57 protein-coding genes (2 of these 57 running past the window's edge) are annotated in these 55353 nt (G+C 69.9%); 23 read left to right on the top strand and 34 right to left on the bottom strand.

What is annotated here, in order from left to right; all coding sequences use genetic code 11:
- Positions 1–239, top strand: the final stretch of a protein-coding gene (locus G6N60_RS03665; protein ID WP_163732709.1) for a glutamate ABC transporter substrate-binding protein. Its footprint begins 733 nt before the window's first position; only the last 239 of its 972 coding nucleotides appear in the window; its start codon lies beyond the left edge, outside the window; it ends in the stop codon at positions 237–239.
- A complete protein-coding gene (locus G6N60_RS03660) occupies positions 239–2482 on the top strand; it encodes a serine/threonine-protein kinase PknG (RefSeq protein WP_163732705.1) in 2244 nt (747 codons plus the stop codon). Before G6N60_RS03665 ends, G6N60_RS03660 begins: the two co-directional genes overlap by 1 nt.
- Here the strand turns inward: G6N60_RS03660 and G6N60_RS03655 are convergent.
- Genes G6N60_RS03655 through pta form a run of 3 tightly spaced genes read right to left on the bottom strand, consistent with a single transcriptional unit; the run spans position 2479 to position 6664 of the window.
- Entirely contained in the window at positions 2479–3387 is a 909-nt protein-coding gene (locus tag G6N60_RS03655) for a cytochrome c oxidase assembly protein (protein WP_163732702.1), read from the bottom strand. The two genes, G6N60_RS03660 and G6N60_RS03655, sit on opposite strands and share 4 nt — an antisense overlap.
- A gap of 50 nt (positions 3388–3437) precedes the next feature.
- The gene (locus G6N60_RS03650) at positions 3438–4589 is read right to left on the bottom strand and encodes an acetate kinase (RefSeq protein WP_163732697.1); all 1152 of its coding nucleotides are present in this window, start codon (positions 4587–4589) and stop codon (positions 3438–3440) included.
- Entirely contained in the window at positions 4586–6664 is a 2079-nt protein-coding gene (gene pta / locus G6N60_RS03645) for a phosphate acetyltransferase (protein ID WP_246240286.1), read from the bottom strand. Before pta ends, G6N60_RS03650 begins: the two co-directional genes overlap by 4 nt.
- A gap of 79 nt (positions 6665–6743) precedes the next feature.
- Between pta and G6N60_RS03640 the strand changes: the two genes are divergently transcribed.
- The gene (locus tag G6N60_RS03640) at positions 6744–7736 is read left to right on the top strand and encodes a hypothetical protein (RefSeq protein WP_163732691.1); all 993 of its coding nucleotides are present in this window, start codon (positions 6744–6746) and stop codon (positions 7734–7736) included.
- Here G6N60_RS03640 and fgd read toward each other — a convergent pair.
- On the bottom strand, positions 7733–8743 hold the full coding sequence (gene fgd, locus G6N60_RS03635; protein ID WP_163732688.1) for a glucose-6-phosphate dehydrogenase (coenzyme-F420): 1011 nt from the start codon (positions 8741–8743) through the stop codon (positions 7733–7735). The genes G6N60_RS03640 and fgd overlap by 4 nt on opposite strands.
- A gap of 125 nt (positions 8744–8868) precedes the next feature.
- On the opposite strand from fgd, the gene G6N60_RS03630 reads away from it, so the two are divergent.
- Positions 8869–9615 (top strand): MBL fold metallo-hydrolase, encoded by a 747-nt coding sequence (locus G6N60_RS03630; protein ID WP_163732685.1) that lies wholly within the window; start codon positions 8869–8871, stop codon positions 9613–9615.
- On the opposite strand, the gene G6N60_RS03625 is transcribed toward G6N60_RS03630, so the two are convergent.
- Genes G6N60_RS03625 through G6N60_RS03615 form a run of 3 tightly spaced genes read right to left on the bottom strand, consistent with a single transcriptional unit; the run spans position 9608 to position 11536 of the window.
- Positions 9608–9898 (bottom strand): hypothetical protein, encoded by a 291-nt coding sequence (locus G6N60_RS03625; protein ID WP_308206280.1) that lies wholly within the window; start codon positions 9896–9898, stop codon positions 9608–9610. The two genes, G6N60_RS03630 and G6N60_RS03625, sit on opposite strands and share 8 nt — an antisense overlap.
- A 22-nt stretch (positions 9899–9920) precedes the next feature.
- Positions 9921–11045, bottom strand: coding sequence for an LLM class flavin-dependent oxidoreductase (locus G6N60_RS03620; RefSeq protein WP_163732682.1), 1125 nt, complete (start codon positions 11043–11045; stop codon positions 9921–9923).
- Positions 11042–11536 (bottom strand): GNAT family N-acetyltransferase, encoded by a 495-nt coding sequence (locus tag G6N60_RS03615; RefSeq protein WP_163732679.1) that lies wholly within the window; start codon positions 11534–11536, stop codon positions 11042–11044. Before G6N60_RS03615 ends, G6N60_RS03620 begins: the two co-directional genes overlap by 4 nt.
- Positions 11537–11621: 85 nt before the next feature.
- Between G6N60_RS03615 and G6N60_RS03610 the strand changes: the two genes are divergently transcribed.
- Entirely contained in the window at positions 11622–12473 is an 852-nt protein-coding gene (locus tag G6N60_RS03610; protein ID WP_163732676.1) for an SDR family oxidoreductase, read from the top strand.
- Positions 12474–12476: 3 nt separating this feature from the next.
- Here the strand turns inward: G6N60_RS03610 and G6N60_RS03605 are convergent, their stop codons facing one another.
- From G6N60_RS03605 to G6N60_RS03580, 6 genes are read right to left on the bottom strand one after another with little or no spacing between them, the layout of a single operon-like run.
- Positions 12477–12848: a hypothetical protein gene (locus G6N60_RS03605; RefSeq protein WP_163732673.1), complete on the bottom strand. Its 372-nt coding sequence runs from the start codon at positions 12846–12848 to the stop codon at positions 12477–12479.
- A complete protein-coding gene (locus G6N60_RS03600; protein ID WP_163732669.1) occupies positions 12849–14075 on the bottom strand; it encodes an O-succinylhomoserine sulfhydrylase in 1227 nt (408 codons plus the stop codon).
- A complete protein-coding gene (locus tag G6N60_RS03595; protein ID WP_163732666.1) occupies positions 14072–14485 on the bottom strand; it encodes a rhodanese-like domain-containing protein in 414 nt (137 codons plus the stop codon). Before G6N60_RS03595 ends, G6N60_RS03600 begins: the two co-directional genes overlap by 4 nt.
- A 19-nt stretch (positions 14486–14504) precedes the next feature.
- Positions 14505–14903: an Rv0361 family membrane protein gene (locus tag G6N60_RS03590; protein ID WP_163743401.1), complete on the bottom strand. Its 399-nt coding sequence runs from the start codon at positions 14901–14903 to the stop codon at positions 14505–14507.
- 32 nt (positions 14904–14935) lie between these two features.
- Complete coding sequence (locus G6N60_RS03585; RefSeq protein ID WP_163732663.1) at positions 14936–16105, bottom strand: ATP-grasp domain-containing protein; 1170 nt, start codon at positions 16103–16105, stop codon at positions 14936–14938.
- Between the two features lie 22 nt (positions 16106–16127).
- Complete coding sequence (locus G6N60_RS03580; RefSeq protein WP_163732659.1) at positions 16128–16442, bottom strand: UBP-type zinc finger domain-containing protein; 315 nt, start codon at positions 16440–16442, stop codon at positions 16128–16130.
- 59 nt (positions 16443–16501) lie between these two features.
- Here G6N60_RS03580 and G6N60_RS03575 point away from each other — a divergent pair, with 59 nt between their 5' ends.
- On the top strand, positions 16502–18094 hold the full coding sequence (locus tag G6N60_RS03575) for a Na+/H+ antiporter (protein ID WP_163743398.1): 1593 nt from the start codon (positions 16502–16504) through the stop codon (positions 18092–18094).
- Here the strand turns inward: G6N60_RS03575 and G6N60_RS03570 are convergent.
- Entirely contained in the window at positions 18091–18627 is a 537-nt protein-coding gene (locus G6N60_RS03570) for a MarR family winged helix-turn-helix transcriptional regulator (protein ID WP_163732656.1), read from the bottom strand. The genes G6N60_RS03575 and G6N60_RS03570 overlap by 4 nt on opposite strands.
- Positions 18628–18807: 180 nt before the next feature.
- Between G6N60_RS03570 and G6N60_RS03565 the strand changes: the two genes are divergently transcribed.
- Both G6N60_RS03565 and G6N60_RS03560 read left to right on the top strand, forming a co-directional pair.
- Positions 18808–20010 carry a cytochrome P450 gene (locus G6N60_RS03565; protein ID WP_163732653.1) on the top strand — a complete coding sequence of 401 codons (1203 nt, stop codon included), beginning with the start codon at positions 18808–18810 and terminating at the stop codon, positions 20008–20010.
- A 13-nt stretch (positions 20011–20023) separates the two neighbouring features.
- On the top strand, positions 20024–20212 hold the full coding sequence (locus G6N60_RS03560; protein ID WP_163732650.1) for a ferredoxin: 189 nt from the start codon (positions 20024–20026) through the stop codon (positions 20210–20212).
- Between the two features lie 6 nt (positions 20213–20218).
- Here the strand turns inward: G6N60_RS03560 and G6N60_RS03555 are convergent, their stop codons facing one another.
- Positions 20219–20842: a PaaI family thioesterase gene (locus tag G6N60_RS03555; protein WP_246240284.1), complete on the bottom strand. Its 624-nt coding sequence runs from the start codon at positions 20840–20842 to the stop codon at positions 20219–20221.
- A complete protein-coding gene (locus tag G6N60_RS03550) occupies positions 20839–22134 on the bottom strand; it encodes an adenylosuccinate synthase (protein WP_163732646.1) in 1296 nt (431 codons plus the stop codon). The genes G6N60_RS03555 and G6N60_RS03550 overlap by 4 nt, the downstream gene beginning before the upstream one ends.
- 42 nt (positions 22135–22176) lie before the next feature.
- On the opposite strand from G6N60_RS03550, the gene G6N60_RS03545 reads away from it, so the two are divergent.
- A complete protein-coding gene (locus tag G6N60_RS03545; RefSeq protein WP_246240281.1) occupies positions 22177–22821 on the top strand; it encodes a peptidase M50 in 645 nt (214 codons plus the stop codon).
- A gap of 9 nt (positions 22822–22830) precedes the next feature.
- Positions 22831–23613, top strand: a complete 783-nt coding sequence (locus tag G6N60_RS03540) for a site-2 protease family protein (RefSeq protein ID WP_163732643.1) — start codon at positions 22831–22833, stop codon at positions 23611–23613.
- On the opposite strand, the gene G6N60_RS03535 is transcribed toward G6N60_RS03540, so the two are convergent.
- The gene (locus G6N60_RS03535; protein ID WP_163732640.1) at positions 23614–24030 is read right to left on the bottom strand and encodes a DUF3151 domain-containing protein; all 417 of its coding nucleotides are present in this window, start codon (positions 24028–24030) and stop codon (positions 23614–23616) included.
- 113 nt (positions 24031–24143) lie between these two features.
- Here G6N60_RS03535 and G6N60_RS03530 point away from each other — a divergent pair, with 113 nt between their 5' ends.
- Positions 24144–24608 carry a hypothetical protein gene (locus tag G6N60_RS03530; RefSeq protein ID WP_163732637.1) on the top strand — a complete coding sequence of 155 codons (465 nt, stop codon included), beginning with the start codon at positions 24144–24146 and terminating at the stop codon, positions 24606–24608.
- Positions 24609–24645: 37 nt separating this feature from the next.
- On the opposite strand, the gene fbaA is transcribed toward G6N60_RS03530, so the two are convergent.
- Both fbaA and G6N60_RS03520 read right to left on the bottom strand, forming a co-directional pair.
- Positions 24646–25680: a class II fructose-bisphosphate aldolase gene (fbaA, locus tag G6N60_RS03525; RefSeq protein ID WP_163732634.1), complete on the bottom strand. Its 1035-nt coding sequence runs from the start codon at positions 25678–25680 to the stop codon at positions 24646–24648.
- 75 nt (positions 25681–25755) lie between these two features.
- Entirely contained in the window at positions 25756–26769 is a 1014-nt protein-coding gene (locus G6N60_RS03520; protein WP_163732631.1) for an alcohol dehydrogenase catalytic domain-containing protein, read from the bottom strand.
- Positions 26770–26851: 82 nt separating this feature from the next.
- Between G6N60_RS03520 and G6N60_RS03515 the strand changes: the two genes are divergently transcribed.
- A complete protein-coding gene (locus tag G6N60_RS03515; protein WP_179969634.1) occupies positions 26852–27526 on the top strand; it encodes a DedA family protein in 675 nt (224 codons plus the stop codon).
- On the opposite strand, the gene G6N60_RS03510 is transcribed toward G6N60_RS03515, so the two are convergent.
- From G6N60_RS03510 to ttfA, 8 genes are read right to left on the bottom strand one after another with little or no spacing between them, the layout of a single operon-like run.
- Positions 27523–28431 carry an LLM class F420-dependent oxidoreductase gene (locus G6N60_RS03510; RefSeq protein WP_163732628.1) on the bottom strand — a complete coding sequence of 303 codons (909 nt, stop codon included), beginning with the start codon at positions 28429–28431 and terminating at the stop codon, positions 27523–27525. The genes G6N60_RS03515 and G6N60_RS03510 overlap by 4 nt on opposite strands.
- A 10-nt stretch (positions 28432–28441) precedes the next feature.
- On the bottom strand, positions 28442–30262 hold the full coding sequence (gene nhaA, locus G6N60_RS03505; protein WP_163732625.1) for a Na+/H+ antiporter NhaA: 1821 nt from the start codon (positions 30260–30262) through the stop codon (positions 28442–28444).
- On the bottom strand, positions 30259–32211 hold the full coding sequence (locus G6N60_RS03500; protein WP_163732622.1) for an acetoacetate--CoA ligase: 1953 nt from the start codon (positions 32209–32211) through the stop codon (positions 30259–30261). Before G6N60_RS03500 ends, nhaA begins: the two co-directional genes overlap by 4 nt.
- Complete coding sequence (locus G6N60_RS03495; protein ID WP_163732619.1) at positions 32208–33326, bottom strand: glycoside hydrolase family 76 protein; 1119 nt, start codon at positions 33324–33326, stop codon at positions 32208–32210. Before G6N60_RS03495 ends, G6N60_RS03500 begins: the two co-directional genes overlap by 4 nt.
- 45 nt (positions 33327–33371) lie before the next feature.
- On the bottom strand, positions 33372–34013 hold the full coding sequence (locus G6N60_RS03490) for a TrmH family RNA methyltransferase (protein WP_163732616.1): 642 nt from the start codon (positions 34011–34013) through the stop codon (positions 33372–33374).
- Positions 34010–34888, bottom strand: a complete 879-nt coding sequence (locus G6N60_RS03485) for a hypothetical protein (RefSeq protein ID WP_163732613.1) — start codon at positions 34886–34888, stop codon at positions 34010–34012. Before G6N60_RS03485 ends, G6N60_RS03490 begins: the two co-directional genes overlap by 4 nt.
- Positions 34889–35665: an SDR family NAD(P)-dependent oxidoreductase gene (locus tag G6N60_RS03480; protein ID WP_163732610.1), complete on the bottom strand. Its 777-nt coding sequence runs from the start codon at positions 35663–35665 to the stop codon at positions 34889–34891. It lies immediately after the preceding gene.
- Positions 35666–35702: 37 nt separating this feature from the next.
- Positions 35703–36509, bottom strand: a complete 807-nt coding sequence (ttfA, locus tag G6N60_RS03475) for a trehalose monomycolate transport factor TtfA (protein WP_163732607.1) — start codon at positions 36507–36509, stop codon at positions 35703–35705.
- A gap of 110 nt (positions 36510–36619) precedes the next feature.
- Between ttfA and G6N60_RS03470 the strand changes: the two genes are divergently transcribed.
- Complete coding sequence (locus G6N60_RS03470) at positions 36620–37297, top strand: SDR family NAD(P)-dependent oxidoreductase (RefSeq protein ID WP_163732604.1); 678 nt, start codon at positions 36620–36622, stop codon at positions 37295–37297.
- Between the two features lie 72 nt (positions 37298–37369).
- On the opposite strand, the gene clpB is transcribed toward G6N60_RS03470, so the two are convergent.
- Positions 37370–39916: an ATP-dependent chaperone ClpB gene (gene clpB / locus G6N60_RS03465; protein ID WP_163732601.1), complete on the bottom strand. Its 2547-nt coding sequence runs from the start codon at positions 39914–39916 to the stop codon at positions 37370–37372.
- Between the two features lie 179 nt (positions 39917–40095).
- Here clpB and G6N60_RS03460 point away from each other — a divergent pair, with 179 nt between their 5' ends.
- From G6N60_RS03460 to G6N60_RS03450, 3 genes are read left to right on the top strand one after another with little or no spacing between them, the layout of a single operon-like run.
- On the top strand, positions 40096–40749 hold the full coding sequence (locus G6N60_RS03460) for a GAP family protein (protein WP_163732598.1): 654 nt from the start codon (positions 40096–40098) through the stop codon (positions 40747–40749).
- A gap of 16 nt (positions 40750–40765) precedes the next feature.
- On the top strand, positions 40766–41920 hold the full coding sequence (locus G6N60_RS03455; protein ID WP_163732595.1) for an FAD-binding oxidoreductase: 1155 nt from the start codon (positions 40766–40768) through the stop codon (positions 41918–41920).
- A gap of 18 nt (positions 41921–41938) precedes the next feature.
- The gene (locus tag G6N60_RS03450; protein ID WP_163732593.1) at positions 41939–42847 is read left to right on the top strand and encodes an aldose 1-epimerase; all 909 of its coding nucleotides are present in this window, start codon (positions 41939–41941) and stop codon (positions 42845–42847) included.
- A gap of 56 nt (positions 42848–42903) precedes the next feature.
- Here G6N60_RS03450 and G6N60_RS03445 read toward each other — a convergent pair whose 3' ends face one another.
- From G6N60_RS03445 to G6N60_RS03420, 6 genes are all read right to left on the bottom strand, one after another.
- Complete coding sequence (locus tag G6N60_RS03445; RefSeq protein ID WP_443678362.1) at positions 42904–43290, bottom strand: heat shock protein transcriptional repressor HspR; 387 nt, start codon at positions 43288–43290, stop codon at positions 42904–42906.
- Complete coding sequence (dnaJ, locus tag G6N60_RS03440) at positions 43287–44462, bottom strand: molecular chaperone DnaJ (protein ID WP_163732586.1); 1176 nt, start codon at positions 44460–44462, stop codon at positions 43287–43289. Before dnaJ ends, G6N60_RS03445 begins: the two co-directional genes overlap by 4 nt.
- A 36-nt stretch (positions 44463–44498) precedes the next feature.
- Positions 44499–45179: a nucleotide exchange factor GrpE gene (gene grpE / locus G6N60_RS03435; RefSeq protein WP_163732583.1), complete on the bottom strand. Its 681-nt coding sequence runs from the start codon at positions 45177–45179 to the stop codon at positions 44499–44501.
- Positions 45176–47038 (bottom strand): molecular chaperone DnaK, encoded by a 1863-nt coding sequence (gene dnaK, locus G6N60_RS03430; protein WP_163732580.1) that lies wholly within the window; start codon positions 47036–47038, stop codon positions 45176–45178. The genes grpE and dnaK overlap by 4 nt, the downstream gene beginning before the upstream one ends.
- Before the next feature lie 165 nt (positions 47039–47203).
- The gene (locus G6N60_RS03425) at positions 47204–48043 is read right to left on the bottom strand and encodes an alpha/beta hydrolase family protein (protein ID WP_163732575.1); all 840 of its coding nucleotides are present in this window, start codon (positions 48041–48043) and stop codon (positions 47204–47206) included.
- 12 nt (positions 48044–48055) lie between these two features.
- Complete coding sequence (locus G6N60_RS03420) at positions 48056–49018, bottom strand: GlxA family transcriptional regulator (RefSeq protein WP_163732571.1); 963 nt, start codon at positions 49016–49018, stop codon at positions 48056–48058.
- A 95-nt stretch (positions 49019–49113) separates the two neighbouring features.
- On the opposite strand from G6N60_RS03420, the gene G6N60_RS03415 reads away from it, so the two are divergent.
- The 7 genes in view from G6N60_RS03415 to G6N60_RS03385 are tightly spaced (at most 50 nt apart) and all read left to right on the top strand, a layout consistent with a single transcriptional unit that may run on beyond the window.
- A complete protein-coding gene (locus G6N60_RS03415) occupies positions 49114–49803 on the top strand; it encodes an HD domain-containing protein (protein WP_163732568.1) in 690 nt (229 codons plus the stop codon).
- On the top strand, positions 49800–50591 hold the full coding sequence (locus tag G6N60_RS03410) for an alpha/beta fold hydrolase (protein WP_163732565.1): 792 nt from the start codon (positions 49800–49802) through the stop codon (positions 50589–50591). The genes G6N60_RS03415 and G6N60_RS03410 overlap by 4 nt, the downstream gene beginning before the upstream one ends.
- Positions 50592–50621: 30 nt before the next feature.
- A complete protein-coding gene (locus G6N60_RS03405; RefSeq protein ID WP_163732562.1) occupies positions 50622–51422 on the top strand; it encodes a class II aldolase/adducin family protein in 801 nt (266 codons plus the stop codon).
- Between the two features lie 50 nt (positions 51423–51472).
- Positions 51473–52015, top strand: a complete 543-nt coding sequence (locus G6N60_RS03400; RefSeq protein WP_163732559.1) for a hypothetical protein — start codon at positions 51473–51475, stop codon at positions 52013–52015.
- 38 nt (positions 52016–52053) lie between these two features.
- Positions 52054–53433, top strand: a complete 1380-nt coding sequence (locus G6N60_RS03395) for a mycothione reductase (protein ID WP_163732556.1) — start codon at positions 52054–52056, stop codon at positions 53431–53433.
- On the top strand, positions 53430–54842 hold the full coding sequence (gene zwf, locus G6N60_RS03390) for a glucose-6-phosphate dehydrogenase (protein ID WP_163732553.1): 1413 nt from the start codon (positions 53430–53432) through the stop codon (positions 54840–54842). Before G6N60_RS03395 ends, zwf begins: the two co-directional genes overlap by 4 nt.
- Positions 54835–55353: the 5' portion of a glycoside hydrolase family 15 protein gene (locus G6N60_RS03385; RefSeq protein ID WP_163732550.1), read on the top strand. 1314 nt of this gene lie beyond the right edge of the window; only the first 519 of its 1833 coding nucleotides appear in the window; it begins with the start codon at positions 54835–54837; its stop codon lies beyond the right edge, outside the window. Before zwf ends, G6N60_RS03385 begins: the two co-directional genes overlap by 8 nt.

Here is a 55353-nt window from a genome sequence, read left to right as displayed (position 1 = left end):
ACGACGCGATACTGGCCGGGCTGGTCAGTCAGGACCCCTACCTGCACATCGTCGGCCCGTCGATGGACAGGGAGCCCTACGGCATCGGGATCAACAAGGACAACACCGGGCTGGTGCGGTTCGTCAACGGCACCCTGGAGCGCATCCGCCGCGACGGCACGTGGAACACGCTGTACCGCAAGTGGTTGACCGTGCTCGGGCCCGCGCCGTCACCACCGACTCCGAGGTACGAGGACTGATGACCGTCCAGGACGACGACGGTTACCCCGGCACGCAGCCGGCGGACGCGATGAGCTACGACTCGTTGGCCACGATGCGGCCGATGGCGACCCAGGCCGTGTTCCGGCCCAACTTCGATGACTCCGACGGCATCTCGGTCGACACCGCCGAGACCGAACCGCACGAGCAGACCACGATGCTGACCCGGCAGTGGTCACCGATCCGACGTCTCGGCGGCGGCCTCGTCGAGGTCCCCCGCGTGCCGGAGCGGGACCCGTTGGAAGCGTTGATGACCAACCCGGTCGTGGCGGAGGCCAAGCGGTTCTGCTGGAATTGCGGCAAGCCGGTCGGCCGGTCGACGTCGGACGGCGAGGCGCTGTCGGAGGGCTGGTGCCCGCACTGCGGAAGCCCGTATTCCTTTCTGCCGCAACTGAGTCCAGGCGACATGGTCGTCGACCAGTACGAGATCAAGGGCTGCATCGCCCACGGCGGGCTCGGCTGGATCTATCTCGCGTTCGACAAGAACGTCAACGACCGGCCGGTCGTCCTCAAGGGCCTGGTGCACTCCGGTGACGCCGAGGCCCAGTCGATCGCGATGGCCGAGCGCCAATTCCTCTCCGAGGTCACCCATCCGGGGATCGTCAAGATCTTCAACTTCGTCGAGCACGACGACAAGAACGGCGACCCCATCGGCTACATCGTCATGGAGTACGTCGGCGGTACGTCGCTGAAACAGGCCAGGGGACAACACCTTCCGGTCGCGCAGGCGATCGCGTACATGCTCGAGATCCTGCCCGCCCTGGGCTATCTGCATTCGGTGGGGCTGGTCTACAACGACCTCAAGCCCGAGAACATCATGGTCACCGAGGAGCAGCTCAAGCTCATCGACCTCGGTGCCGTCTCCCGGCTGAACTCCTACGGATTCCTCTACGGCACACCGGGTTACCAGGCACCGGAGATCGTCAGGACCGGCCCGACGATGGCGACCGACATCTACACCGTCGGGCGCACCCTGGCGGCGCTGACGCTGAACCTGCGCACCCGCAACGGCCGGTACGACGACGGTCTGCCGGAGAACGATCCCGTGCTGGCCAAGTACGACTCGTTCGGCAGGCTGCTGCGCCGTGCCATCGACCCCGACCCGCGCCGGCGGTTCGCCACCGCCGACGAGATGTCCGGTCAGCTCATCGGCGTGCTGCGCGAGGTCGTGGCGCAGGACTCCGGCGTGCCGCGGCCCGGTCTGTCGACGGTCTTCAGTCCGTCGCGCTCGACGTTCGGCGTCGACCTGCTGGTCGCCCACACCGACGTCTACCTCGACGGGCAGGTGCACTCGGAGAAGCTGACCGCGCAGGAGATCGTCCGGGCGCTGCAGGTGCCGCTCGTCGACCCCGCCGACGTCGGTGCCGCGGTGCTGTCGGCGACCGTGCTGAGCGAACCGGTGCAGACCCTGGACTCGCTGCGGGCGGCGCGCTACGGGTCACTGGACTCCGACGGCGTCGACCTCTCGGAGTCCGTCGAGCTGCCGCTGATGGAGGTGCGGGCGCTGCTGGACCTCGGCGACGTCGCCAAGGCCACTCGCAAGTTGGACGACCTCCAGGAGCGGGTGGGCTGGCGCTGGCGCCTGGTGTGGTTCCGCGCGGTCGCCGAATTGCTCTCTGCCGATTACGAATCCGCGACCAAGCACTTCACCGAGGTGCTGGACACCCTGCCCGGTGAGCTGGCCCCGAAGCTGGCGCTGGCCGCCACCGCGGAGCTGTCCGGCTCGGCCGACGAGCACACCTTCTACAAGACCGTGTGGAACACCGACAACGGCGTCATCTCCGCGGGTTTCGGGCTGGCGCGGGCGCAGTCCGCCGACGGCAAGCGCGACGACGCCGTCACGACGCTGGACCAGGTGCCGCCCACGTCGCGCCACTTCACGACGGCGCGGTTGACGAGCGCGGTGACGCTGCTGTCGGGGCGTTCCGGCAGCGAGATCACCGAGCAGCAGATCCGCGACGCCGCCCGTCGCGTGGAGGTGCTGCCCGACACCGAGCCCCGGGTCCTGCAGATCCGCGCGCTGGTGCTCGGCACGGCGATGGACTGGCTGACCGACAACACCGCCAGCACCAACCACATCCTCGGGTTCCCCTTCACCGAGCACGGGCTGCGCCTCGGCGTGGAGTCGTCCCTGCGCGGGCTGTCGCGCGTCGCGCCCACGCAGGAACACCGCTATGCGCTGGTCGACCTCGCCAACAGCGTACGGCCGATGAGTACGTTCTAGCGGCGGAAGCGCTCGTTGAGCTGCGGGTCGGACTCCCACCACAGGCCGCTGGGCGCCGGGCCGTCCTCGGTGTGGGGGTGGTCTTCGAGTTCGGCGTCCACCTCTTGGGCGCGCACCTTCTCGTGCCGGGACAATCCGCGCATCAGGACGGCGAGGAACGGCACGCCGAACACGTCGCCGATGATCCAGAGGATGCCTGCGCCGAGCGTCTGGTCGGTCCGCAGGGTCGGACCCCAGGTGCGGTGCAGCCCTTCGTAATAGGAGACCGCGACGAGGGGGCCCAGCCACAGCACCAGGCCCAGCAGCCCGTCGCCGAGGGACTCCACCACGCTGATGCCGATCGACAGCAGCGGTGAGTAGCGCCGCGGCACCGGATCGCTCTGCAGGCGCGCGTAGTAGTAGCCAAAGCCGATCAGCACGAGGAGGATTCGCGTCGCGACGCCGACCGCGCCCGACATCGACGCGACGTACCACGGCGTGAGGTACAGCAGCCAGGGCACGCCCAGCATCGCCGCCGACGTGACCGGCGGCGACAACGCGACGCGGCACTGTCTCGACGCCAACACCCGGTCCAGCCGCTCGCGCTTCGACTCGCCCATGGCCGCCCGCAGGGTCGACACCGGCTTGCCGAGGGCCAGCAGGAAGGGCACGAAGAACAGGAGCAGCAGCACCTGCAGCGACCGCAGCCAGAACAGCACGGGCGCGTACACCGCAATCACGCTGCACGTCGCCAGCGCCCAGACGACCAGCCCGCCGGCGAAGCACCAGGTCGCCGCGCGCTCGGTCGGACGGCAGCGCGCGTAGCCGACGCCGAGCGCCACGATCAGCACCACCGCGGTCACGTCGACGCGCCATGACTCGGCCGCCACCACCAGGGACAGCGGGGTGTCAGCGGGCGACGCCATGCGCCGAAGTTACGTCGCGAACCTGGGAGTTCGGTGTGCGGCGGCGGCCGTCAGCCCCCGGTCACCGTCGCCGCGCAGGCGCGGGCGATCGCCAGCTCCTCGTTGGTGGGAATCACCAGCACCGTCGTCGGCGACGTCCCGAACGATATGCGCCGCGGCGACCGGGCGGGGCTCTCGTTGAGGTGCTCGTCGAGCTCGATGCCCAGCGGCGCGAGTCCGGTGAGGGCGTCGCGCCGGACGGCGGCGTCGTTCTCGCCGACGCCCGCGGTGAACGTGATGACGTCGGTCGTGCCCAGCAGCGCGAGATACGCGCCGATGTACTTGCGCAGGCGGTGGATGTACACCTCGTAGGCCAGCGCCGCGTCGGGATCACCCGCGTCGATGCGCTGGTGCAGCAGGCGGAAGTCGATCTCCCCGCCGAGGCCGAGGACGCCCGACTGCCGGTTCAGCATGGTCTCGATGTCGGACATGCTCATGCCCGCGGTGCGGTGCAGGTACATCACGACGCCGGGATCGACGTCCCCGGACCGGGTGCCCATCACCAGACCCTCCATCGGGGTCAGGCCCATCGAGGTGTCCTGGGGTCGGCCGCCGACGATCGCCGAGGCCGAGGCGCCGTTGCCGAGGTGCAGCACGATCTGGTTGAGCGACTCCAGGGGTGCGCCGAGGAATGCCGCGGCCTGCTCGCTGACGTACTGGTGCGACGTGCCGTGGAACCCGTAGCGTCGAATCCGCCACTGCGCGGCCAGGTCTCGCGGAATGGCGTAGGTCGCGGCGGCGGCGGGCAGGTCGTGGAAGTAGGCCGTGTCGAACACCGCGACGTGCGGAACGTCGGGCAGCACCCGGCGGGCGACCTCGATGCCCAGGATCGCGGGCGGATTGTGCAGCGGCGCCAGCGGCGCCAGCCTCCGCAGGGTCGCGAGTACGGCGTCGTCGACGACCGTCGGCCGGTACAGCTCCAGTCCGCCGTGCACGACGCGGTGTCCGACGGCCGCCAGCCCGAGCGCGCCGAGGTCGAGACCGTCCGCCGACAGCCGGTCGAACGCGGCGCGCAGGGCGGCCTCGTGGTCGTGGATGGGCCCCTCGCCGATGCGCTCGACGATCCCGTCGGCCAGCTCACGCCCCGAATCCGGTTCCACCACGGCGTATTTCAGCGACGACGACCCGCAGTTGAGCACCAGGACGGTGCGACGGTCCGTCATGCGCCCTGAGCCTGGATCGCCGTGATCGCCACGGTGTTGACGATGTCCTCGACCAACGCACCGCGGGAGAGGTCGTTCACCGGCTTGTTGAGCCCCTGCAGCACGGGTCCGATCGCGATCGCGCCCGCGCTGCGCTGGACCGCCTTGTAGGTGTTGTTGCCGGTGTTCAGGTCGGGGAAGATCAGCACCGTCGCCCGGCCTGCGACCGGCGAGTCGGGCATCTTGGTCGCCGCGACCGTCGGCTCCACCGCGGCGTCGTATTGAATGGGCCCCTCGACCAGCAGGTCGGGTTCTCGGCTGCGGACCAATTCGGTTGCGGCCCTGACCTTGTCGACGTCGGCGCCGGTTCCGGACGTGCCGGTGGAGTACGACAGCAGCGCCACCCTCGGGTCGATGCCGAACTGGGCGGCCGTGCGCGCGGAGGAGATGGCGATGTCGGCGAGCTGTTCGGCGGTCGGGTCCGGCACGATCGCGCAGTCGCCGTAGGCGAGCACCTGGTCGGCGAGGCACATCAGGAAGATGCTCGACACCGTGCTGACGTCGGGCATGGTCTTGATGATCTCGAACGCGGGCCGCACGGTGTGCGCGGTGGTGTGCGCCGCGCCGGACACCATGCCGTCGACCATGTCGTTGTGGACGAGCATCGTGCCGAAGTACGAGACGTCGTGGATGATCTCGCGGGCCTGCTCGACCGTGATGCCCTTGCGCTTGCGCAGTTCGGCGTACTGCTCGGCGAACTGGTCGCACAGCGCGCTGGTCCTCGGATCGAGGACCGTGGCGGCGGACAGGTCGACGCCGAGTTCGGCGGCGCGGGCCCGTACCGCGGGCTCCTCACCCAGGATGGTGAGGTCGGCGACCGACCGCTGCAGCAGCCTGCCCGCCGCCCGCAGGATGCGATCGTCGTCGCCCTCGGGCAGCACGATGCGCTTGCGGTGCGCGCGCGCCCGGTCCTGCAGCTGGTAGGTGAACATCTGCGGCGTCACGACCGAGGGCATCGGAATCGACAGTTGCGCAAGCAGATCGGTCATGTCGACGTGCTGGTCCATCAGGGCGAGCGCAGTGTCGATCTTGCGGTGCGATGCGGTGGTCACGCGGCCGCGCGCCGAGGCCACCGCGCGTGCCGTGTCGTAGGTGCCGAGATCGGTGGCGATGATCGGCATCTTCAACCCCAGCCCGGACACCAACGCGGCGATCGCCGGGTGCAGGGCGAGACCACCGTTGAGGATGACGCATGACAGCGACGGAAAGCCTTCTGCTGCATGCGAACTGGCGACCGCCAGCACGACGTCGGAGCGATCCCCCGGGGTGATCACGGCCATGCCCTCGCGCAGCCGCTCGAGGACGTGTTCGGCCGTCATGCCCGCCACCAGCACCCCGAGGGCCTCGCGGCTGAGCAGGTCCTCGTCACCACTGGTGACGGTGCCGTGCACGGCGTCCCTCAGCTCGGCGACCGACGGCGCGACGAGCAGTGGCTCCTCGGGCAGCACGTAGCTCTTGGGCGCCACGCGCGTGAGCGCCTCCGCAACGGCCGTCAGCTCCGCGGGATCGCAGCGGTTGGCGACGACGGCCGCCGTGTGCGCGTGCTGGGCGGCCAGTTCGGCCAGGCACAGCTCGACGACCTGGACGACGTCCTCGGGCGTGCGGTCCTTGCCGCGGACCGCGAGCACCACCGGCGCACCGAGGTTGACGGCGATGCGCGCGTTCGTCGACAGCTCACTGGGTGAGGTGACGTCGGTGTAGTCGCTCCCGACGATCACGACGGCGTCGCACCTCTGGGCCACCTGGTGGTATTTGTCGACGATGTCGGCGAGCGCGCCCTCGGGGTCTTCGTGCAGCCGTTGGTAGTCCACGCCGACGCACTCGTCGTACGTCAGGCCCGCGGTGGTGTGATCGATCAGCAGCTCGAGGATGTAGTCGCGCCCCTCGCCCAGCCCGGGGACCCGGGTGATCGGGCGGAACACCCCGACCCTCGCCACGGACGCGGCGAGCCGGTGCAGGATGCCCAGCGCGATGGTCGACTTGCCGGTATCGCCCTCCGGCGACGCGACGTAGATGGCGGAGTAGGTGTCGGGCACGCCATCAGCCTTCCTCGTGGCCCGCAGCGCTGCCACGCCTCCCCCGGCGCGCCTTGACAGATACCGCACACTTGACGGCATGGCCAGGGCTGCAAGGGTGTTCGAACCCCGGCTGGCCGTGGCCGCGGTCGTCGCGATGCTGGCCCTGGCCGGCTGCGCCGCGGGCCCACCCGATCGGCACCAGCAGGCCGACCAGGTGACGCAGCGGATCGGTGCATTGCCCGCGGTGGTGTCGGCCAGCGACGTCGTGGCCGACAGCGTCGACGCGGGACTGGTCTACGCCGAGGTGCACGTCCTGATGACCGACGACGCGACGGCCGACCAGGTCGCCGCGGTCACCTCCACCTACCTGGACCATCTGCGTGACACCGACTACTCCGGCTACCGCACCGAGCTCGACGTCCGGCGCGGCGCCAGCACCTTCGTCGTCGGCAACGGCCGCGAGCAGCTGACCAACGGGCAGCAGATCGTCGGGCAGGCACGGGACTGGTCGGCCCTGCTGGACCGGTTCCGCGGTGCGGCGGTGACCCTGCATTCCGCCGTCGCCGCCCAACCCGCGGCGGGCCGGGTCGCGTTGCAAGACTCCTCGGCCTACCCCGACGTCGCCGCCGCCTTCGCGACCCTGGCCGCCACCGCGCCGAACCTGGCGGGCGGGCACTGGATCGTCGGGGCGGGCAGGGAGCACCCCGCCGAGGTGACCACCACCGGCCGGTGGCCGACCGCCGCCGAACTGACGGCGTGGAGCGCGCTCAACGCCGACCAGTCCATTCCGCACGCCGACGGGATGACCGTCAACGGCCCGACCACGGGCCCACTGTGGTTCGCCGAGATCACCCGCTCCCACGACCGCGGCGTCGCGCTGCAGCTGGCGCGCACGCACCTGCCGATCGTCGCGAAGCTCCCGGCTCCGGTGCTGTACACGGCGACCGACTCCTGGTCGGGGCACCTCGACGCCACGGGTCAGGCCACGTCGCCGACCGTCGTCACCGTCGGCGGCTGCACCAGGCGCACCTACCGGGCCGCCCCCGACGAGCAGGCCCTGGCGAACGCCTACGAGACCTGCAAGCGCTAACCGAGCTTGCGCAGCCGCGGCTCCAGATCGCGCTGGAACAATTCGAGGAACCGCCGCTGATCGTGGCCGGGCGCGTGGAAGACCAGGTGGTTGAGGCCCCAGTCGACGTAGTCCTTGACCTTGTCGACCGCCTCGTCGGGGTCGCTGGCGACGATCCAGCGCTTGGCGACCTGCTCGATCGGCAGCTCGTCGGCGGCCTTCTCCATCTCCACCGGATCGTGGATGGAGGTCTTCTGCTCGGCGGTCAGCGACAGCGGCGCCCAGAACCGGGTGTTCTCCAGCGCCAGCTCGGGGTCGGTGTCGTAGGAGATCTTGATCTCGATCATCCGGTCGATCGCGTCGGGTGACTTGCCCGCAGCCTCCTCGCCCTCCTTGACCGCGGGGATGAGCTTGTCCTGATACAGCTCGGCACCCTTGCCGGACGTGCAGATGAAGCCGTCGCCGGCGCGCCCGGCGTACTTGGCGACCTGCGGGCCACCCGCGGCGATGTAGATCGGGATGCCGCCCTCGGGCACGTCGTAGATCGAGGCGCCCTTGGTCTTGTAGTACTCGCCGTCGAAGTCGACCTTGTCGCCGAGCCACAGCTCGCGCATCAGCTTGATGGATTCGCGCAGCCGGGCGTAGCGCTCCTTGAACTCCGGCCACTCGCCCTCGTAGCCGGTGGCGATCTCGTTGAGCGCCTCGCCGGTCCCGACGCCCAGGAAGATGCGGTTCGGGTACAGGCACCCCATGGTCGCGAACGCCTGCGCGATGACGGCCGGGTTGTAGCGGAAGGTCGGGGTCAGCACCGACGTGCCGAGCACCAGGCGCTTGGTGCGCTCACCGACCGCGGTCATCCAGGCCAGCGAGAACGGCGCGTGTCCGCCCTCCTGACGCCAGGGTTGGAAGTGGTCGCTCACCGTCGCACTGTCCATGCCGTGCGCCTCGGCCTCCACGGCCAACTCGACGAGCTCGCGAGGGGCGAACTGCTCCGCCGACGCCTTGTATCCCAGTTTCAGTTCAGCCACATCACTGTTCTACCCCTGCCGCGGCCTCGCATATTCCTCGATGGCTCGACGAGACTGAATCTCACGACGATTTCCCCGCGATTTCGTCGCCCGTTGCAGTCTCGCGGTCCGCCTAGACTGTCGGCGTGAGGACCCCAGTCCGCGTCACGGCCGTCACCGACAGCGTCCACGTCGCCCAGACCGAGCTGGTGAACTGGACCCTCGTCACCGACGGCCGCGGCGTCGTCCTCATCGATGCGGGCTACCCCCGCCAGCGCGACGAGGTGCTCGACTCGGTACGCCAGCTCGGCTTCGGCATCGACGACGTGCGCGCGATCCTGCTGACCCACGCCCACGTCGACCATTTCGGCTCTGCCATCTGGTTCGCGAAAACCCATGGCACACAGGTGTTCTGCCATTCGGCCGAGGTCGGCCACGCGCATCGCGAATACCTCGAGCAGGTCTCGGTGTCGGCGCTGGCCGCCAAGGCGTGGCTGCCGCGCTATCTGCGATGGACCTACCACATCGTCAGGGCGGGAGCGCTCACCCGCGCGGGCATCCCCACCGCGCAGGCCTTCAGCGAGCAGGTCGCGGCGACCCTGCCCGGCACGCCGACCGCGATCCCCACCCCCGGCCACACCGGCGGGCACTGTTCCTATCTGGTCGACGGCGTACTCGTCAGCGGCGACGCCCTGGTGACCGGCCACCCGACGTCGAAGCTCACCGGACCGCAGCTGCTGCCCGGACTGTTCAACCACGACCCGGCCGGCTGCGCCCGCAGCCTGTCGGCGCTGGGCATGCTCGACACCGATGTCGTGGTACCCGGTCACGGACCGGTCTGGCGGGGACCGGTGCGCGACGCGGCGGCGCGGGCGCTCACCGTGTCTACGTGAGGATCGCGTAGCCCAGCAGGAAGATCGCGGTCAGCGTGAAACCGCAGCCCAGCACGATCGTCGGCATGAGGATCGTCTGGTCGAGTTCCTCGGGGTCGCGGGCGTCGGACGCGACCGGCCCGTACAGCACGCTGCCGACGGCCGATTCCCGGAATCTGCGCAGGAGACGGCCGAGCCGTTCGTCGGGCCGGCGGCCGACGAACGAGCGCAGGCCGATGCCCGCGGTGAACGTCGCGAGCCCCGCCGCGAGCAGCAGCCAGCCCACCGTCAGCTCCGACAGCACGGTTCGAGGGTAGCCCGGCGGCTCAGAGCCCCCAGCGCGTGGCGATCAGCTCATGGGAGCGCAGGCGGTCGGCATGGCGGTGCGTGACCGAGGTGATGACGAGTTCGTCGGCGCCGCTGAGCTTCTGCAGGGCGTCGAGCCGGTGCGCCACCTCGTCGGGGTCACCCACGAATTGCGTTGCGGTGCGGTCTCTTACGAGCTCCTGCTGCTCGGCGGTCAGCGGCTCGGTGGTCTCGGGGTCGGGGTAGGGCACCGCGCCGTCGACCGCGCGGATCTGATGGACCCAGTTGCCGAACGTCGATGCCAGGTGCTGGGCGGTCGCGGTGTCGTCGGCCACGACGACGTCGGCGGACACCACGACGTACGGCTCGCGCAGCGCGTCGGACGGCTGGAAGGAGTCGCGGTAGACCTCGACCGCCTCCAGCGCGGTGGCCGGGGTGATGTGGTAGCTCGCGACGAACGGCAGACCGAACTTCGCGGCGACCCGCGCACTCTGACCCTTGCTGCTGCCGAACACCCACGGCCACAGGTCCGCTCGCTCCCCCGGCGTCACGTGGGTCTCCACCCCGTCCACCTGGAAGGTGCCCTGCAGCATCGCGATGATGTCGGCCACCTGGTCACCGAAGTCCGGCGCGTTGGCGTCGGGTTGCTGCAACACCGAACTCCTGGCCTTGAGGCGGGGATTGTTCAGCAGCGTGCTGATGTCGAAAGGCGCGGGGATGACGACGCCGTCGACCTCGCGCCAGACGCGCGGCGGCTTCGCCGGCCGGGTGGCCGCGTCCGGCTTGGGCCCGGCCGCCGCCTCCCGACGGCGCTGGCCCGATCTGCCGACGCCGAGATCGATCCGGCCGGGGTACAGCGCGTCGAGGATGCCGAAGCTCTCGACGGTCGCGACCGCGGTCGTGTAGCCGAGCTGCACGGCGGCCGCACCGACGTGTATCCGCTCCGTGGCCGCGGCCAGCTGACCGATCAGCACCGCGGGCTGCGAACTCGCCACGGCGACGAAGTGGTGTTCGGCCAGCCAGTAGCGGCGAAAACCCCACTGCTCGGCATGCCTGGCCAGGTCGATGGTGTTGCGCAGCGCGGACGCGGCGTCGCCCCCCTCGCTGATCGGTGAGAGGTCGAGGATCGACAGGGGAACGTTCACGTCAACTCCTTCAGGAACGCCATCGGGTAGGCCTCGCCGTCGGCGGGCAGCGGGTCGGGCAACCGGTGGTATCCGGTGGCGAGGTAGAGCGCCTCGGCCTCGGGTTGGCGGTCTCCCGTCGTCAGGTACACCCGCCGGTACCCACGCGCGGCGATCTGCGTCTCCAGCTCCGTCAGCAGGATCCTGGCGAACCCGCGGCGACGATGCCCGCTGTCGGTCCAGATGCGCTTGAGCTCGGCGGTCCGATCGTCGAAACGACGGAAGGCGCCGCCGGTCACCGGTCGGTCGCCGAGCAGACCCATGACCATCCCGCCGCCGGGTGCGGCGAATTCCTCGGCCGGGTAGCCGCGCAACCACGCCCCCACCCGGTCGGTCGTGGTGTCGTAACGCGTGGCGTACTCCACGGTCAGCTCGGCGAGCAGGGGCTCGGCCAGCGGATCGTGCTGAGCGACCGCGACGAAGCGCACGCCGTCGAGAGTGGGCCGGGTCATCACTCCACTGTCCAACGCACCTGCGACATCCGCATTCCAGCGAGCACCTTGGGAACCAAACTTGACACGTGTAAAGTTTGGCCGCATGGACAACATCAGAGGCAGGACCGTCGCGATCACCGGAGCCGCTCGCGGCATTGGCCACGCCACCGCCAAGGCGCTGCTAAACCGTGGCGCCCGCGTGGTCATCGGCGACCGTGACGTCGCGGTCCTCGAGTCGGCGGTCTCCGAACTCGCGAAGTTCGGGCAGGTCACCGGCTACCCGCTCGACGTGACGGACCGCGAGTCCTTCGCGGTCTTCCTCGACAAGGCCCGCACCGACGGCGACGGGCACATCGACGTGCTGATCAACAACGCCGGCGTCATGCCTGTCGGCCCGTTCCTCGAGCAGTCCGAGCAATCGATCCGCTCGTCGATCGAGGTCAACTTCTACGGCGTGCTGACCGGCTGTCAGCTGGTCCTGCCGGAGATGGTGCGCCGCCGCCGCGGCCACGTCGTCAACATCGCGTCGATGGCGGGCATGGTCGCGGTGCCCGGCCAGGTGGTCTACGCAGGTACCAAGTTCGCCGTGGTCGGGCTGTCCACCGCGATGGCCGACGAATTCGCCCCGCAGGGCGTCGAGGTGTCGGTCATCCTGCCGACGTTCACCAACACCGAGCTTATCTCGGGCACCAAGAACACCGGCGCCCAGAAACCCGTCCAACCCGAGGACATCGCCGCGGCGATCGTGAAGACCCTCGACAAGCCCAAGACCCACGTGTCGGTGCCCACGCCGCTGCGGTTCGTCGGCGCCGTCACCTCGATGCTCGGCCCCCGCGGTCGGCGCTGGCTGTCCAAGCAGATGGGCAACGACCACGTGTTCCTCGACTTCGACAAGACGGCGCGCCAGGCCTACGAGGACCGGGCCCAGGCCGCCCAGGGCGTCGTGGAGAAGTAGGGGTCAGCCGACCCGGTACGCCTCGATCTCAGGCAGCCGCGCGAACAGCTCCTCGACGGTCAGCGCCACCTCGTCGTCGGCGGCGGTCGACCCGACGAGCAGGACGCGCGGCGCCTTCGGGTCCTCCAGCCAGATCCGCGTCACCGCCTCGGCGGACTCGTCGCCCGAGTCGACGCCCGACGGCGGGTAGTACCACGTCACGAACCGCTCGGTGGAGTAGTCCTGGTCGAATACCCAACCCCGCGGGATGACGACGTCGGCGATGCGCGCCACGCCCTTGACGTCGGCGTGCATCTCCGGGGGCAACCAGGCCTCGTTGCGGGCATCGAGACGCCTCTTGCGACGCGCCTTCTTGGCCGCGCTGGACCGCGACATCTAGCTCAGCGCCTGGTCCAGGTCCGCGATGAGGTCCTCGGTCCCCTCGAGCCCGACCGAGATGCGCACCACGCCGTCCCCCAGGCCGATGGCCGCACGCCCCTCCGGGCCCATCGCGCGGTGCGTCGTGGTCGCCGGATGGGTGATCAAGGACTTCGCATCGCCGAGGTTGTTGGAGATGTCGACGACGCGCAGCTTGTCGAGCACCTCGAACGCCCGCTCCTTGCTGCCGCCCGCCAGCTCGAACGTCACGACCGTGCCGCCGCCCCGCATCTGCCGCTTGGCCAGATCGAATTGCGGATGCGAATCCAGGAACGGGTACTTCACCCAGCTGACGGACGGGTGGCCTTCGAGGAACTCCGCGACGCGCTGGGCCGAGCCGTTCGAATAGTTCACCCGAACAGCAAGCGTCTCAAGGCCTTTCAGCATGGTCCACGCATTGAAGGCACTGATCGCCGGGCCGGTGTGGCGCATGAGCTTCTGCACCGGGCCGTCGATGAACTCCTCGTCGCCGAGGATGGCGCCGCCGAGCACGCGGCCCTGCCCGTCGATGTGCTTGGTGCCCGAGTACACGACGACGTCGGCCCCCAACGGCAACCCCTGCTGCAGGAGCGGGGTCGCAAAGACGTTGTCCAACACCACCTTTGCGCCCGCCGCATGGGCGAGATCGCAGACGGCGGCGATGTCGACGAGCGACTGCATGGGGTTCGACGGCGTCTCGAAGAAGACGGCCTGCGTCGGCACCGACAGCGCTTCCTCCCACTGCGCGAGGTCCTCGCCGTCGACGAACACCGTCTCCACGCCCCAGCGCGGCAGGATCTCGCTGCACACCACGAAGCAGGAACCGAACAGGCTGCGGGCCGCGACGAGCCGGTCACCCGCACCGAGCAGCGCGCCCAGCGCGGTGAACACCGCGGCCATGCCGGTGGCCGTGGCGAACGCGGCGGGAGCGCCCTCGATCAGGCGCAGGCGCTCCTCGAACATCGCGATCGTGGGATTGCCGTAGCGCGAGTACACGAACCGATCGATCTCACCGGTGAACGCCTTCTCGGCCTCGCCCGCGGATTCGTAGACGTAGCCGGAGGTGAGGTACAGCGCCTCGGCGGTCTCCTCGAACTGCGAGCGCAACAGGCCGCCGCGCACGCCGATCGTCGCCTGACTGACCCCGTCGGGCAGCGGCTTCGGAATGCGGACCGACGGCACCGGCTGGTTGGGATCGGAGGTCATGACTGCCTCCACGGCAATCCGAGGGCCTTCCAGCCCGTCGACCCGCGATGCCCGTCGGAGTCGAGGTTGCCCTCGAACCCGTCGAGCACGTTGTAGGACGGGGTGATGCCCGCAGCCGTCGCCGCCTCGGCCGCGCCGATGGAGCGGTTGCCGGAGCGGCACAGGAACACGACGGGACGCTCGCCCGCCGTCACGCCGGCCGCCTCCAGGTCCGCGACGAACCCGTCGTTGTGGGTGCCGTCGGTGCGGTTCCACTCGACGTACACCACGTCGCGCTGCAGTTCGGTGGTATCCGGGACGCCCACGAAGCGCCATTCGGCCTCGGTGCGACAGTCGACCAGCACGGCCCGGGGATCGTCGGCCAACAACTTCCACGCCTCGTCAGGGGTGATGTCTCCGGCATACGTCACGACCGCGAGTCTCCCACACCTACGCTGAGCAAACCTTCCACGCCCCGTCCTCGTGAACGAAGCTCACCGGGACCTCGAAGGGGGTGTCCTTGGTCTTGTCGAAGTGGTACTTCACCGTCGCCGACGCGCCGTCGCCGTCGATGCGGATGGCCGTCACGTCGTCGAGGTAGCGCTCGCCGTGCTTGGCCACCGAATCGCGTTGCCGCGCCGCGAAGTCGGCGGCGCTGCCCTGGCGGGCCCGGCAGGTGAACTTCGTGAACGCGCCGTAGTCGGAGCGCTGCAGCGCGTCGTTCTGCCCGACCGCGGCCTGGGCCACCTGATCCCCGGGAGTCGTGTGCTGCGAGCCGAACAGATTGAACGCCACGATGCCGATCACGACGAGCACGAACACGCCCAGCGCGCCGAGGAACGGCGCCATCGTCGGGCGGTCGGGCTCGACGCCGGACTCGCTCACGACCCCAGGCCGTGCACGACGGTCGACACCCGGTGCGCGCGATCGCGGGCCCTGACGACGTCGGGCGCCGTGGCCAGGGCGACCGACGTCGCGTCGAGCACCCGCAGGTCGCTCTCCGGGACGGTCAGCGCCTCGGCCAGCGCGGTGGCCCCGACGTCGCGCCGCGAGCCGACCTCGGCGGCGGCAGGCGAGATCAGGATGGTGTCGAAGGCCAACCCCAGGATCGCCCTGGCGTGCAGCTCGAACTGCGAAAGCCGTTGCGAGCGAAGGGTTATCAGCCCACTTTCGGCGGGTTGGGGCGTCACGGTCGCGAAGTAGACCTCGTCACCGCAGACCAGCAACTCGACGGCGAACACCCCGCGGCCCCCGAGCGAGCCCACGATGCGCGCCGCGATCGACCGCGCGGCGTCCAACGCGGCGGGCTCCAGCCGATGCGGCTGCCACGTCTCCAGCGGCGCTCCTGCCCGCGCGTCCGATTCCCCCGGTCGCTTCGCTCCTGCCCGCCGGTGCCCGATGGGTTCGCAGAACTGCACCACCGGCGGCCCCGACGGCTCCGCCGTCCGGACGGTGAGCAGGGTGACCTCGTCGTCGACGTCGACGACGGTCTCGGCCATCACGCGCGGCGGTCGCGAATCCTCGGGCCGCGCGTGCTTCGACGGCGACACCCCCGCCTCGACGGCACGCGTCCACGCCGGTGCGACGTCCTCGGGCCGCGTCAGCACCGACTGACCGCCGGGGACCGACCCCGCCAACGGGGTGACCAGCAGGGGAAAGCCGGCGTGGCCGGCCACGGCCGCCAGCTCGTCGGCCGACGAGGCGAACCAGAACGGCACGGTCGGCAAACCCAACTCGTCGCCGGCCAGTTTGCGCAACCCCTCGCGGTCGGCCGTGAGCGTCGCCGCCCGCGGGGTCGGGAACACCTCCACCCCGCCGCGCTCGTCCGCCGCGAGCAGCACCGCCGCGGGCACGTCCGCCGACGCGGCGACCAGGTAGTCCGGGCGATGCTCGTCGAGCAGCGCGCCGATCTCGGCGGCATCGGGGATCTGCGGCACCCGCGTCACCCGAACGCCGAGACGCTCGAACGCCGAGGCCAGTTCGGGGGCGCCATCGCCCTCGCCGAGCAGCAGAACCTGGAGGGACGGTTGCTCGGTTCTGGATTCAGTCATCGCCCCTCACCCTGCCAGACCGTCAACCCAGCCGGATGTCGACGTAGCACCACCGCCAGCTCTCACCAGGTTCGATCGACTGCATCACGGGATGGTCGGTGTCGTGGAAGTGCCGGTTGGCGTGCTGGTGCGGGCTCGAGTCGCAGCAGCCGACGTGCCCGCACGTGAGGCACATCCGCAGGTGCGCCCAGGTACTCTCGCCGAGCTCGTCGCATTCCTGGCACCTGCCTGGCGTCGACGGTTCCGGCACGGTGGCGTCGGCGGCGTCGGCCAGGTGGTCGCAGGTGCGGGGCGACGGCGGGGAATTCACGTCGCGCTGTCGCGTTCTCCTCCGCATGCCGTCAACAATAGGGCGGTCGTGCTGGTGTCCCAAGGAGAGGAGGGTGTCGTCCCGTGGTGAGCGCCTCCCTGCTTGCGGTCCTCGTCGTGTCGGTGTTGCTGGCCGGCATCGCCCGCCGCTACGACGTCTCCGGGCCGCTGGCGCTGGTGGTCGCCGGCTTGCTGGCCGGCCTGATCCCCGGCGTCGACGGCATCGCGCTGCAACCGGATCTGGTGCTCTTCGTGATCCTGCCGCCGCTGCTGTGGTCGGCCGGCCTGGAGAGCAGCTACGTCGCGCTGCGCCAGAACACCAGGCGGATAGGCCTGCTCGCCGTCGGCCTCCCGCTGGTGACGACGTTCGCCGTCGGCATCGTCGCCTTCCACACCGTGCCCGAGCTGACGATCGCGGCCGCGCTCACCCTGGGCGCGATCGTCGCGCCGCCCGACGCGGTGTCCGCCGCGGCGATCGGCCGACGGCTCGGACTGCCCCGCCAGATCATGACCCTGCTGGGCGGTGAAAGCCTGCTCAACGACGCGACGGCGCTGACCGCCTACCGCGTCGCGCTGGCCGCGGCGATCGGCACCGCGGCGTCCTGGGGGACGCCGATCCTGACCTTCGCGCTGGCGGCCGTCGGCGGCACCGTCGTCGGCTGGGTGGCCGGATCGCTCATCGTCTGGGTGCGGACGTGGCTCGCGGATCCGTTGGTGGAGAGCGCCATCGGGCTCGTCGCACCGTTCTTCATCTACCTGCTGGCCGAGGAGGTGCACGGCTCCGGGGTCATCGCGGTCGTCGTCGCCGCCCTGATCCTCGGTCAGCGCAACACCCGCGCGAGCTACGCGACCCGGCTGCAGGACAACGCCGTGTGGCGGACGCTGCAGTTCGTCCTGGAGTCGTTCGCGTTCCTTCTGATCGGTCTGCAGCTGCCGACGGTGGTCGCCGAGCTCAAGGGCATCTCGGCGGAGACCCTGGCCATCGCGTCGGCGGCGGTGCTCGCGACCGTGATCGTGGTCCGCATCGTCTGGGTGTTCGCGATGTCGTTCATACCGCGCAAGCTGTCCCGGCGCATCCGCGAGAACGAGGAGAAGCCAACGGCGGCACAGGTATTCATCGTCGCGTGGGCGGGGATGCGCGGCGTGGTGTCGCTGGCCGCCGCGTTCGCGGTGCCCCTGACCACCCTGTCCGGGGCGCCCTTCCCCGGCCGACCGCAGCTGGTGTTCCTCACGTTCGTGGTCGTCGTCGGGACGCTGCTGCTGCACGGGCTGACGCTGCCCTGGATCATCAAGGTGCTCGACGTCCAGGGCGACGATGCCCACCAGGACGCGCTCGACGAGGCGGCGGCTCAGACCAAGGCGGCGCAGGCGGCCGCCGCCCGCCTCGACGAGATCATGGCCGCCCAGCGTGCCGACTCCGACGTCCACCAGCGGGCCGCCTCGATCCTGCGGCATTGGAACGACCGCCGCAGCAACGCCGCGTGGGAGCAGCTGGGCCGCAGTGACGACGAGATCGGCGAGGGCCCGGCCGCGGCGTTCAAACGGCTGCGCTTGGAGATGCTCAAGGCCGAGCGGGCGTCGTTCGTCTCCGAGCGCGACGCGGGTCGCATCAACGACGAGGTGCTGCGCTCGGCGCTGCGCGGCCTCGACCTCGAGGAAGCCACGCTGGACCGGGACTAAGGCCGCACCGCGATCTCGGTGCGGAAGTTCTGCATGGCGCTCACCATCGCGCCGAACGTCCGGTGGGCCGCGACCAGGTCGGCATCGGCCAGATCGGCCATCGCGCCGTGGTTGTGAGCGGCGAGCTTGGCGAAGAACGCGCGCGCGACGGCCAGGCCCCGTTCGTCGTAGCGGAGGATCACCTTGCGCCGGTCGGTGGGGTCGACCTCGCGGCGCAGGTGGTGGATGCCGGTCATCCGCACGACGAGGTAGGTGATCGCCGCACCCGAGAGCCCCATCTGCTTGCGTAGCTCGCCCGCGGTCAGCCGCACCCCGTTGGTCTCGGCGAGCATCACGAACAGCAGAGCCCGAAACTCGTTGGCGGACAACTGGTTCTGCTCGGCGAACGTGCGTGCCACCCAGTTCGACTCGGAGGTCAACTCACGCAGATCGGCGATGATGAGGCGCTCCAGCCGGGCGCGGTCGCCCTCGTCCCCGACGCGCTCGGACCCGTCGCCACCGACGTCGTCGATGCCGTCACCGCCGTCGCCCATGTGCCCCTCCCGTCGTCGCCCAACGTTTCACGATCCGTGCGATTTCGATCTTGAACGAGACTATGTCGGATCGGCCCCCGGTCGGCAGAGCGGGCCCCGCCAATCACCTCGGCCGCCAGCTCGACCCCAGGTGGCAGGCTTTCTTAGCGCACTAAACTAAACGGCGGTACCGTCGGATCCATGACCGCTCCCACGCTCCCCCCGGTGCACATGCGCCGCGACGCCTTCGATCCCGTACGGGAGCTCGGCGACATCCGCGAGGGTGTCGGCGTCGCGCAGGTCGTCAACGCGTTCGGCATGCCGGTGTACCTGGTGACGCGGCACGACGACGTCAAGCGCGTCCTGTCCGACCACGAACACTTCTCCAACGCGCGACCGCCGGGGTTCGTCGTACCCGGGGCGCCGCAGCTACCCGAGGAGGAGCAGGACAGCGCGCGGTCGGGCAATCTGCTCGGCCTCGACCCGCCGGAACATCAGCGACTGCGCCGAATGTTGACGCCCGAGTTCACCATTCGACGGATCGAACGACTGCGGCCGCGGATCACCGAGATCGTCGAGGAGCACCTGGACGGCATGGCCGCCGCGGGCGCGCCCGTCGACCTGGTCGAGCACTTCGCGCTGCCCATCCCCTCGCTGGTGATCTGCGAGCTACTGGGCGTGCCGTACGAGGACCGGGCGGACTTCCAGGCCCGCTCGGCACGTCAGCTCGACCTGTCCCTGCCGATGACCGAGCGCATCGAGATGCAGCGCAGGGGCCGGGCCTACATGCGCTCACTGGTGGCCGCCGCGCGCAGCCACCCCGGCGACGACATCCTCGGCATGCTGGTGCGCGAGCACGGGGACGACACGACCGACGACGAACTGGTCGGCATCGCCGGTCTGCTGCTGCTCGCCGGGCACGAGACCACGTCGAACATGCTCGGTCTCGGCACGCTGGCCCTGCTGCGGCATCCCGACCAGCTCGCGGCCGTGCGCGACGAGCCCGACGCGGTCGGACCCGCCGTGGAGGAGCTGTTGCGGTGGCTGTCCATCGTGCAGACCTCGATCCCGCGTCTCACCACCGCCGAGGTCGACGTCGCCGGCGTCACGATCCCCGCGGGCCAGCTGGTCTTCGCGTCACTGCCCGCGGGCAACCGCGACCCCGAATTCGCCTCGGCGCCAGAGGTTCTCGACATCCGCCGCGGCGCTCCCGGGCACCTCGCGTTCGGCCACGGCGTGCACCACTGCCTCGGCGCGCCGCTGGCGCGGATGGAGATGCGGATCGCGTGGCCCGCCCTGCTGCGACGCTTCCCGAACCTGGCGCTCGCCGAGGACTTCGCCGACGTCCAGTTCCGCTCCTTTCACTTCATCTACGGGCTACGGTCGTTGCTGGTTCGTTGGTAGGGAGGTGGTGACGATGAGACTGGAAGCTGATCGCGAGGACTGCATCGCGTCGGGCAACTGCGTGATGATCTCCGACGCCCTGTTCGACCAGGACGACGAGGGCATCGTCGTGATCCTGCAGGAGGACGTGCCCGAGGGTGAGGAGGACCGCGCCCGCGAGGCCGTCAAGATCTGTCCGGCGTCGGTGCTGCGCCTGGCCTGAGGGGCCTCAGGGTTGACCGGGCAGCAACCGGACCATCAACCCGTTGGCCTCCGCGCACAGCGTGCCGTCGGGCTGGCGCAATTCCGCGTTGACGAACGCCTTGCGACCGTCGACCTCGCGGATCCAGCCGCGCGCGCTCAGCGTCGTGTCGATCGGGGTCACGCTGCGGTAGTCGACGTGCAGGAAGGCGGTCCGGCTGATGGGTCGGCCCGCGCCGTGGATGACCATGCCGAAGATCGAATCGAACAGCAGCGGCAGCACCCCGCCGTGCACGGCCATGTTGCCGCCGACGTGAAAACGGGTGAACCGCACGCTCACCGCGACGCCCTCGGCGTCGATTTGCTCGATGACGTAGGGCGGCATCAGCAGACTGCCGGTGCCGGGCAGCTCGGGCACCCGGCCTGCGGGCCCGACCCCCTCGGGCGCGTCGTAGGGCTCGAGCAGCTCGACGAGCCCGGCGGCACGCGCGGCGGCCTCGATCCACGTGGCGTCGTCCGGAGCGGCCGCGACGGCGAGATCCTGCAGCCGCCGCATCGAGGTCACGAACGCTGCGAAACCCGGTGGGGGGGAGACGGGTTGGAGGACCGGGAACCCGCCGTGCAGGTCCTCCCGAAACGGCTCGGCGCTCACCTGGGTGCCAATACGTCGCGCCGCACGATCGTCTGTTCCCGGCCGGGTCCCACGCCGATGCACGAAACATGGGCGCCCGCAAGCTCTTCCAGCCGCAGCACGTAGTCACGGGCCTTGGCGGGCAGATCGTCGAACGAGCGTGCGGCGGAGATGTCCTCCCACCAGCCGGGCAGCTCCTCGTAGACGGGCTCGGCGATCGCGATGTCGCTCTGCGTCATCGGCATCTCGTCGGTGCGCTTGCCGTTGACGGTGTAACCCACGCACACCGGCACGGTCTCGAGGCTCGACAGCACGTCGAGCTTGGTCAGGAAGTAGTCGGTGATGCCGTTGACGCGCGTCGCGTAACGCGCGATGACGGCGTCGAACCAGCCGCAGCGACGGGCCCGGCCGGTCGTGACGCCGACCTCCCCGCCCGTCTTGGACAGGTAGGCCCCGAACTCGTCGAACAGCTCGGTCGGGAACGGTCCCGACCCCACGCGGGTGGTGTACGCCTTGAGGATGCCGAGCACCGCGGTGATCCGGGTCGGCCCGATGCCCGATCCCACCGATGCGCCGCCCGCGGTCGGATTCGACGACGTCACATACGGATACGTGCCGTGATCGACGTCGAGCAGCGTGCCCTGGGAGCCCTCGAGCAACACGGCCTGCCCGTCCTCCAGCGCCTCGTTCAGCAGCAGCCGCGCGTCGGCGATGCGATGGGTGAAGCCCTCGGCCTGCGCGAGCAGCGCGTCGCGCACCTCGTGCGGGTCCAGGGCCTTGCGGTTGTAGATCTTGACGAGCACCTGGTTCTTGAATTCCAGTGCGGCGTCGATCTTTTGGGTCAGCGAGTCCGGGTCCAGCACGTCGGCCACCCGAATGCCGATGCGCGCGATCTTGTCCTGGTAGCAGGGTCCGATCCCGCGGCCCGTCGTGCCGATCTTCTTGCTGCCCATGTAGCGCTCGGTGACCTTGTCGATCGCCACGTGGTAGGGCATCAGCAGGTGGGCATCGGCCGAGATCAGCAGCCCGGAGGTGTCGACGCCGCGATCCTCCAGCCCCTTCAGTTCGGTCAGCAGCACGCCGGGGTCGACGACGACGCCGTTGCCGATGACGTTGGTGACGCCCGGCGTCAGGATCCCCGACGGAATGAGGTGGAGGGCGAAGTTCTCACCGTTGGGCAGGACGACGGTGTGACCCGCATTGTTCCCCCCCTGGTAACGAACCACCCACTGGACGCGGCCCCCGAGTAGATCGGTGGCCTTTCCCTTGCCCTCGTCACCCCACTGGGCGCCGATGAGGACGATTGCCGGCATGGCGTTATCTCCCGCTCATCTGCCTCGATACTGTGGCAGCCGGTGACACACCCTATCCGACCCGATCGCCAGCGGGAGAATCCGGCCACCGGCGCCGAGCTCGTCGTGCTGCGCTTCGGCGGCCGGGCCACCCCGCGATCGCTCGCCGGGCTGCCCACCGTCGAGGTCACCGCCCCCGCCGACGTCGACGCCGCACTCGACGCCCGGCGGCTCGTCGTGCTCGGCACCCACGCCGACCTGGCGGTCGTGCTGGCGCGGTTGCTGCGCGCCGACCGCCTCGACGTCGAGGTGGCGCACGTGCGGCGGTGGCGGGCCCGGCGCGCCCGCACGGGGACCGCGCGCCGGGTGCCGCTGATCCGCGACGAGACGGGCGCCGTCCTCGCCGGCGTGGCCCAGTGGCTGCCGCCGGAGCCCGCGGCCACCCTCACCGGCGAGGCGGTCGTCGACGACACGACGCTGTTCGACGGCGAGGTGACCGGCGTGCGGATCGAGCCGACGGCCACGCTCCCCGGCCTGCGGGCGCGGGTGGACGGCGGCGGACGGCGACCCCGCCGCTGGGTGACCGGCCGCGCCGCCCAACTCGGCACGACCGGCGCGGTGGTCGTGCGGGACGGGGTGCGCGCTGCCCGCCCCGTGCGACGGTCGACGTTCTATCGTCACACCCGGGGATGGCTCCGCGTCCAGTAGCTTCGAGTGGTGAGCAACGTTCGTCCCCTGCGCCAGTCGCTGCGCCCGAGCCCGGTGTTCCTGGCCATCGTGGGGATCACGGCCGCCGGCGGCGTGGTGGCCTGGATCGCCGGGGAGCCGCGGTCGCCGCTGTCCTACCTCGGGGTGTTCGTCTTCGTGGTGTTCGGCTGGCTGGTCTCGCTGTGCCTGCACGAGTTCGGCCACGCCTACACCGCGTGGCGCTACGGCGACCAGGACGTCGAAGTGCTCGGCTACCTGACGCTCAACCCCCTGCGGTACGCCAATCCGCTACTGTCCCTTGGGGTTCCGCTGCTGTTCATCGCCCTGGGCGGGATCGGCCTGCCCGGCGGCGCGGTGTGGGTCCGTACCTCGTGGATGACCAACCGCCAGCGGACCACGGTGAGCCTGGCCGGGCCCTTCGCCAACGTCGTGCTCGCCGTCGTGCTGCTGATCTCGACGTCGCTGTTCTGGGACCCCGATCACCTGGTGTTCTGGTCGGCGATGGCGTTCCTCGGCTTCCTGCAGGTGACGGCCGTGCTGCTGAACCTGCTGCCCATTCCCGGCCTCGACGGTTACGGCGCCCTGGAGCCGCACCTCAAGCCCGAGACGCAGCGTCAGCTCGCGCCGGTCAAGCAGTGGGGCTTCCTCATCCTGTTCCTGTTGCTGATGGCGCCTCTGCTCAGCAGCTGGTTCTTCTCGATCGTGCTGTGGTTCGTCGACCAGGCCAACGTCCCGGCGTTGCTGGTACCGCTCGGGTCCCAGCTGACGCGGTTCTGGTCCGCCTGGTTCTAGTCAGGCCAGGCCGAGGTGCCCGCGGGCGCTGGGGTCGCAGTCGTCGAGCAGGTCGAGGCAGCGCAGGTTCTCGTCGGTCTCGCCGATGGCGTCCGCCGCGTGCGCGAGCACGGCCACGCAGCGCAGGAACCCGCGGTTCGGTTCGTGGGAGTAGGGCACCGGCCCGTAGCCCTTCCACCCGTTGCGGCGCAGCTGGTCGAGACCGCGGTGGTAGCCGGTGCGCGCGTAGGCATAGGCGGTGATGGCCTTGTCGTCGGCGAGCGCGTCCTCGGCCAGCGTCGCCCAGGCCACCGACGCCGAGGGGTGAGCGGCCGCGACGATTGCCGGGTTCTCCCCCGCCGCCAGCTCGGCTTCGGCTTCGGGGTCGCCGGGCAGCCGGACGGGATCGGGACCCAGCAGGTCGCCCATGTGTGTCATGGGGGCCATTGTGCCGTGCTGATCCAGGCCCGACGCACGGGCACCGCCTTGCGCGTTGCGGCGGGCGTCGATGGATAAGCTCTGCAGTAGCCGCGAGGGAGGACTGAGCACGAATGTCGAACCCATCCGGGACGGACGCGAACGACGAGCCGGTCGGCGACGACGGGTCCTCACCCGAGACCGAGGTGATCGACCCGACCGCGTTGGCCGCCGTCGCGGAATCCGAACCCGACGAGCAGCCCGAGCGCCGCTACACCGCGCCGTCGGGGTTCGATGCGGGCAAGACCCAGATCATCGAGACCCACGAGCCGGCCACCGAGATGATGGCGGCGGGCGACTCCACTCAGCCGATCACGCATTCGGTTGCGCCGCAAGAGATTCCGGGCCGCGGCCGAATCCCCAAGCTGACGGGCCGCAGCCGCAGCTGGGGCTGGGTGATCGCCCTGGTCCTCGTCATCGCCGCGCTGGCCGCGGTGGCCATCCTCGGCACCGTGCTGCTCACCCGCACCGCGTCGCAGCAGGACGGGGTGGGTGCGACGCTAGCCACCCAGCGATTCGTGGTCGATTGGTCGCGCTGACCGCTCCCGAATCGACACGAATCGCCGTCGGAGTCGGCTAGGCGGAGACGCTGCGGCCGCTGCTGTGCAGGTCGTTGCACGCCTCGACGACGCGCTCGGACATCGACGCCTCGGCCTTCTTGAGGTAGCTGCGCGGGTCGTAGACCTTCTTGTTGCCGACCTCGCCGTCGATCTTCAGCACCCCGTCGTAGTTGGCGAACATGTGCCCGGCGAGCGGGCGGGTGAACGCGTACTGCGTGTCGGTGTCGACGTTCATCTTGACGACGCCGTACTTCAGGGAGTCCTCGATCTCGGACTTCAGCGAGCCCGAGCCGCCGTGGAAGACGAAGTCGAACGGCTTGCTGCCCGCGGGCAGGCCGAGCTTGGCGGCGGCCACGTCCTGGCCCTCCTTGAGGACCTCCGGCTTGAGCTTGACGTTGCCCGGCTTGTACACGCCGTGCACGTTGCCGAACGTCGCGGCCAGCAGGTAGCGGCCGTGCTCACCGGCGCCGAGCGCCTCGATGGTCTTCTGGAAGTCCTCGGCGGTCGTGTACAGCTTGTCGTTGATCTCGGCCTCGACGCCGTCCTCCTCGCCGCCGACGACGCCGATCTCCACCTCCAGGATGATCTTCGCCTCGGCCGCGAGCTTGAGCAGTTCCTTGCCGATCTCCAGGTTCTCGTCGATCGGCACGGCCGACCCGTCCCACATGTGCGACTGGAACAGCGGGTTGCCACCCTTGGCGACGCGCTCGGCCGAGATGGCCAGCAGCGGGCGGACGTAGGTGTCGAGCTTGTCCTTGGGGCAGTGGTCGGTGTGCAACGCGACGGTGACGTCGTACTTGGCGGCCACCACGTGGGCGAACTCCGCCAGCGCGACGGCGCCGGTGACCATGTCCTTGACGCCCAGGCCCGACGCGAATTCGGCTCCGCCGGTGGAGAATTGGATGATGCCGTCACTGCCCGCGTCGGCGAAGCCCTTGATCGCCGCGTTCACCGACTCGGAGCCGACACAGTTGATGGCGGGGAACGCGAACGAATCCGCCTTGGCGCGGTCCAGCATCTCGGCGTAGACCTCGGGCGTGGCGATGGGCATTCGGGTTCCTCCTGGCGTTCTGCTCGGCTGTTGCAGGCAGTATCTCAACAATGGCGCCGCGGCGGCACCCCAGGGCTAGACCGTCAGCACCACCCGGTAGTGCGCCTTGCCGGAGTTCATTCGCTCGAACGCGTCGGCGGCCTCGGTCAGCGGACGTTCCTCGATGACTGCGCGCACGCCGGTCTGCAGCGCGAAGCGCATGGTCTCCTCGATGTCGCGCGACGTGCCCGATGGGTGCCCGGTCACCGACAGGCCCGCGTTGATGAGGTCCAGCGGGCTGATCGGCAGCGGTTCGGGCGTGACGCCGACGGTCACCAGCTGCCCCTCCGGGGCCAAGCCCCCGACGGTGTCGGCCATCGCCGTGGAGGCGGCCGCGGTCGCGAGCACGACGACGGCCCCGCCGAGCTTCTTCAGTTCGGCGGCGACGTCGGAGGCGTTCGAGTCGATGTAGTGGTGGGCGCCGAGCTCCTTGGCGGCGGCCTCCCGTTCGGCGCCGCGCGCGATGGCGACGGTCTCGAAGCCCATCGCCCGCGAGAACTGCATCCCGAGGTGGCCGAGCCCGCCGATGCCGAGGACGGCGACCAGGTCACCGGCCTTGGCGCGCGTCTTGCGCAACCCGTTGTACGTCGTGACGCCCGCACAGCCCATCGGGGCGGCCTCGGCGAACGAGAACCCCTCGGGGATGCGGGCCAGCGCCGTCGCCGGCGCGGTGACGGACTCGGCGTAGCCACCGGGGTAGTGCCAGCTGGGCACCTGCATGCGCTCGCACTGCATGAAGTAGCCGCCGCGACACGGCAAGCAGCGGTTGCAGTTGCCGCCGAACCAACCGACCGCCACCCGGTCGCCGACGGCGAAGTCCTCGACCCCGTCGCCGACCTCGGCGACCGTGCCCGCGATCTCGTGGCCGAGGGTGATCGGCCAGGACAGGCCGGGGAAGTGGCCCGCGTAGAACTCGCGGTCGGTACCGCAGACCCCGCACGCCGCGACGTCGATGCGGACGTGGTCGCGCGGCGGGGAGGTGGTCTCGACGTCGGTGAGGGTCAGCGACCCCTCGGGTGCATCGACATGGACGGCCTTGTGCGTGGACATGGTCTGAAGATTAGCCGCGCGCACCTCGTCGCGGTCGCCGTCTCAGCCAGACGTCAGGAATGCACCGGTATCTTGGGGACCCATGACCACCACCACCCTGGCGATGCCGGCCCTCCTCGATCCGGTACAGCTCATCGGGTACTTCGGTCCATGGGCGCTCGTCGGGCTGCTGGTCGTCGTCTTCATCGAGTCGGGGATCCTGTTTCCGATCCTGCCCGGTGACACCCTGCTGTTCGTCGGCGGCATGCTGGCGGCCGGCACGGCGGCCGAGTCCCACGAGGTGAACGCCAACTTCCAGCTGTGGCAATTGCTGGTGTTCGTCCCCATCGCGGCCATCGCGGGTAGCCAGGTCGGGTATTGGATCGGCCGCCTCATCGGCACGTCGATGTTCAAGCCCGACGCGCGGGTCCTCAAGCAGCGCTACCTCGACGAGGCGCACGCGTTCTTCGAACAGCGCGGCCCGTTCGCGATCGTGCTGGCCAGGTTCGTGCCGATCGTCCGCACGCTCGCGCCCATCACCGCGGGGGCGGCGAGGATGAGCTACGGCCTGTTCACCCTCTTCAACGTCATCGGCGCGCTGGTGTGGAGCTTCGGCCTGATCCTGCTGGGGTATTGGCTCGGTCAGTTCGAGATCATCCAGAAGCTGCTGGAGCCGATCTTCATCGTCATCGCGCTGATCTCGGTCGCGCCGCTGTTCGTCGAATGGCTCAAGCGCCGCCGATCGGCGGCGGCCGCCGAGACCGAACCGACCCCCTAGCCGAGTTCGAGCGCCTCGGCCAACGTCCGCAGCGCCGGCCGCGGGTCGGCCGTCGGGTCGGCACCGAGCACCTGCACGACGACGTGGTCGGCGCCCGCGTCGACGTGCGCCCGCAGCACGGCCGCCGCGTCGTCGACCGAGCCCATCCCGACCAGCCCGCGCGCCAGCCGGTCCGATCCTCCGCGCACCAGATCGGATTCGTCGAAACCCTGGCGCAGCCACGAGTTTCGGTAGTTGGGCAGTCCGCTGTAGACGTTGAGGTGGCCGTGCGCGTACTGCAGCTGCTCGTCGGCGTCACCGCCGACCACCACCGCCTGCTCGGAGACGATCCACTTGTCCGGGCCGAGCAGCTCGCGCGTCCTGCGCGACTGCTCGGGCAGCACCAGGTAGGGGTGGGCGCCGTCGGCGTGGGTGCCCGACAGCTCGATCATCTTGGGGCCCAACGCCGCAAGCAGTCGCACGGGCCTGCCCGCACCCGGCTCGATCGCCTCGGGAACCGACGCCATCTTGTCCAGGTAGGTGCGCATGGTGGCCAGCGGCTTGTCGTACACCCCGCCGAAGCCGTGTTCGACGAGCGGCGCGTGGCTCACCCCGAGGCCGAGGACGAAGCGGCCGGGGTAGAGCGCGTTCAGCGTGCGGCCGCCGGACTCCGCGGCCGAGGCGGCGCGCGCGTGGATGTTGGCGATGCCGGTGCCGACGACGAGGCGGTCGGTGGCCGCCAGGAACGCCGCCGACTGCGTGAGGCACTCCTTGCCGGTGACCTCGGGCAGGAACAGCGAGCCGTAGCCGAGTGCCTCGATTTCGCGGGCGACCTCCTGGGCCTTCGGCATCGGCCAGGTGTCGCTGGCCCACCAGACGCCGATCGTGGCGGGGAAGGCGATGACGGGACGCGTGGGAGAAGTCACGCCTGCGACTCTAAGCCTCCAGCGCGCGAATCAGACTCGCCGCATCCCACGGGCCGCGGTGTCGCTGCCCGTTGACGAAGAACGTCGGCGTCGCACCGAGATCCATCAGCTCGGCGTCCTGGGCGTCGTCGTCCACCCGGTGCAGCACCCTCGCGGAGTGCAGGTCCTCCTCGAACCGCTCGATGTCGAGGCCGATGCCGTCGGCGTAGCGGTAGATGTGTTCCATCTCGAGTTCGTCCTGGTACTCGAACATCGTGACGGCCATCTCGAAGAACCGACCCTGCAGGGCCGCCGCCTCGCTGGCCCTGGCCGCGTCGACGGCGTGCGGGTGGACGCGCTCCAGCGGCAGGTGCCGCCACACGTAGCGCAGCCGGTCGTCACCGAAGTAGGCGCGCACCTCGTCGATGGAGCCGGTCGCCCGGCTGCAGAACGGGCATTCGAAGTCGCCGTACTCGACGAGGGTCAGCGCGGCATTCGGGTTGCCCCGCAGGTGATCTCGCTTGGGGTCGACGTCGCGAATCAGGGTCTGCCCGACCGACACCGGCGGACTGAGCCGGTCGGTCACCTGGAACGTCGCCCAGCCGAGCAGCAGCGCCAGCACCGACGCGGCGAGCACCCCGACGCGCGCCTGGTCCTGCTTCGCGGGGTCGGCGATGGCGAGGTCGATGATGAACAGCGAGATGGTGAATCCGATGCCGGACAGCGCGGCGCCACCGGCGACCCGGCGCAGCGTCAGCCCGGGTGCGAGCACCCCGAGACCCGTCGCGCGCACCACCGCGGTGGCCCCCGCGATGCCGACGAACTTGCCGATCACCAGACCGGCCACCACACCCCAGGTCAGCGGCGAGTGCAGTGCCGCCGCGACGGTCGCGCCGTCGAGGTGCACGCCCGCGTTGGCCAGGGCGAACACCGGCAGCACCAGGTAGGAGACGTACGGGCCGAAGCCGGTCTGCAGACGTTCGTTGATCGAGATCGAATCGCGCAGACTGCGCGTGGCGGCGCGGGCGTACTCCGAATTGGGTGACTGCCGGAACGCGCGGATGACCTCGACGGCCTCCTCCACCCGTCGGCGTTCGGGCGTGAACACCGGAATCAGCAGTGCCACTGCGACACCCGCGAGCGTCGGGTGCACCCCGCCCAGCAGCAACGCCAGCCACAGACCGAACGCCAGCACGGAGTAGGCGGGACCGCGACCCATCGGCAGCCGGCGGACCGCGGCGAGGGCGCCGATGAGTGCGGCCGCGACGACGAGCGGAAGGACGCGAACGTGATCGGAGTAGAACAGCGCGATCACCAGCAGCGCGCCGACGTCGTCGACCACGGCCAGGGTCAGCAGGAAGGTCCGCAGCCGGGCCGGACACGTGGGCCCGATGATCGCGAGCGCGCCCACCAGGAACGCGGTGTCGGTCGAGATCACCGTGCCCCACGCCCGCGCGTCCTCCCCCGACGGGTTGAACAGCAGGAAGACGACGGCCGGGAGCAGCAGGCCCGCCAGTGCGGCGATGACGGGCACCGCCGCGCGCGCACGATCGGTGAGCTCGCCGATGGTGAACTGGCTCTTCACCTCGAGGCCGACGATGAAGAAGAAGAACGTCATCAGGCCGTCGTTGACGAGGTGCTGCACGCTCAGCTCGGCATGGTGGTCGCCGAACCGCAGCCCCACCTCGGTGCCCCAGAACGCCGAATAGCCATGCGCCCATGGCGAATTGGCCCAGACGATGGCGATGACGGTGAACGCGAGGAGCAGGGCCGCGGCGATGTTCTCGCCGCTGCGGACGGCGGTGGGGCGGCGACCGAACCGGCTGGGTGCGCGCGGTGCTGCCGCGGTCACGTGCGGGCGTGCCCCTCGAACTCGGCGAGCAGCTCGGGCCGGTCCACCGCCGACGGGGTGAGCACGTCGAAGGGCTTGGCGCCGAGCAGGATTCGCTTGATCGGGATCTCCAGGCGCTTGCCCGTCATGGTGCGCGGGATGCCGGACACCTCGATGACGTCGTCGGGGACGTGCCGCGGCGACGCGCCGGCGCGGATCGCCGCGACGATGCGGGAGCGCAGCTCGTCGCCGAGGTGCTCGCCGTCGGCGCACGCGACGAACAGCGGCATCCAGTAGCCACCGTCGGGCAGCTCGACGCCGACGACGAGGCAGTCCTGGATCTCGGGCATCCCCTCGACGGCGTCGTAGACCTCGGCGCTGCCCATCCTCACGCCGCCGCGGTTCAGCGTGGCATCCGAACGGCCGTGCACGACGACCGAATTCCGGTCGGTGACGGTGATCCAGTCGCCGTGGCACCACACCCCGGGGTACTTGTCGAAGTACGCCGCGCGGTATTTCTCGCCGTCGTCGTCGTTCCAGAAGAAGACGGGCATCGACGGCATCGGCTGGGTGATCACCAGCTCGCCCGCCTCGTTCACGACGGGCCTGCCGTCGACCCAGGCCTCGGCCTGCACGCCGAGGCAGACGACGTTGAGCTCACCGGCCCGAATCGGCACCAGCGGGCAGCCGCCGATGAACGCCGTCACCACGTCCGTCCCGCCGCTCATCGAGAACACCGGCACCGGCCGCCCGATGCCCTCCTGCAACCAACGAAAGCCGGAGGCGGGCAGGGGCGAACCCGTCGAGCCGATCGTCCGCAGCGCCGCCAGCGAATGGTCCCGACCGGGGTGCAGCTCCTCCTTCGCACACGCCAACCAGTAGCCCGCGCCGGCGCCGAGGACCGTCACGCCGTGCTCGGCTGCCACCTGCCAGAGGTAGTCGGTGCGACCGTAGGTGGGACTGCCGTCGTAGAGCACGATCGTCGCGCCGACGAGCAGCCCCGACACCAGCATGTTCCACATCATCCAGCTGGTGCTGGACTGCCACAGGAAGCGATCCTCCGGCGTCAGATCCAGTTGCAGGGTCAGGTATTTCAGCTGTTCGAGCAGCACTCCGCCGTGTCCGTGCACGATGCCCTTCGGCGTGCCCGTCGTACCCGAGGAGAACAGCACCCACAGCGGATGGTCGAAGGCGACGGCGGTGACGTCGAGCTCAGCCCCCGCGCCGCGTTCGAGCACCTCCGCCCACGTGACGGCTCCCTCGACCGGCTCCCCCAGCCGCGGCACCACCACCGTCGCCGTCAATGTGGTGAGGGCAGAACGGATTTCGTCGATCTCGGCATGGCGGGCGCGGGACTTGCCCGCGTAGACCGACCCGTCGCTGGCGACCAGTACCTTCGGCTCCAGCTGGCCCAGGCGGGCGACGACGCCGCTGACGGCGAGGTCCTGGTTGCACACCGCCCACGTCGCCCCGACGCTCGCGGCGCCCAGGAACGCGACGACGGCCTCCCCTACGTTGGGGAGATACCCGACGACGCGGTCGCCGGGTCCGACCCCGACGCTGCGCAGGTAGGCGGCGAACGCCGCCGTCTCCGCGCGCAGGCGTGCCCACGACCACTCCGTGGAGCCGTCCTCACCCGCGGCCACCATGGCGGGCCGGGCGTCGGTGGCGTGCCGGAACGCCTGCGTGACGTAGTTGAGGGTTGCACCGGGAAACCATTGCGCACCAGGCATTTCCGTGCTGGCGAGCGTCGCGGTCGGCGCGGTCTCGGCGGCGACGTCGAAGAACGTCCACACCGCCTCCCAGAACCATTCGAGGTCGGCGACGGACGCCGTCCACAGCGCGTGATAGTCGTCGAACTGGCCGCGGCCGGTGTCGGCCAACCAGGCCAGGAAGCGGGTGAGATTGGCGGCGTCGATGGTGTCCTGATCGGGCGCCCAGCTGCCCGTCAACAGATCGGCCGACGTCATTGCGCATCCTCCCCTTCGGACTCGGCGAGCGTGTGCGCCGCCTCCATCAGCATCCAGCCCGAAAGCTGTACCGACAGATCGCGTTCCGGCGTCTCGGAGGCGTTGACCGCGCCCTCGACGAACTGCGCGTCCTGACCGCCGGCCCTGGGGATCTCGGCGGCGCGGTCCCAGAACGCGGCGAACAGCGGCAGGCCGTCGACGGTCTGCCGGTCGTCCCACGCCGACTCCGCCGACGTGAGCACCAAAGTCCTTGCCGTCGCACGCGTTTCGACGTCGTCGGGGGTGCTCCCCAGCAGCGTGGTCGCGACCAGCGCCAGGTAGCGCGCCAGAATTCCGGCGAACAGGCCGCCATCGCCGCCACCCGCACCGGCGATGACGCCGCCGGGCGCCATGTGGTCGTGGACGGCCTTGACCAACCGGTGCACCCGCGCGGCGTGGCGATCGTCCTGGGTGCGGGCGGCGAGTTCGACCTCGAGCCCCAGCACGACGCCCTGGCAGTAGGTGTACTGCGCCCGCACCAGCGAACCGCCCTTGATGCCGTCGAACACCAGGCCGGTCTCGGGGTCGATCAGCGTGCCGTCGATCCAGTCGGCCATCTGCTGGGCGCGGCGCAGCCGGTCGTGGCGCGCCAGGAAGATGCCGGCGGGACCGTTGGCGGGCGCATTGAAGAACTGGTCCTGCTTGCGCCACGGAATGCCGCCGCCATCCTCCGGTACCCACGCGTTGAGGAACTGCTGGGCCAGGGTGTCCAGCGCCTTGGGATGCTCGACGCCGGCGAGGCGGCCCGCGCGTTCCAGGGCCAGCGCCAGCCACGCCATGTCGTCGTAGTAGTCGTTGGTCCAGCGCAGCGTGTTGCGCCAGTGGTGGCCGCGGATCTGGTGCTCGATGGTGGCCTTGCGCTCGGGCTGGGGATCGCGGAGCTGGGCGTCCACCAGACAGTCCAGCAGATGCGCCTGCCACCAGTAGTTCCAGCTACCGAAGGCCAGGTCCCGCTTCGTGGGCGGCCAGGCGCAGACGCCGAGCTGGGTGCCGGGCAGCCGCCACAGCTTCCGGTAGTGCCTCGCGGCGATCGCGGCTTCCGCACTGGCCGCACGGTTGGCCCACAGCTGATCCATTGACTCTTCCCGTCGCTTCGCTCGCCTGGTGGCTCCGATCCTGCCCTACCAGGCCTGAGATGTGTCGGCATGCGCCATGATCCAGGCGTGCATGGCGATGCCGGCCGCCACCGCGGCGTTGATGCTGCGCGTCGAACCGAACTGCGCGATCGACACCGTCGTCGCGGCGCCGAGGCGCGCCGCATCGGTGATGCCGGGGCCCTCCTGCCCGAAGATCAGCAGGCAGTGCCGCGGCAGCCGGGTGCGTTCGAGGGGAACGGCCCCGGGCACGTTGTCGACCGCGACGACCTCGAGCCCCGCCTCCGCGGCGAAGGCGAGCAGGTCCTCGGTGGTGGCGTGGTGGCGCAGCCGCTGGTAGCGGTCGGTGACCATGGCGCCGCGGCGATTCCAGCGACGCTTGCCGACGATGTGCACGGTGTCGACGGCGAAGGCGTTGGCCGTCCGCACGACCGTGCCGATGTTGGCGTCGTTGCCGAAGTTCTCGATCGCGACGTGCAGGGGGTGCCTGCGGCGGTCGATGTCGGCGACGATGGCGGCCCTGGTCCAGTAGCGGTAGGCGTCGACGACGTTGCGGGTGTCGCCGTCGCGCAGGAGCTCCGGGTCGTAGCGGTCGTCGTCCGGCAGGGGGCCGTCCCACGGGCCGACGCCGGGCCCCGTCCCCCACTCGGTGGGACCGGGCTCGTTCACCTGGTCGTCCACAGCGCGGCGTGGGTGCCGACGACGGCGACCGTGGCATACAGCAGCGCCTGGTTGATCTCGCCCTGACTGCACAGCGATCCGCGCACCGAGACGGCGTCGAGCGACGAGTCGGGCAGCACCAGCATCGACGCGCCGTACGCCGAGCACGCGTAGGACAGCCCCTTGCCCGGCAGCGTCGGGGTGATCTGCAGCATCAGTGGCCCGCCGCGCCGGATCGAGTCGTCGCGGTAGCGCGAGGCCAGCCCGCTGACGTCGAGGCCGAGCAGCATGTAGCCGTTGCCGCGGAAGGCGGTGGGCTCGCCCAACACCGCGGGCGTGAGCTGCGACCCGTCGGCGTCGAACGCGTCGACGCTGGTGGACTTCAGCACCAGGCCGGTCTCGGAGTCGCTGGTCTGGCTCAACCCGACGGGGAACGACGCGCCGTAGGCGGCGATGGTGCCGGGGATGCGGTCCTGCGGTGAGTACACGTACACCCCGCGCACCTGCGTCTGGTCCCGCAGCGGGCCCAAACACACTGTGCCGGAGAGCTTTTCGGGATTCGGCGACGCGGCGGGCTGGACGTCGAGACTGGTGACGCCCGAGCAGCTGCCGACCGCGGTGCTCTCGATCGGATGCGCGAGCGCACCGTAGAGACCGAACCTCAGCGCGTCGGCCCTGGCGTGCTGGCCGTTCGCGGCCGACGCGTCGACGTCGACGAGGACGTAGTCACCGTCGAAGCGGAGGTTGGCCGCGGTGACGTGCCACCCGAGCACCGACAGCGCGTCGCCGATCTTCGCGCCCGTGGTGGCGTACGGGCTCGGCGGCGGACTGTCCGAGCACGCGACGAGGACCAGCGCCAGCAGCAGGCCGACGAGTGCGCGCACTCAGGTGCGTCCGCGGCCGCGCCCGACCACCTTGGTCGCCGCCCGCACCAGACTCCGCGGCACCACCCGCGCGGCGGTCGTCAGCACCTTGTACTGCAGCCCGGGAACGATCACCACGCTGCCCTTGGCGACGTTGGCGAGGCAGTCGGTGACGACGTCGTCCACCTCGAGCCAGAACGCCGAGGGGGTGCCCTCCATGTCGATGCCCGCGCGCGCGTGGAACTCGGTCCGCACGAAACCGGGGCACACCACGTGCACGCCGACGCCCGTGCCGTCGAGTCCGTTGGCGAGCCCCTCGGAGAACGAGATCACCCATGCCTTTGACGCCGAGTACGTCGACCCGCGACCGGGCAGCAGTCCCGCGACGCTGGCCACGTTGATGACGGTGCCCGCACGGGTGGCGAGCATCGGGGGCAGCGCGGCGTGCGTCAGCGCCATGACGGCGGTGACGTTGACGTCGAGCTGCGACTGCAGCATGGCCAGGTCGGCGCTCCAGAACTCGCCCGACGTGCCGAACCCCGCGTTGTTCACCAGGACCCGCACGCCGGCGGCCAGCCGATCGGCCACCGTGACCCGGTCGTCGGCCTTGGCCAGGTCGGCGACGAGCACCTCGACGTCCACCCCCGCGTGGGCCCGCAGCTCCTCGGCCAGTCGCTCGAGGCGCTCGACGTCGCGGGCAACGAGGACCAGGTCGTAGCCATCGGAGGCGTAGCGACGGGCGAAGCCTTCGCCGAGGCCGGAGGTCGGTCCGGTGATGAGTGCGACGGGCCGGGACATGCCGCCAGGCTAACTCAGCACCCGCGGGGCGCCGCGGCTACCGCTGGTAGTGCGCGGACTGCCGGCCGTTGCGGACCGGCGGTCGCTGCTGGGTGAAGCGGCCGACGTCGCCACGACCGGGAGGCGCATCGCTGCGGCCGGCGGGGAGTTCGGCGGGACGCGCGGCGAGGGGCCGGCTGGGCGAGCCACCGCGGCGGGCGATCGCCTGACCGGCGACGCCGTTCTGTCCTGGCTGCGGGATGGGCGGCAGCACGCGCAGGAGGTCGTTGAACTGCCGGACGGTCAGCAACCCCTCGTCCCACTGCGCGCGGGTGCTGGTGATGGGCATGCTGACCAGCGTCCAGTGCTGCTCGTTCCACATGATCTCGGCGCAGTCGGGGGCCGCGTGCGCGAAGGTCACCATGCGGCGGTCGCAGGCCCGGCGGGCGGCGTCGAGGTTGGTGGAGTACACCATCCGCGGGCCGATGGCGCCCAGCAGCCAGATGTCGCTCTCGCGCGGCTCCTTGATGTCCTTCAGCCGGACGTCGACGACGACGTTGGTGCCCACCTTGCGGTGCAGCGCGATGACGGTGGCCACGTCCTCGAGGTCGAAGATGAAGACGGCCTCGCCGCGGATCTGGCCGAGGACCACGTTCTTGGCGGACACGTCGCCGACGGTGGACATCACGCCGCGCTTCCAGCGCTTGACGATCTCGTCGGATTCGCTCTCGTAGTCGAAGCCGTGCGACTTGGCCCACGACTTGCGACGTCTGCCCAGGCCGCGACGTTTGTCGAGGTCGATGTACAGAAGTACGGCCGCCCCCACGAAACAGAGAGCGGACAGCGTGAACCAGAGCGGGACCATTGCGCCCTAGCCTACTGGTTGGTACGGGGTTCGCTCGAACTCCAAGAGATCACAAACGGGTCACACCGCGTCACAGCCCTCACTCGCGGATCACGCGCAGACTGGGTCCCGTGAGTGAACTCTCGGGCCAGGCCTTCCTCGTCGTCGGCGCCACCGGTGCCCTGGGCTCCCGCATCGCGTTGCGGCTGGCGGACCTCGGGGCCGAGCTGACGATCAGCGGTCGCTCCGGCGAGGCCCTCACCGCCCTCGACGTGGCCCGCGCGCACGCCGTGCCGGCCGACCTGCGCGAGCCGGATGCCGCGCGCTCGATGGTGGCCGCGGCCGTCGAACGGCACGGTCGGCTCGACGGGCTAATCGTCGCCGCCGGGGTGGTGGCGTTCGGTCCGCTGACCGACATCGACGACGACACCGTCGACGACCTGGTGCTCGTCGACTTCCTCGCGCCCCTGCGCCTGATCCGCGCCGCGCTACCGGTCATGGCGCCGGGCGGGGTGATCCTCGGCATCAGCGCCGTGGTCGCGGAGAAGCCCCTGCCCAACATGGCGGTCTACTCGGCGGCGAAGGCGGCAACCGCGGCGCTGTTCACCGCCGTCCGCACCGAGGCGCGACGCCGCAAGGTCCGGGTCGTCGACGTCCGGCCACCGCACACCGAGACGGGTCTCGCGGGCCGCGCGATCGCGGGCGAGGCGCCCAAGCTACCGACCGGACTGGACCCCGATGCCGTCGCCGAGCGCATCGTGGCGGCCGTCCTCGGCTCGGAGACCGACGTCCCGAGCACCGCCTTCTAGCCCCGCGAACAGACGCAAAGGGCCCTCAATCAGGCACATTGAGGGCCCTTTACGTCTGCTCGGCGGAGCAGGTCAGCCCAGGATCAGCGTCTCGCCGTCGGGGCTGACGTTGACCGGCACTACGTCGCCGTCGTGCACGTCGCCCGCGAGCAACAGCTTGGCGAGCTGGTCGCCGATGGCCTGCTGAACCAGCCTGCGCAGCGGACGCGCCCCGTAGAGCGGGTCGAAGCCGCGGTCGGCCAGCCACTGCTTGGCGGGTAGCGACACCTCGAGCTGCAACCGGCGCTGAGCGAGCCGCCGCTGCAGCTGCTGCAGCTGGATGTCGACGATGCGCACCAGCTCGTCGGGCTTGAGCGAATCGAAGATCAGCACGTCGTCGAGGCGGTTGATGAACTCGGGCTTGAACGCCGCGCGCACCGCCGCCATCACCTGCTCCTCGCTGCCGCCGGCACCGAGGTTCGACGTCAGGATGAGGATGGTGTTGCGGAAGTCGACCGTGCGGCCCTGGCCGTCGGTCAACCGGCCCTCGTCGAGCACCGCGAGCAGCACGTCGAACACGTCCGGGTGGGCCTTCTCGACCTCGTCGAACAGCACGACGGTGTAGGGCCGCCGCCGTACCGCCTCGGTCAGCTGACCGCCCTGGTCGTAGCCGATGTAACCGGGAGGCGCACCGACGAGCCGCGCGACGGAGTGCTTCTCGCCGTATTCGCTCATGTCGATGCGGACCATCGCCCGCTCGTCGTCGAACAGGAAGTCCGCCAGCGCCTTGGCCAGCTCGGTCTTGCCGACGCCCGTCGGACCGAGGAAGAGGAACGATCCGGTCGGCCGGTTGGGGTCGGCGACGCCGGCCCTGGCGCGGCGCACCGCATCGCTGACGGCCTGTACGGCCTTCGTCTGCCCGACCACGCGCTTGCCGAGCTCGTCCTCCATGCGCAGCAGCTTCGCGGTCTCGCCCTCCAGCAACCGGCCGGCGGGGATGCCGGTCCACGCCGCCACGACGTCGGCGATGTCGTCGGGCCCGACCTCCTCCTTGAGCATGACGTCGGTCTGGGCCTGCGCGGTCGGCAACGCGGCGTCGAGCTTCTTCTCGATCTCCGGGATGCGGCCGTAGCGCAGCTCGGCGGCCTTGGCGAGGTCACCGTCGCGCTCGGCGCGCTCGGACTCACCGCGCAGCGTGTCGAGCTGCTCCTTCAGTTCGCGGACGACGTCGATCGCGCCCTTCTCGTTCTGCCAGCGCGTGGTCAGCTCCGAGAGCTTCTCCTTGTAGTCGGCCAGTTCGCCGCGCAGCTTGTCGAGGCGGTCCTTCGACGCGTCGTCGGACTCCTTGGCCAGCGCCATCTCCTCGATCTCGAGGCGGCGCACGACGCGCTCGACCTCGTCGATCTCCACCGGCCGCGAGTCGATCTCCATGCGCAGGCGCGAGGCGGCCTCGTCGACGAGGTCGATGGCCTTGTCGGGCAGGAAGCGGCTGGTGATGTAGCGGTCGGACATCGTCGCCGCGGCCACCAGGGCCGAGTCGGTGATGCGCACGCCGTGGTGCACCTCGTAGCGGTCCTTGAGCCCGCGCAGGATGCCGACGGTGTCCTCGACCGACGGCTCGCCCACCAGCACCTGCTGGAAGCGACGCTCCAGCGCGGCGTCCTTCTCGATGTACTTGCGGTACTCCTCGAGCGTGGTGGCGCCGACCATGCGCAGCTCGCCGCGGGCCAGCATCGGCTTGATCATGTTGCCGGCGTCCATCGCGGACTCACCGGTCGCACCAGCCCCCACGATGGTGTGCAGCTCGTCGATGAACGTGATGACCTGTCCGGCGGAATTCTTGATGTCGTCGAGGACGGCCTTGAGGCGCTCCTCGAACTCGCCGCGGTACTTGGCGCCCGCGACCATCGAACCGAGGTCGAGGGAGACGACGGTCTTGTCGCGCAGACTCTCGGGCACGTCGCCCTCGATGATGCGCTGGGCAAGGCCCTCGACGATGGCGGTCTTGCCGACGCCCGGCTCGCCGATGAGCACCGGGTTGTTCTTCGTGCGACGGCTCAACACCTGCACGACGCGACGAATCTCGTTGTCGCGCCCGATGACTGGGTCGAGCTTGCCCTCGCGGGCGGCCGCGGTCAGGTCGGTGGAGTACTTCTCCAGCGCCTGGTAGGAACCCTCGGGGTCGGGGCTGGTGACGCGGGCGCTGCCACGGACCTTGACGAACGCCTCGCGCAGCGCCTGCGGTGACGCGCCGTGGCCCGTGAGGAGCTTGGCGACGTCGGAGTCACCGGTCGCGAGGCCAACGAGGAGGTGTTCGGTGGAGACGTATTCGTCGTCCATCTCGGTGGCCAGCTGCTGGGCCGCGGTGATCGCCGCGAGCGACTCGCGCGACAGGTTCGGCGTCGAGTTGGCGCCGCTGACCTTGGGCAGTCGGTCGAGCAGGCTCGCTGCCTCGGTGCGGATGATCGATGGATCGACACCGACGGCTTCGAGGAGGGGCGCCGCGATCCCTTCGTTCTGGGTGAGCAGTGCCATCAACAGGTGGGCGGGCCGGATCTCCGGGTTGCCGGCGGCGGTGGCCGCCTGCAGCGCCGAGGTCAGCGCCGCCTGGGTCTTCGTGGTCGGGTTGAACGAGTCCACGACACCTAACCTTTCTGGGGTTGTGAAGCAGGGAAAATGTTTCTCGCTTGGTCCAACGCAGTCAAGGTTGAGTCTGTTCCGCTCAAGTCTGACCAATTTCGCCGAGCCGGACGCCAGGGGTCGTGGCGTCGCGACGATGACGGCCCTCTCGGCGCCTCGGGCTTGCTAGGTTGACCCCGATGCTGGCCGAACTGATCCCCCTGGCGCTGGTGGTCGCCCTGTCCCCGCTGTCGATCATCCCAGCGGTGCTGGTGCTGCAATCGCCACGGCCCCGGCCGACGAGCCTGGCCTTCCTCCTCGGGTGGATCGTCGGACTGGCCGTGGTCACGCAGCTCTTCGTCGAGGTGTCCAGCCTCGTGGGCGGCGGGCTGGACCGGCCACCACCGCCGTGGGCGTCGTGGGCCCGCGTCGTCGCGGGCGCGCTGCTGATCACCTTCGGCCTCTACAAGTGGCTCACCCGGAAGAGCTCCGAGCACTCGCCGAAGTGGATGAGCAGCTTCGCCTCGATCACGCCGCCGCGCGCCGCCGTCACCGCGCTCGTCCTGGTGGTCGTCAATCCCAAGGTGCTGTTCATGTGTGCCGCAGCGGGTTTGGCGATCGGCACCGAGGGCCTGGATCGGCTGGGCGCCGAACTCGGCGTGCTCTACTACGTGGTGATCGCGGGTTTCAGCGTCGTGCTGCCGATCGTCGCGTACGCGGTGTCCGGGGATCGTCTCGACCCGACGCTCGCCCGCGTGAAGGACTGGATGGAGGCGCAGCACGCGACGCTCGTCGCGGCGATCCTCGTCGTCCTCGGCGCTCTCGTTCTGTACAAGGGCCTGCACGGCATGTGACTTACACTCCGAAGGCGTGGGACTCGACGACGGTGACGCGCTGAGGACACTGCGCACCGCTCTCGATTCCGAGGAGTTCGTGCGTCGCTTCTACACCCGCTGGTTCGCCGTCGACCGATCGGTCGGAGATCTCTTCCCGCCCGACATGGACCGCCAGCGCACGGTGTTCGCGCGAGCGATGACCTGGCTGCTCGGCGAGATCATCGAGCAGCGGGCCGAGGAGCCCGTCGCGTTCCTCGCCCAGCTGGGCCGCGATCATCGCAAATACGGTGTGACACAAGCACATTACGACAGCCTGCAGGATGCGCTGACGACGACGCTGCGAAGCCAGCTGATCGACCGGTGGGACGACCGTCTCGCCGACACCGCCGACGCGGCCATCAGCCTGATCGTCGGCATCATGAGGGGCGCGGCCGACGCCGAGCAGGGCCCACCCTTCCGCGACGGCACGGTCGTCGAGCACCACCGGGTGACCCGCGACGTCTCGGTCATCCGGCTGCGGCTCGACGAGCCACTGCCCTTCCACGCCGGCCAGTACGTCACCGTGCAGGTGCCACAGTGGCCGCGGCGCTGGCGCTGCCTGAGCCCGTCGATCCCCGCCGACCCCGACGGCGGCATCGAGTTCCACGTGCGCTCGGTGCCCGGCGGTACGGTCAGCACCGCGATCGTCGGGGAGACCGCGGTCGGCGACCGGTGGCGGCTGTCCAACCCCCACGGCGCGCTGCACGTGGACCGCGGCGGTGGGGACGTATTGATGGTCGCGGGCAGCACCGGATTGGCGCCGTTGCGTTCGATCATCTTGGACCTCAGTCGGTTTGGCGTGAATCCGCGGGTGCACCTGTTCTTCGGGGCGCGGTACCCGTGCGATCTCTACGACCTCAGGACGCTGTGGCAGGTCGCCTCCCAGCATCCGTGGCTGTCGGTGACCCCGGTGTCGGAGTACTCCACCAACCCACCGTGGGCCGGCGACTATCCCGCCGTCGACCCGCCACGGGGGTTGCACGTCCGACAGACCGGACTGCTGCCCGACGTGGTGACGCGCTACGGCGGCTGGGGTGACCGGCAGATCCTGATCTGCGGTGGCCCACGGATGGTGGCGGCGACGAAGGCCGCGCTCGTCGCCAAGGGGGCCGACCCGCACGGCATCCAGCACGATCCGCTCGCCGGCTGAACGTGACAGAATCGCGCCATGTCGGAGTTTGACGCCTACACGCTGCAGGACCCGTCCTCGTCCATGACGGCGACCGTCGTACCGCAGGCGGGCATGGTGGTCACGTCGTTCGCCGACGGTGACGACGAATTCCTCGGCCAGCGGCGCGGCCTGGACGCCTACATCACTGCGGGCAAGACGATGGGCATCCCGATCCTGTACCCGTGGGCAAATCGCTTGAGCGCCAGCAAGTATGGGATCAACGGTGCGGTCGTGACGCTGACGCCCGGCACCGGTGGCGTGCGGACCGACGAGCACGGGGTGCCGCTGCATGGCGTGCTCGCGGCCTACCCGGGTTGGCTCGTCACCGAGCGGTCGGAGAGTTCCCTGACGGCCGTGCTCGACTTCGGCGGCACCCCGCGACTGCTCGCGTCGTTCCCGTTCCCGCACGTGCTGACCCAGCGGGTGTCGCTGCAGGACCGCACCCTGACGGTCGAGACCACCGTGATGCCGACGACCGCCGCCTCGGTGCCACTGTGTTACGGCTACCACCCCTACCTTCAGGTGCCGGGCGTGCCGCGCGCGCAGTGGGTGCTCGAGACGCCCGCCATGCGCCACGTGCTGGTGGACAACTGGGGGCTCCCGACGGGTGCGCACGAGGAGTGGGCCGCGACGTCGGATGCGTTGGGAGACACGCACTATGACGACGGCTTCGACCAGGTGCCCGAGGGCGCGGTGTTCGCGCTGTCGGGCGGTGGCCGACGGATCGAGGTGACCTACGTCAAGGGGTACCCCGCCGCCCAGCTCTTCGCTCCCGGCAACGACGACGTCGTCGGCATCGAGCCCATGACGGCTCCCACCGACTCGCTGCGCCGCGGCGGTTACCGGTTCGCCAACGCGGGCAAGCCCGAGAAGACCGCCTTCACGATCTCGGTCTCGCGACACTGAATCTCAGGACGCCGGACCGGGGTCGAGCGTCGCGAGGATCAGTCTCGAGCGGTGAGCTAGCGCTTGCCGCGCGGCTGCCAGACGACCAGCGCCGTGCTCTTCGGCACGACCGCCAGGTCGCGACGCTGGTTCGCGCGCAACCGATCCAGCTCCTCGGCCATCTCGCGCACCCGCGACTGCAGGGCCTCGACCTGATTGGTCAGCTCGATGATCCGCTTGATGCCCGCGAGGTTGACGCCCTCGTCCTGCGACAGCCGCTGCACCTCGCGGAGCAGGTCGACGTCGTGCTGGGAGTACCGGCGCCCGCCGCCCGAGCTGCGCTGCGGACTGACCAGCCCGAGCCGGTCATAGGTCCGCAGCGTCTGGGCGTGCATGCCCGCCAGCTCGGCGGCCACCGAGATCAGGAAGGTGCGCGCGTCGTCGGCCTTCCGATTGGCCATCACGCACCTGCCCATCCGGCCCGCGGATCGAACCCGCTGGCCCGCTCGGCCTTCGCGTAGGCTTCCAGCGCCTCGGCCGCCTCCCCCTCGAGGTTGGGCGGCACCGCGACCTTGACGGTGACCAGGAGGTCGCCATGCCCGCCGCCGCGCTTGGGCACCCCGCGTCCGCGCACCCGCAGGATGCGACCGTCCGAGGTGCCCTTCGGCACCCGGACGCCGACCTTGCCCTCCAGGGTGGGCACCGAAAGCGTGGTGCCGAGCGCCAATTCGTGGAAGCTGACGGGCACCGTCACGGTGAGGTCATCGTTCATCCGGCCGAACACCTTGTCCGGCCGCACGTGCACGGTCACGAACAGGTCGCCCGACGGGGCGCCCCGCAGACCGGCCTCACCCTGGCCAGCGAGCCGAATGCGTTGGCCGTCTTCGACTCCCGGGGGGATGCGCACGTTGATGGTGCGGGTCCTGGTCGTCACGCCGGTGCCGTGGCACTCCTCGCACGGCTCCTCGATGATCGAACCGCTGCCCCGGCACTCCGTGCACGGCTCGGAGAACCCGAAGGCCCCCTGGTTGCGATTGATCACGCCGGCGCCGTTGCAGTTCGGGCACACCTTGGGACTGGTGCCCGGACGCGCCCCGCTGCCATGGCAATTGGTGCACGGCGCCGGGCTGGTCAGCCGCAGCGGCATGGCCACGCCCTTGGTGGCCTCGAGGAACGAGAGTTCGGTCTCGGTCTCGAGGTCGTTGCCGCGGCGCGGACGGCTGGGCCGGGGCTGTTGAGCGCCCCGGCCGAACAGCCCACCGAACAGGTCGCCGATGTTCGCGCCACCGGTCTGCGGGGCGGCGTCGAACAGGTCGCCGAGGTTGAATTCGACTCCGTCACCGCCGAATCCGCCGAAGTTGCCGCCCCCGCCGCCGTTGAAGCGACGGCCGCCACCGTTGGCGAAGAGCCGACGCGTCTCGTCGTACTCGGCGCGCTTGGTCTTGTCCGTGAGGACGTCCTTGGCCTCGCCGACCGCCTTGTACCGTTCCTCGGCCGCCGGGTTGTTCGGATTGCGGTCGGGATGGTTCTCGGCCATCAGCTTGCGGGCGACCCGCTTGATCTCGTCTTCGCTGGCGTCGGAGGAGACGCCGAGCTCCTTGTAGAAGTCCTTCTCAACCCATTCTCGCTGGACCATGCAGCGTCACCTCCTCACCTTCTGCTCGCATTCCTGCTACTTGGTTGATTCTGAGTTCACTTCGACGTCGTGGGCGCTACCGGCACGGGTTGGGTCCGTCGTGTCGGAATCCACGACGCCGACCATCGCGTGCCGGAGCACCGGACCGTCGCCAAGGCGGTAGCCCTGGCGCATGACGGTGCCGATCACCGGATTGCTGCCGTCACCCTCGTGCTGGACGGCCTCGTGCAGCGACGGGTCGAACGGGTCGCCCTCCGCTCCGAAGGGCACCAGCCCGATGGTCTGCAGCGCGCCGGTCAGCTTGTCCGCCACCGACTTCAGCGGCCCGGACTCCAGGTCGCCGTGGCGGCGGGCGCGCTCGAGATCGTCGAGCACCGGGAGCAGCTGGGTGGCCGCGAAGGCCTTGCCCCGTTCCGCGGCGGCCTGCTCCTGGCGGACCGCCCGTTTGCGGTAGTTGTCGTATTCGGCTTTGACGCGTTGCAGCGTCGCCTTGAGCTCGGCGGCTTCGTCGGTCTCGACGACGGGTTCCGGCTCCGACGCCGGCCCACTGGGGGCCGACGCCGGGCTCGAATCGGATCCCGCGTCGGTACGCTCCTGCCCTCCACGGACTTCACCCGTTTCGGGATCGACTCGCCGTTTGTCGGTGACGGTCACCGGCTCGTGCGGATCGTTCGCCTGCCCGAATTTTCTTCGCGCAAGCGGCTCATCGCCAGTCACTTGCGCTCCTGCTCGTCGTCGTCGACGACCTCCGCGTCCACCACGTTGTCGTCGGCCTGGGAGGTGGAACCAGCGGCACCACCGGCGCCGCCCTGCTCGGCCTGGGTGGCCTCGTAGATCGCCTGGCCGAGGGCCTGGGACTCGACGCCCAGCTTCTCCATCGCGGACTTGATGGCCGTGATGTCGTTGCCCTCCAGCGCCGACTTCGCTTCTGCGACAGCCGATTCCACCTTGCCGAGCGTCTCCTCGGGAACCTTGGAGCCGCCTTCGGCCTCCCGCTGCTCCTTGATGAACTTCTCGGTCTGGTAGACCAAGGCCTCGGCGTCGTTGCGGGCGGTCGCCTCTTCACGACGCTTGCGGTCCTCCTCGGCGTGCGCCTCGGCGTCCTTGATCATCCGATCGATGTCCTCCTGGGAGAGGCCGGAGCCCTCCTGGATCTTGATCGTGTTCTCCTTGCCGGTGCCCTTGTCCTTGGCGGTGACGTGCACGATGCCGTTGACGTCGATGTCGAAGGTGACCTCGATCTGCGGCGTGCCACGCGGGGCGGGCGGGATGCCGGTCAGCTCGAAGCTGCCGAGCAGCTTGTTGGCCGACGCGATCTCGCGCTCACCCTGGAAGACCTGGATCTGCACCGACGGCTGGTTGTCGTCGGCGGTGGTGAAGGTCTCCGACCGCTTGGTGGGGATCGTGGTGTTGCGCTCGATGAGCTTGGTCATGACGCCACCCTTGGTCTCGATGCCGAGGCTCAGCGGGGTCACGTCGAGCAGCAGCACGTCCTTGACCTCACCGGCCAGCACACCGGCCTGCAGTGCGGCGCCGACGGCCACGACCTCATCCGGGTTGACGCCCTTGTTGGGCTCCTTGCCACCGGTGAGCTCCTTGACCAGATCGGTCACGGCGGGCATGCGGGTGGAACCACCCACCATGACCACGTGGTCGATCTCGGAGACCGAGATGCCCGCGTCGGCGACGACGGACTGGAACGGCTTGCGGGTGCGGTCCAGCAGATCCTGGGTGATCTTCTGGAACTCGGCGCGACTGAGCTGCTCGTCGAGGAACAGCGGGTTCTTGTCCGCGTCGACCGTGATGTAGGGCAGGTTGATCGAGGTGCTCTGCGAGCTGGACAGCTCGATCTTCGCCTTCTCGGCGGCCTCGCGCAGACGCTGCATGGCCATCTTGTCCTTGGTCAGGTCGATGCCTGCCGAGGCCTTGAACTTGTCGACGAGCCACGTGACGATGCGGTCGTCCCAGTCGTCGCCACCGAGGTGGTTGTCACCGGAGGTCGCGCGGACCTCGACGACACCGTCGCCGATGTCGAGCAGCGAGACGTCGAACGTGCCGCCACCGAGGTCGAAGACCAGGATGGTCTGGTCCTTGTCGGCCTTGTCGAGGCCGTAGGCCAACGCCGCCGCGGTGGGCTCGTTGACGATGCGCTGCACCTCGAGGCCGGCGATCTGGCCGGCTTCCTTGGTGGCCTGGCGCTGAGCGTCGTTGAAGTACGCCGGCACGGTGATGACCGCGTCGGTGATGTCCTCGCCCAGGTAGCTCTCGGCGTCGCGCTTGAGCTTCATCAAGATGCGCGCGCTGATCTCCTGAGGGGTGTAGTCCTTGCCGTCGATCGCCACGGACCAGTCGGTGCCGATGTGGCGCTTGACCGAGCGGATCGTCCGGTCGACGTTGGTGACTGCCTGGTTCTTGGCGGGCTGACCGACCAGCACCTCGCCGTTGCGCGCGAATGCGACGACCGACGGGGTGGTACGTGAGCCCTCCGAGTTCGCGACGACGACGGGTTCCCCGCCCTCGAGCACGGCGACGACGGAGTTGGTGGTCCCGAGGTCGATACCGACCGCACGAGCCATAGTTACTGCCTCCTGTATAGAAAACGCGTTACGGGTCTGAGTGGACCACGCTCAAGCTTGCCCCCGCGGGTGCGGTGTGTCAAACCAGAGTTGAGCGAACTTCACTCAAGTTGTCGACCTGAGCAACCAGGGTGGTGGCGAATTCATTCCCCGCCGCGGGGGGGCTCAGCGGCCCGTCAGCTCCCGCACCGCGGCGACGCACGCGTCCCACGCCGGGGTGCCGACGGTGATCGGGCCGAAGTGGTCGCCGTCGACGGTGCGCAACTCGGTGGTGTCACCGGCCCGGCGGGCCGCGTCGACGAAGTCCTGCGACTGGGTGATGGGCACCAGCGTGTCGGACGTGCCGTGCACGCAGATCGACCGCACGCCCAGGGGGACCCGCGCCGTCGGCGACGCTTGGGCGTACGCATCGGGCCGCTCCGCAGGCGAGCCGCCGAGGAACGCGTCGACGGCGCCCCCGCCGAGCCCCTCGGCAGAGGCGCGGACGAGGTCGAGCACGCCGGCCTGGAGCACGGCGCCCGTCAACTCGACCGCACCACCGCGCCGAGCCGCGAGCCACCCCGCGAGCTGCCCGCCGGCCGAATGTCCCAGTGCCACCACGTGATTCAGGTCGAGACCAGGTCGTCCGCGGAGCGCGTCCACCGCAGCGGCGACGTCCTCGCCCGTCTGCGGCCACCCACCGCCCTCACCGACCCTGCGGTACTCGACGTTGCACGTGGCGAAGCCCCGCCCCACCAGATCGACGGCCAGCGGACGGCCGAGTTCGGCGCCGTAGCTGGCCGACCAGTACCCGCCGTGGATGATCACGACGACCGGGGCGGGCGCCGATCCCGACGGCACCGTCAGCTCGGCGTACTGGCTGGGGGACGGTCCGTAGGCGTAGCGCACCGCCCCATCGTCGTCGCCGCTCGCCCGCGGCGCACCCGTCGAGCACCCCGCCATCACGGCGGCGAGACCTCCGGCGAGCCCGAGCGCCGTGCGCCTGCCGAACCGTTCGCCGTTCATCGACCCATTCCGTCAGACGCGCGCGACATAACTCGAACGGTACTGGTGCGGCGGCACCCCCACGATGCGCACGAAGTGGTAGCGCAGCGACGCGTGCGAGGCGAAACCGGACTGCTCCGCCACCAGGTCCATCGGCAGCCGGGTGGACTCGAGCAACCTGCGGGCGCGGTCGACGCGCATCTGAAGCAGGAGCTGCAGGGGCGTGGTGCCGAGACGTTGGCGGAAGTGGCGGTTGAGACTGCGCACGCTCGTCGCGGCATGGTCGGCGATCGCGCGCAGGTCGAGCGGTTCGAGCGCGTGCTCCTCCATCCACCGCACCGTCGACTGCAGGGAGTGCGAATCATCCTCCGGCAGAACGGTTTCGGCGTAGGGTGCCTGTCCGCCGTCGCGCCAGCTCGGCAGGACCAGCCGACGGGCGGTCCGGCCGGCGAGGTCGGCACCCGCGTCCTGCCGAATGAGGTGCAGGCAGAGGTCGAGGCCCGCCGCGACGCCGGCCGACGTCAGAACGCGGCCGTCCTCGACGAACATCGCCGCGGCGTCGACGTCGACCCTCGGATGGCGTCGCGCCAACTCCCCGGCCCACTGCCAGTGCGTGGTGGCCCTCCTGCCATCGAGCAGGCCGGAGGCGGCGAGGGTGAACGCCCCGACGCAGATGGACCCGATGCGGGCGCCCGCATCGTGGGCCGCGCGCAACACGTCGAGCACCTGGCGGTCGGGTGGGGTGAGGAAGTCGCGCCTGCCGGGCACGATGACGACGTCGGCGGCGATCGCGTCCTCGACGTCGTACGGCGATCGGATCTCGACCGCACCCCACTCGAGCGTGGTGCTGACGCCGTCGTGCGCGCAGATGCGGACGTCGTAGCGCGGGTCGGCGGACGTCTCGGCCAGCGCCACGTTGGCCATGCCGAAGACCTGTCCGGGAGTCATCAGTTCGAAGCCCAGCACCTGGTCGCATCCGAGCACGGCGATGATCATGGCCAGATCTTAAGCGAGGTTGTCCATCTAGCCACTGGCGTCTGGGGTGGCGACGGCGCAGCCTCGAAGGGCACCGCCTTCAGGAAGGACCCGCCATGCCCCCGCCCGACGCCGCCCCCGCCGTCGAGTTCGGACTGCCCGACACGGCGATCGCCGTCGCCGCGCGCCGGCTCACCTGGGACGTCTCGCCCGAGTTCGTCTACAACCACGCCGTGCGCAGCTACCTGTTCGCGCGGGAGCTCGCGGCCCACCTCGCACCGGCCGACGACGCTCCCGACGACGAGCTGTTGTTCCTCACCTGCGTCCTGCACGACCTGGGCGCCACGGACCATGCGAACACCGATCAGCGGTTCGAGGTCGACGGTGCGGACGCCGCCGCGCGCTTCCTCGACGAGTGGGGCGTCGAGGCCGGCCTCGTCCAGACGGTGTGGACGGCGATCGCGCTGCACACCAGCGTCGGGCTGGCCCACCGCTTCGGACCGCTCGCCGCCGTCGCCCAGGCGGGCATCGGCACCGACATCGCGGGCACCCAGAGACGGCTGCTCTCACCGCATTTCAGCGACCGCGTGCACGCCGCCTGGCCGCGCCACGACCTCGGGTTCGCCTTCGCCGGCATGCTCGCCGAGCAGGTGCAACGCAATCCGGCCAAGGCGCCGCCGCTCACGTTCCCCGCCCACGTGCACCAGCTGCTGCATCCATCGCCCGCCGCACCGACGTGGTTCGACGTCGTCGATGGCGCGGGGTGGGGCGACCGGCCGGTCGCATTCGCGAAAGAGCCCTCATGACAGACACTTTTGACGAGCAACGGGTGCAGGTGGAGGGTGGCGCGCTGAGCGTGCGCCGCCGGCGCGGCCGCGGCCCGACGCTGCTGTTCCTGCACTACTGGGGCGGCAGTGGTCGCACGTGGGACCCGGTGCTCGGACACCTCGACCCGCGCACGCCGGTCGCGACCTACGACCACCGCGGCTGGGGACGGTCGGCGGGCCTGCCCGGCCCCTACGGCCTGACGCAGCTGGCCGCTGACGCCACGGCCGTCGTCACCGCCCTCGACACCGACGTCGTGCTCGTCGGACATTCCATGGGAGGAAAGGTCGCTCAGCTCGTCGCCGCCGAAAGACCCTCTGCTCTCACAGGTTTGATCCTCGTCGCGCCCGGGCCACCCGAGCCCCCCGCCGCGATCACGCCGGACTTCCAACGGCAGCTGGCCCACGCCTACGACACCGCCGACACCGTGGCCGAGGCCGTCGACCACGTCCTGACCGCGGTCCCGCTCACGGAATCACTGCGCGCCATGGTCATCGAGGACAGCCTCGCCGGCGCACAGGACGCCCGTCTCGAGTGGCCGCTGCACGGCATCGCCGAGGACGTCACGGCAGCGGCCCGTCAGATCACCGTCCCCACCGCGGTGATCGCCGCCGGCCGCGACGTCGTCGAGCCGGTCGACGTGCTGCGCCGGCACCTGCTGCCGTTCATCCCCGGCGCGCGACTCCACGTGCTCGACGGGCCGGGGCACCTGATTCCGCTCGAAGCGCCAAGAGTGCTCGCCGAGCAGCTGGCGACGTTTCTCATCTGACCCCTAGCCCGCGGACGTAGCATCGACCCCATGGTGGACACCGCAATCGAAGACGCCGCGAAGCTCGCCGGCGGTAACGCCGCGTCGCTGTTCCCCCGCACGGACCGTACGGTCGACGAGGAGCGGTTGCACCGCAAGCAGAATCTCGCCGCCGCCTTCCGGCTGTTCAGTCGGTTCGGGTTCGACGAGGGCGTGGCCGGCCACATCACTGCGCGCGATCCCGAACTCACCGATCACTTCTGGGTGAACCCGTTCGGCACGCACTTCGGCCACATCCGGGTCAGCGACCTCCTGCTCGTCCGGCACGACGGCGAGATCGTGCACGGCGATCGGCCGGTGAACGCGGCGGCGTTCGCCATCCATTCTCAGGTGCACGCGGCGCGTCCCGACGTGATCGGCGCGGCGCATTCGCATTCGGTCTACGGCAAGACGTGGTCGACCCTCGGTCGTTTGCTCGATCCGATCACCCAGGACGCCTGTGCGTTCTACGACGACCACGCGCTCTTCGACGACTACTCCGGAGTGGTGCTCGATCTCGAAGAGGGCAAGCGCATCGCGCATGCCCTCGGCGATCGCAAGGCGGCCATCTTGCGCAACCACGGACTGCTCACGGTCGGCCAGTCCGTGGAGGAGGCCGCGTGGTGGTTCATCACCATGGAGCGGTCGTGCCAGGCCCAGTTGATGGCCGAAGCTGCGGGCCACCCGGTGCTCATCGACGACGAGATGGCTGCGCTGACCCGCGGCCAGGTGGGCAGCCACTTCGCAGGCTGGTTCAGCTTTCAGCCGCTGTTCGCCAAGATCACCCGGGAGCAACCCGATCTCTTCGACTGAGGGTGAGTCACTACAGTCACTTTCGTCACAACCTGCGTAGCCTGTGAACGATGAGGGCACGCCTGGTCGCGGTGAGCGCGATCGCCGTCGGCGCGCTACTGGCCGGTTGCCAGTCCACGGTTCCCGGCAACCCCCAGGGCAGCGGCGCCAACCCCGCCGAGCCGAGCGTCCCGACGTCGCAGCCCACCAGGACCACCCCGTCGACGCCGCCGCCGAGCCCGCCGTCGTCCCCGTCGGCGACCGCCGCCCCACCGCGGCAGACGCTCGCGCCCCAGAACGGCTACGTCTTCATCGCTACCAGGTCCGGCCAGACGCGCTGCCAGATCAGTTCGACGAACGTCGGTTGCGAGGCACCGTTCAGCAATGCACCACAGGTCGACGGTGAGCCGGCCAACGGCGTCGAGGTGACCGCGGACGGCCACCTGCGGTGGATTCTCGGCAACCTCGGCGACATCCCCGTCGTCACCATCGACTACAGCACGTACTCGGCTCAGGGGTGGACGATCGTGGCCACCGAGGACGGCACCCGTTTCACCAACGACGCCACGCACCACGGCATGTCCGTGGCCACCCAGGGAGCAGAAGCCTTCTAGGGGTTTAGGCCGACCATCCGACAGGGAAGGTTAGCCCGGTGAAGCACTACGATCTCGCAATCATCGGCTCGGGTTCGGGCAACTCGGTCATCGACGACGCGATGGCCGACTGGGACATCGCTCTCGTCGAGGAGCGCCGGGCCGGTGGCACCTGCCTCAACTACGGCTGCATCCCCTCGAAGATGCTCGCCTACACCGCCGAGGTGGCCGACACCGTGTCCGACGCAGACGACTTCGACGTCGATGCCCAGAAGCGTGGCGTGCGGTGGAATGCCTTGCGGGACCGCGTGTTCGGGCGTACCGACCAGCAGTCCGACGAGGGCCGCAAGGGTCGCGAAGAAGCCGACAACGTCACCTACTACCAGGGGCACGCCGAATTCACCGGCCCGCGGCGCCTGGTCGTCACCGACGAGGACGGCAATCGGCACGAATTCACGGCGGATCGGATCGTGATCGCCAACGGCGGCCGACCCGTGATCCCCGACGTCGTCGCCGACTCCGGCCTGCCCTACGAGACGTCGGACACGATCATGCGGATCGACACCGCGCCGCGTCGGCTCGCCGTCCTCGGCGGCGGTTACATCGCCGCCGAATTGGCGCACGTCTTCTCGGCGGCCGGAGCCGAGGTCACCATCATCGAGAAGAACGACCTACTCCTCGGCGGACCGCAGGACGACGACATCCGCCACACGTTCACCGACCTGATGCGCGCCCGGTGGGATCTTCGACTCAACGCCGAGCTGCAGGCCATCGCCGGTGAGCCGGGCCACCTGACGTTGACACTGTCCGATGGCAGCACCGTCACCGCCGACACACTGCTGGTCGCCTCCGGCCGCACCCCCAACGCCGACCGTCTCAACGCCGAGGCCGGCGGCGTCGAGGTCGACGACCACGGCCGGATCTCGGTCGACGCATTCGGCCGAACCAGCGCCGATGGCGTCTTCGCCCTCGGGGACGTCAGCTCACCGGTTACGCTCAAACACGTGGCGAATCGCGAGGCCGACGTGGTCAAACACAACCTGTTGCATCCCGATCGGCTCCGCGCCGCCAGCCACGACCACGTGCCCTCGGCCGTCTTCACCCAACCCCAGATCGCATCGGTCGGGATGACCGAGGACCAGTGCCGCAAGGACCACCCGGACTACCTCGTCGGGCGGCGGGACTTCTCCGACGTCGCCTACGGCTGGGCCATGCAGGACACCGACGGCTACTGCAAGGTGCTCATCGACGGGAACACCGACCTGGTGCTCGGCGCGCACGTCATCGGACCCCAGGCCGCGACGCTGATCCACGTCTTCGTGATGGCCATCGAATTCCAGCTCACCGCAACCGATCTCGCGCGACGACCCTACTGGATCCATCCGGCGCTCACCGAAGTGGTCCAGAACGCACTGCTCGACGTAGCGGCCGCGGCATGAGCGACCAGGAGCGGCCCGGGCCGCACGTCTTCGTATTGTTCGGCGCTACCGGTGATTTGGCCAAGCGCAAGCTCTTCCCGGGGCTGTACCGCTTGGCGGCGGCGGGCCGACTTCCCGAGGAGTACGCGATCATCGGGTCCGGGCGCCACTCGCCGGGGTCCGACGACGAGTTCCGCGACAAGATCAAGGGCAGCCTGGAGGAATTCGTCGGCGAGCTCGACGGCAAGGTCGTCGATGACCTGTTGGGCCGGTTGACCTTTCAGACTTCCGACGCCGACGACGGTACGGACCTCGCCGCCGCCGTGCGCGACGCCCACTCGCGTCTCGGCGAGGACTCCCGCACCCTGATCTACTTGTCGATACCGCCCAAGGCCACCCAGGCCATGATCAAGATGCTGGGCAAGGAAGGCCTGACCGACGACGCCCGCGTCGTCGTCGAGAAGCCGTTCGGCACCGACCTGGAGTCCTCGCGCGAACTCGACGCCGCGCTCAAGGACGTCATCGACGAGGACCAGGTCTACCGGATCGATCACTTCCTCGGAAAGGAAGCGGTCCAGAACATCCTGGCGCTGCGCTTCGCCAACGGCCTCATCGAACCGGGATGGAACCGCGACAATCTGGTGTCGGTCCAGATCGACGTGCCCGAGGAACTGACGGTCGAGGGTAGAGGCGCGTTCTACGAGTCCACCGGATGCTTCCGCGACATGATCTCCACCCACCTGTGCCAGGTGCTGGGCTTCGTGGCGATGGAGCCGCCCGTGCATCTGGACCCCACCGCGTTGCGCAACGAGAAGGCCAAGGTCTTCGCGGCCATGCAGCCGCTGAACCCGGACCGCGTCGTGTTCGGCCAGTACGAGGGTTACCGCGACGAGGAGGGCGTGGCCGACGACTCGAAGGTCGAGACGTTCGTCGCGCTGGAGACGTTCGTGGACACCGAGCGGTGGCAGGGCGTGCCGTTCCTGTTGCGCACCGGCAAGGCACTGGGCGCCACCCGACGCACCGTGACGCTGACCTACCGCACGCCCCCGAAGGGCCGCTTCGGGGACAGCGACTATGGACCCAACCAGCTGATGCTCGAGCTGAGCGACACGCCGAAGTTCGGGGTCGAGCTGGTGGCCAAGCGACCGGGTCCGCGAATGGACTTGGTGCCGTTGACCTTTCATCTCGACGTGGGTGAGGAAGACCCCGACGACGTTCCCCTCGAGGCCTACGAGCGGCTGCTGCTCGACGTGATGCGCGGCGACCAGACGCTGTTCACCAGGGCCGACGAGGTGGACCGGCTGTGGGAGATCTGCCAACCCGTGCTCGACAACCCCCCGCCGGCGCTGCCGTACGCGCGCGGTTCCTGGGGGCCCGACGAGGCGATCGTCCTGGCGGGGCCGGACGGGTGGCGACTGCCCGATGCCTGATCACTGGCCCGCGATCGCTAATCACGGGCTGATCGGGGACTTGAGAACCTGCGCACTGGTCGCCACGGACGGCACCATCGATTGGTTCTGTTCGCCCCGCTTCGACTCGCCCAGCGTGTTCGGCTCCATCCTCGATCCCGATCGCGGCGGCAGCTGGACCCTGACCCCGACGTGCGAGGTCTCCCGCACGCAGCAGTTCTACTTTCCCGACACCGCCGTCCTCATCACGCGCTTCCTCACCGAGGACGGGGTCGCCGAGGTGCACGACTTCATGCCGGTGCTCGGCGCGGGCGACCCGGCGCACCGCCAGCGCATCGTCCGGCGAATCACCGGGGTACGCGGCAAGATCCGCCTCCGCACGCGCGTCGACGCCAGGCCCGACTACGGACGCCGGCGATGCAGGGCCGAGCAGGACGGCGACGGCGTGCTCATCACCGGCGACGGCATGCGCCTGGGCCTCATCGGGTCCGCCGACCTCTCCATCGACGACGAGGACGAGAACACCTGCGTC

Origin of the sequence: Mycolicibacterium madagascariense (assembly GCF_010729665.1) — a bacterium.
Lineage (GTDB): Bacteria > Actinomycetota > Actinomycetes > Mycobacteriales > Mycobacteriaceae > Mycobacterium > Mycobacterium madagascariense.
Note: the sequence above shows the minus strand (reverse complement) of the source record. Positions and strands in the feature narration are given on the sequence as shown.

What these genes read in the sequence shown, in the direction of transcription:
- G6N60_RS03660 (WP_163732705.1), top strand. Translation starts at nt 239, where the DNA reads ATGACCGTCCAGGACGACGACGGTTACCCCGGCACGCAGCCGGCGGAC.
- G6N60_RS03655 (WP_163732702.1), bottom strand. Translation starts at nt 3,387, where the DNA reads ATGGCGTCGCCCGCTGACACCCCGCTGTCCCTGGTGGTGGCGGCCGAG.
- G6N60_RS03650 (WP_163732697.1), bottom strand. Translation starts at nt 4,589, where the DNA reads ATGACGGACCGTCGCACCGTCCTGGTGCTCAACTGCGGGTCGTCGTCG.
- G6N60_RS03640 (WP_163732691.1), top strand. Translation starts at nt 6,744, where the DNA reads ATGGCCAGGGCTGCAAGGGTGTTCGAACCCCGGCTGGCCGTGGCCGCG.
- G6N60_RS03615 (WP_163732679.1), bottom strand. Translation starts at nt 11,536, where the DNA reads ATGACCCGGCCCACTCTCGACGGCGTGCGCTTCGTCGCGGTCGCTCAG.
- G6N60_RS03610 (WP_163732676.1), top strand. Translation starts at nt 11,622, where the DNA reads ATGGACAACATCAGAGGCAGGACCGTCGCGATCACCGGAGCCGCTCGC.
- G6N60_RS03605 (WP_163732673.1), bottom strand. Translation starts at nt 12,848, where the DNA reads ATGTCGCGGTCCAGCGCGGCCAAGAAGGCGCGTCGCAAGAGGCGTCTC.
- G6N60_RS03600 (WP_163732669.1), bottom strand. Translation starts at nt 14,075, where the DNA reads ATGACCTCCGATCCCAACCAGCCGGTGCCGTCGGTCCGCATTCCGAAG.
- G6N60_RS03590 (WP_163743401.1), bottom strand. Translation starts at nt 14,903, where the DNA reads ATGGCGCCGTTCCTCGGCGCGCTGGGCGTGTTCGTGCTCGTCGTGATC.
- G6N60_RS03585 (WP_163732663.1), bottom strand. Translation starts at nt 16,105, where the DNA reads ATGACTGAATCCAGAACCGAGCAACCGTCCCTCCAGGTTCTGCTGCTC.
- G6N60_RS03580 (WP_163732659.1), bottom strand. Translation starts at nt 16,442, where the DNA reads ATGCGGAGGAGAACGCGACAGCGCGACGTGAATTCCCCGCCGTCGCCC.
- G6N60_RS03570 (WP_163732656.1), bottom strand. Translation starts at nt 18,627, where the DNA reads ATGGGCGACGGCGGTGACGGCATCGACGACGTCGGTGGCGACGGGTCC.
- G6N60_RS03565 (WP_163732653.1), top strand. Translation starts at nt 18,808, where the DNA reads ATGACCGCTCCCACGCTCCCCCCGGTGCACATGCGCCGCGACGCCTTC.
- G6N60_RS03560 (WP_163732650.1), top strand. Translation starts at nt 20,024, where the DNA reads ATGAGACTGGAAGCTGATCGCGAGGACTGCATCGCGTCGGGCAACTGC.
- G6N60_RS03550 (WP_163732646.1), bottom strand. Translation starts at nt 22,134, where the DNA reads ATGCCGGCAATCGTCCTCATCGGCGCCCAGTGGGGTGACGAGGGCAAG.
- G6N60_RS03535 (WP_163732640.1), bottom strand. Translation starts at nt 24,030, where the DNA reads ATGACACACATGGGCGACCTGCTGGGTCCCGATCCCGTCCGGCTGCCC.
- G6N60_RS03530 (WP_163732637.1), top strand. Translation starts at nt 24,144, where the DNA reads ATGTCGAACCCATCCGGGACGGACGCGAACGACGAGCCGGTCGGCGAC.
- fbaA (WP_163732634.1), bottom strand. Translation starts at nt 25,680, where the DNA reads ATGCCCATCGCCACGCCCGAGGTCTACGCCGAGATGCTGGACCGCGCC.
- G6N60_RS03520 (WP_163732631.1), bottom strand. Translation starts at nt 26,769, where the DNA reads ATGTCCACGCACAAGGCCGTCCATGTCGATGCACCCGAGGGGTCGCTG.
- G6N60_RS03515 (WP_179969634.1), top strand. Translation starts at nt 26,852, where the DNA reads ATGACCACCACCACCCTGGCGATGCCGGCCCTCCTCGATCCGGTACAG.
- G6N60_RS03500 (WP_163732622.1), bottom strand. Translation starts at nt 32,211, where the DNA reads ATGACGTCGGCCGATCTGTTGACGGGCAGCTGGGCGCCCGATCAGGAC.
- G6N60_RS03495 (WP_163732619.1), bottom strand. Translation starts at nt 33,326, where the DNA reads ATGGATCAGCTGTGGGCCAACCGTGCGGCCAGTGCGGAAGCCGCGATC.
- G6N60_RS03480 (WP_163732610.1), bottom strand. Translation starts at nt 35,665, where the DNA reads ATGTCCCGGCCCGTCGCACTCATCACCGGACCGACCTCCGGCCTCGGC.
- ttfA (WP_163732607.1), bottom strand. Translation starts at nt 36,509, where the DNA reads ATGGTCCCGCTCTGGTTCACGCTGTCCGCTCTCTGTTTCGTGGGGGCG.
- G6N60_RS03460 (WP_163732598.1), top strand. Translation starts at nt 40,096, where the DNA reads ATGCTGGCCGAACTGATCCCCCTGGCGCTGGTGGTCGCCCTGTCCCCG.
- G6N60_RS03450 (WP_163732593.1), top strand. Translation starts at nt 41,939, where the DNA reads ATGTCGGAGTTTGACGCCTACACGCTGCAGGACCCGTCCTCGTCCATG.
- dnaJ (WP_163732586.1), bottom strand. Translation starts at nt 44,462, where the DNA reads ATGGTCCAGCGAGAATGGGTTGAGAAGGACTTCTACAAGGAGCTCGGC.
- dnaK (WP_163732580.1), bottom strand. Translation starts at nt 47,038, where the DNA reads ATGGCTCGTGCGGTCGGTATCGACCTCGGGACCACCAACTCCGTCGTC.
- G6N60_RS03425 (WP_163732575.1), bottom strand. Translation starts at nt 48,043, where the DNA reads ATGAACGGCGAACGGTTCGGCAGGCGCACGGCGCTCGGGCTCGCCGGA.
- G6N60_RS03420 (WP_163732571.1), bottom strand. Translation starts at nt 49,018, where the DNA reads ATGATCATCGCCGTGCTCGGATGCGACCAGGTGCTGGGCTTCGAACTG.
- G6N60_RS03415 (WP_163732568.1), top strand. Translation starts at nt 49,114, where the DNA reads ATGCCCCCGCCCGACGCCGCCCCCGCCGTCGAGTTCGGACTGCCCGAC.
- G6N60_RS03410 (WP_163732565.1), top strand. Translation starts at nt 49,800, where the DNA reads ATGACAGACACTTTTGACGAGCAACGGGTGCAGGTGGAGGGTGGCGCG.
- G6N60_RS03405 (WP_163732562.1), top strand. Translation starts at nt 50,622, where the DNA reads ATGGTGGACACCGCAATCGAAGACGCCGCGAAGCTCGCCGGCGGTAAC.
- G6N60_RS03400 (WP_163732559.1), top strand. Translation starts at nt 51,473, where the DNA reads ATGAGGGCACGCCTGGTCGCGGTGAGCGCGATCGCCGTCGGCGCGCTA.
- zwf (WP_163732553.1), top strand. Translation starts at nt 53,430, where the DNA reads ATGAGCGACCAGGAGCGGCCCGGGCCGCACGTCTTCGTATTGTTCGGC.